This is a genomic window from Chelatococcus sp. XZ-Ab1, from assembly GCF_029309855.1.
In the GTDB taxonomy this organism is placed as follows: domain Bacteria; phylum Pseudomonadota; class Alphaproteobacteria; order Rhizobiales; family Beijerinckiaceae; genus Chelatococcus_A; species Chelatococcus_A sambhunathii.
Genome location: NZ_JARKII010000009.1, coordinates 1 through 55414, shown reverse-complemented (window position 1 = coordinate 55414; position 55414 = coordinate 1). Strand labels below are relative to the sequence as shown.

Annotated in this window: 57 protein-coding genes (1 of these 57 cut by a window edge); 23 read left to right on the top strand and 34 right to left on the bottom strand. The window is 68.4% G+C overall.

Going from position 1 to position 55414, the window contains the following annotated elements:
* From P2T65_RS14465 to P2T65_RS14435, 7 genes are all read left to right on the top strand, one after another.
* Window positions 1–609: the 3' portion of a dihydrofolate reductase family protein gene (locus P2T65_RS14465; protein WP_276200059.1), read on the top strand. Its footprint begins 63 nt before the window's first position; the window shows 609 of its 672 coding nt (coding positions 64–672); its start codon lies beyond the left edge, outside the window; it ends in the stop codon at window positions 607–609.
* Between the two features lie 67 nt (window positions 610–676).
* Entirely contained in the window at window positions 677–1327 is a 651-nt protein-coding gene (locus tag P2T65_RS14460) for a dihydrofolate reductase family protein (RefSeq protein ID WP_276200058.1), read from the top strand.
* A gap of 416 nt (window positions 1328–1743) precedes the next feature.
* The gene (locus tag P2T65_RS14455; protein ID WP_055460150.1) at window positions 1744–2985 is read left to right on the top strand and encodes an MFS transporter; all 1242 of its coding nucleotides are present in this window, start codon (window positions 1744–1746) and stop codon (window positions 2983–2985) included.
* Between the two features lie 176 nt (window positions 2986–3161).
* A complete protein-coding gene (locus P2T65_RS14450) occupies window positions 3162–4748 on the top strand; it encodes a peptide ABC transporter substrate-binding protein (RefSeq protein ID WP_276200057.1) in 1587 nt (528 codons plus the stop codon).
* Between the two features lie 48 nt (window positions 4749–4796).
* Window positions 4797–5717: an ABC transporter permease subunit gene (locus tag P2T65_RS14445; protein WP_055460149.1), complete on the top strand. Its 921-nt coding sequence runs from the start codon at window positions 4797–4799 to the stop codon at window positions 5715–5717.
* On the top strand, window positions 5710–6849 hold the full coding sequence (locus P2T65_RS14440; protein ID WP_055460148.1) for an ABC transporter permease subunit: 1140 nt from the start codon (window positions 5710–5712) through the stop codon (window positions 6847–6849). Before P2T65_RS14445 ends, P2T65_RS14440 begins: the two co-directional genes overlap by 8 nt.
* Window positions 6849–8483 carry an ABC transporter ATP-binding protein gene (locus tag P2T65_RS14435; protein WP_276200055.1) on the top strand — a complete coding sequence of 545 codons (1635 nt, stop codon included), beginning with the start codon at window positions 6849–6851 and terminating at the stop codon, window positions 8481–8483. Before P2T65_RS14440 ends, P2T65_RS14435 begins: the two co-directional genes overlap by 1 nt.
* Window positions 8484–8531: 48 nt before the next feature.
* On the opposite strand, the gene ugpC is transcribed toward P2T65_RS14435, so the two are convergent.
* The 6 genes from ugpC to P2T65_RS14405 all read right to left on the bottom strand — a co-directional run bounded on the left by ugpC (window position 8532) and on the right by P2T65_RS14405 (window position 14838).
* Window positions 8532–9608 carry a sn-glycerol-3-phosphate ABC transporter ATP-binding protein UgpC gene (ugpC, locus tag P2T65_RS14430; protein ID WP_055460146.1) on the bottom strand — a complete coding sequence of 359 codons (1077 nt, stop codon included), beginning with the start codon at window positions 9606–9608 and terminating at the stop codon, window positions 8532–8534.
* Window positions 9609–9625: 17 nt separating this feature from the next.
* Complete coding sequence (locus P2T65_RS14425; protein ID WP_276200054.1) at window positions 9626–10699, bottom strand: Gfo/Idh/MocA family oxidoreductase; 1074 nt, start codon at window positions 10697–10699, stop codon at window positions 9626–9628.
* Window positions 10696–11703 carry a Gfo/Idh/MocA family oxidoreductase gene (locus tag P2T65_RS14420; protein WP_071924302.1) on the bottom strand — a complete coding sequence of 336 codons (1008 nt, stop codon included), beginning with the start codon at window positions 11701–11703 and terminating at the stop codon, window positions 10696–10698. The genes P2T65_RS14425 and P2T65_RS14420 overlap by 4 nt, the downstream gene beginning before the upstream one ends.
* A 13-nt stretch (window positions 11704–11716) precedes the next feature.
* Entirely contained in the window at window positions 11717–12592 is an 876-nt protein-coding gene (locus P2T65_RS14415) for a carbohydrate ABC transporter permease (protein WP_276200053.1), read from the bottom strand.
* Window positions 12585–13463: a sugar ABC transporter permease gene (locus P2T65_RS14410; RefSeq protein WP_276200091.1), complete on the bottom strand. Its 879-nt coding sequence runs from the start codon at window positions 13461–13463 to the stop codon at window positions 12585–12587. The genes P2T65_RS14415 and P2T65_RS14410 overlap by 8 nt, the downstream gene beginning before the upstream one ends.
* A gap of 85 nt (window positions 13464–13548) precedes the next feature.
* Window positions 13549–14838 carry an extracellular solute-binding protein gene (locus P2T65_RS14405; protein ID WP_055460142.1) on the bottom strand — a complete coding sequence of 430 codons (1290 nt, stop codon included), beginning with the start codon at window positions 14836–14838 and terminating at the stop codon, window positions 13549–13551.
* Between the two features lie 490 nt (window positions 14839–15328).
* Between P2T65_RS14405 and P2T65_RS14400 the strand changes: the two genes are divergently transcribed.
* Window positions 15329–16564 (top strand): Gfo/Idh/MocA family oxidoreductase, encoded by a 1236-nt coding sequence (locus tag P2T65_RS14400; protein WP_055460141.1) that lies wholly within the window; start codon window positions 15329–15331, stop codon window positions 16562–16564.
* A gap of 2 nt (window positions 16565–16566) precedes the next feature.
* On the opposite strand, the gene P2T65_RS14395 is transcribed toward P2T65_RS14400, so the two are convergent.
* Window positions 16567–17322 (bottom strand): tetratricopeptide repeat protein, encoded by a 756-nt coding sequence (locus P2T65_RS14395; protein WP_276200052.1) that lies wholly within the window; start codon window positions 17320–17322, stop codon window positions 16567–16569.
* 268 nt (window positions 17323–17590) lie between these two features.
* Between P2T65_RS14395 and P2T65_RS14390 the strand changes: the two genes are divergently transcribed.
* The 4 genes from P2T65_RS14390 (at window position 17591) to P2T65_RS14375 (ending at window position 20805) form a co-directional block, all read left to right on the top strand.
* Complete coding sequence (locus P2T65_RS14390; RefSeq protein ID WP_055460139.1) at window positions 17591–18187, top strand: XRE family transcriptional regulator; 597 nt, start codon at window positions 17591–17593, stop codon at window positions 18185–18187.
* A gap of 6 nt (window positions 18188–18193) precedes the next feature.
* Window positions 18194–18751, top strand: coding sequence for a GNAT family N-acetyltransferase (locus P2T65_RS14385; protein ID WP_063189779.1), 558 nt, complete (start codon window positions 18194–18196; stop codon window positions 18749–18751).
* A 3-nt stretch (window positions 18752–18754) separates the two neighbouring features.
* Entirely contained in the window at window positions 18755–19261 is a 507-nt protein-coding gene (locus P2T65_RS14380; protein WP_055460137.1) for a GNAT family N-acetyltransferase, read from the top strand.
* Window positions 19262–19464: 203 nt separating this feature from the next.
* Window positions 19465–20805 carry a leucyl aminopeptidase family protein gene (locus P2T65_RS14375; RefSeq protein WP_096335295.1) on the top strand — a complete coding sequence of 447 codons (1341 nt, stop codon included), beginning with the start codon at window positions 19465–19467 and terminating at the stop codon, window positions 20803–20805.
* Here P2T65_RS14375 and P2T65_RS14370 read toward each other — a convergent pair.
* Window positions 20787–21800 (bottom strand): LysR substrate-binding domain-containing protein, encoded by a 1014-nt coding sequence (locus P2T65_RS14370; protein WP_083586009.1) that lies wholly within the window; start codon window positions 21798–21800, stop codon window positions 20787–20789. The genes P2T65_RS14375 and P2T65_RS14370 overlap by 19 nt on opposite strands.
* Before the next feature lie 130 nt (window positions 21801–21930).
* Between P2T65_RS14370 and P2T65_RS14365 the strand changes: the two genes are divergently transcribed.
* The 4 genes from P2T65_RS14365 (at window position 21931) to P2T65_RS14350 (ending at window position 26582) form a co-directional block, all read left to right on the top strand.
* Window positions 21931–22815 (top strand): NAD(P)-dependent oxidoreductase, encoded by an 885-nt coding sequence (locus tag P2T65_RS14365; RefSeq protein WP_071924306.1) that lies wholly within the window; start codon window positions 21931–21933, stop codon window positions 22813–22815.
* Window positions 22816–22843: 28 nt separating this feature from the next.
* Complete coding sequence (locus tag P2T65_RS14360) at window positions 22844–24577, top strand: IlvD/Edd family dehydratase (protein WP_055460134.1); 1734 nt, start codon at window positions 22844–22846, stop codon at window positions 24575–24577.
* A gap of 17 nt (window positions 24578–24594) precedes the next feature.
* Complete coding sequence (gene araD1 / locus P2T65_RS14355; protein ID WP_063189774.1) at window positions 24595–25605, top strand: AraD1 family protein; 1011 nt, start codon at window positions 24595–24597, stop codon at window positions 25603–25605.
* 164 nt (window positions 25606–25769) lie between these two features.
* Window positions 25770–26582: a tetratricopeptide repeat protein gene (locus P2T65_RS14350; RefSeq protein ID WP_063189772.1), complete on the top strand. Its 813-nt coding sequence runs from the start codon at window positions 25770–25772 to the stop codon at window positions 26580–26582.
* Between the two features lie 18 nt (window positions 26583–26600).
* On the opposite strand, the gene P2T65_RS14345 is transcribed toward P2T65_RS14350, so the two are convergent.
* From P2T65_RS14345 to P2T65_RS14335, 3 genes are all read right to left on the bottom strand, one after another.
* The gene (locus P2T65_RS14345; RefSeq protein ID WP_245282659.1) at window positions 26601–27002 is read right to left on the bottom strand and encodes a hypothetical protein; all 402 of its coding nucleotides are present in this window, start codon (window positions 27000–27002) and stop codon (window positions 26601–26603) included.
* 15 nt (window positions 27003–27017) lie between these two features.
* The gene (locus tag P2T65_RS14340; protein ID WP_276200051.1) at window positions 27018–28361 is read right to left on the bottom strand and encodes a type II and III secretion system protein family protein; all 1344 of its coding nucleotides are present in this window, start codon (window positions 28359–28361) and stop codon (window positions 27018–27020) included.
* A gap of 334 nt (window positions 28362–28695) precedes the next feature.
* Window positions 28696–29733, bottom strand: a complete 1038-nt coding sequence (locus tag P2T65_RS14335; RefSeq protein WP_055460130.1) for an EscU/YscU/HrcU family type III secretion system export apparatus switch protein — start codon at window positions 29731–29733, stop codon at window positions 28696–28698.
* Window positions 29734–30012: 279 nt separating this feature from the next.
* Between P2T65_RS14335 and P2T65_RS14330 the strand changes: the two genes are divergently transcribed.
* The 5 genes from P2T65_RS14330 to sctV all read left to right on the top strand — a co-directional run bounded on the left by P2T65_RS14330 (window position 30013) and on the right by sctV (window position 34252).
* Window positions 30013–30231: a hypothetical protein gene (locus tag P2T65_RS14330; RefSeq protein WP_019403585.1), complete on the top strand. Its 219-nt coding sequence runs from the start codon at window positions 30013–30015 to the stop codon at window positions 30229–30231.
* 111 nt (window positions 30232–30342) lie between these two features.
* On the top strand, window positions 30343–31338 hold the full coding sequence (locus P2T65_RS14325) for an FHA domain-containing protein (protein ID WP_055460128.1): 996 nt from the start codon (window positions 30343–30345) through the stop codon (window positions 31336–31338).
* Window positions 31339–31374: 36 nt separating this feature from the next.
* Window positions 31375–31809, top strand: a complete 435-nt coding sequence (locus P2T65_RS14320) for a hypothetical protein (RefSeq protein ID WP_276200050.1) — start codon at window positions 31375–31377, stop codon at window positions 31807–31809.
* A 128-nt stretch (window positions 31810–31937) separates the two neighbouring features.
* Window positions 31938–32141: a hypothetical protein gene (locus tag P2T65_RS14315; protein WP_276200049.1), complete on the top strand. Its 204-nt coding sequence runs from the start codon at window positions 31938–31940 to the stop codon at window positions 32139–32141.
* Window positions 32141–34252, top strand: coding sequence for a type III secretion system export apparatus subunit SctV (gene sctV / locus P2T65_RS14310; protein ID WP_276200048.1), 2112 nt, complete (start codon window positions 32141–32143; stop codon window positions 34250–34252). The genes P2T65_RS14315 and sctV overlap by 1 nt, the downstream gene beginning before the upstream one ends.
* 21 nt (window positions 34253–34273) lie before the next feature.
* On the opposite strand, the gene sctT is transcribed toward sctV, so the two are convergent.
* The 18 genes from sctT to P2T65_RS14220 form a co-directional block, all read right to left on the bottom strand.
* On the bottom strand, window positions 34274–35086 hold the full coding sequence (gene sctT / locus P2T65_RS14305; RefSeq protein WP_276200047.1) for a type III secretion system export apparatus subunit SctT: 813 nt from the start codon (window positions 35084–35086) through the stop codon (window positions 34274–34276).
* Window positions 35087–35302: 216 nt separating this feature from the next.
* Entirely contained in the window at window positions 35303–35572 is a 270-nt protein-coding gene (locus tag P2T65_RS14300; RefSeq protein WP_071924311.1) for a flagellar biosynthetic protein FliQ, read from the bottom strand.
* Between the two features lie 55 nt (window positions 35573–35627).
* Complete coding sequence (gene sctR / locus P2T65_RS14295; protein WP_055460123.1) at window positions 35628–36281, bottom strand: type III secretion system export apparatus subunit SctR; 654 nt, start codon at window positions 36279–36281, stop codon at window positions 35628–35630.
* Window positions 36274–37401 (bottom strand): type III secretion system cytoplasmic ring protein SctQ, encoded by a 1128-nt coding sequence (gene sctQ, locus P2T65_RS14290; RefSeq protein ID WP_276200046.1) that lies wholly within the window; start codon window positions 37399–37401, stop codon window positions 36274–36276. Before sctQ ends, sctR begins: the two co-directional genes overlap by 8 nt.
* Window positions 37376–37882, bottom strand: a complete 507-nt coding sequence (locus tag P2T65_RS14285) for a hypothetical protein (RefSeq protein ID WP_055460121.1) — start codon at window positions 37880–37882, stop codon at window positions 37376–37378. Before P2T65_RS14285 ends, sctQ begins: the two co-directional genes overlap by 26 nt.
* Complete coding sequence (sctN, locus tag P2T65_RS14280; RefSeq protein WP_063189756.1) at window positions 37879–39228, bottom strand: type III secretion system ATPase SctN; 1350 nt, start codon at window positions 39226–39228, stop codon at window positions 37879–37881. Before sctN ends, P2T65_RS14285 begins: the two co-directional genes overlap by 4 nt.
* On the bottom strand, window positions 39228–39827 hold the full coding sequence (locus P2T65_RS14275) for a FliH/SctL family protein (RefSeq protein ID WP_157672344.1): 600 nt from the start codon (window positions 39825–39827) through the stop codon (window positions 39228–39230). The genes sctN and P2T65_RS14275 overlap by 1 nt, the downstream gene beginning before the upstream one ends.
* Before the next feature lie 11 nt (window positions 39828–39838).
* On the bottom strand, window positions 39839–40462 hold the full coding sequence (locus P2T65_RS14270) for a hypothetical protein (protein ID WP_055460118.1): 624 nt from the start codon (window positions 40460–40462) through the stop codon (window positions 39839–39841).
* Window positions 40462–41313 (bottom strand): type III secretion inner membrane ring lipoprotein SctJ, encoded by an 852-nt coding sequence (sctJ, locus tag P2T65_RS14265; protein ID WP_276200045.1) that lies wholly within the window; start codon window positions 41311–41313, stop codon window positions 40462–40464. Before sctJ ends, P2T65_RS14270 begins: the two co-directional genes overlap by 1 nt.
* A 3-nt stretch (window positions 41314–41316) precedes the next feature.
* Entirely contained in the window at window positions 41317–41727 is a 411-nt protein-coding gene (locus P2T65_RS14260; RefSeq protein WP_071924318.1) for a hypothetical protein, read from the bottom strand.
* Window positions 41728–41790: 63 nt separating this feature from the next.
* Entirely contained in the window at window positions 41791–41991 is a 201-nt protein-coding gene (locus P2T65_RS14255) for a hypothetical protein (RefSeq protein WP_063189746.1), read from the bottom strand.
* A 130-nt stretch (window positions 41992–42121) separates the two neighbouring features.
* Window positions 42122–42724 carry a type III secretion protein gene (locus tag P2T65_RS14250; RefSeq protein ID WP_276200044.1) on the bottom strand — a complete coding sequence of 201 codons (603 nt, stop codon included), beginning with the start codon at window positions 42722–42724 and terminating at the stop codon, window positions 42122–42124.
* 257 nt (window positions 42725–42981) lie between these two features.
* Window positions 42982–43818, bottom strand: a complete 837-nt coding sequence (locus tag P2T65_RS14245) for a purine-nucleoside phosphorylase (RefSeq protein WP_276200043.1) — start codon at window positions 43816–43818, stop codon at window positions 42982–42984.
* Window positions 43819–43822: 4 nt separating this feature from the next.
* Entirely contained in the window at window positions 43823–44230 is a 408-nt protein-coding gene (locus P2T65_RS14240; protein ID WP_063189742.1) for a cytidine deaminase, read from the bottom strand.
* A gap of 1 nt (window position 44231) precedes the next feature.
* Entirely contained in the window at window positions 44232–45200 is a 969-nt protein-coding gene (locus P2T65_RS14235; protein ID WP_276200042.1) for an ABC transporter permease, read from the bottom strand.
* 3 nt (window positions 45201–45203) lie between these two features.
* Window positions 45204–46331 carry an ABC transporter permease gene (locus tag P2T65_RS14230; protein ID WP_276200041.1) on the bottom strand — a complete coding sequence of 376 codons (1128 nt, stop codon included), beginning with the start codon at window positions 46329–46331 and terminating at the stop codon, window positions 45204–45206.
* Window positions 46328–47863 carry an ABC transporter ATP-binding protein gene (locus P2T65_RS14225; protein ID WP_276200040.1) on the bottom strand — a complete coding sequence of 512 codons (1536 nt, stop codon included), beginning with the start codon at window positions 47861–47863 and terminating at the stop codon, window positions 46328–46330. Before P2T65_RS14225 ends, P2T65_RS14230 begins: the two co-directional genes overlap by 4 nt.
* 22 nt (window positions 47864–47885) lie before the next feature.
* Window positions 47886–48884, bottom strand: coding sequence for a BMP family ABC transporter substrate-binding protein (locus P2T65_RS14220; protein ID WP_055460108.1), 999 nt, complete (start codon window positions 48882–48884; stop codon window positions 47886–47888).
* 177 nt (window positions 48885–49061) lie between these two features.
* Here P2T65_RS14220 and moeB point away from each other — a divergent pair, with 177 nt between their 5' ends.
* The gene (moeB, locus tag P2T65_RS14215) at window positions 49062–49865 is read left to right on the top strand and encodes a molybdopterin-synthase adenylyltransferase MoeB (protein ID WP_055460107.1); all 804 of its coding nucleotides are present in this window, start codon (window positions 49062–49064) and stop codon (window positions 49863–49865) included.
* 3 nt (window positions 49866–49868) lie between these two features.
* On the opposite strand, the gene P2T65_RS14210 is transcribed toward moeB, so the two are convergent.
* The 5 genes from P2T65_RS14210 to rpmI form a co-directional block, all read right to left on the bottom strand.
* A complete protein-coding gene (locus P2T65_RS14210; protein WP_055460106.1) occupies window positions 49869–50165 on the bottom strand; it encodes a hypothetical protein in 297 nt (98 codons plus the stop codon).
* Window positions 50166–50326: 161 nt separating this feature from the next.
* Window positions 50327–52753, bottom strand: coding sequence for a phenylalanine--tRNA ligase subunit beta (pheT, locus tag P2T65_RS14205; RefSeq protein WP_276200039.1), 2427 nt, complete (start codon window positions 52751–52753; stop codon window positions 50327–50329).
* Between the two features lie 13 nt (window positions 52754–52766).
* Entirely contained in the window at window positions 52767–53849 is a 1083-nt protein-coding gene (gene pheS / locus P2T65_RS14200) for a phenylalanine--tRNA ligase subunit alpha (RefSeq protein WP_071924323.1), read from the bottom strand.
* Between the two features lie 186 nt (window positions 53850–54035).
* Window positions 54036–54398 (bottom strand): 50S ribosomal protein L20, encoded by a 363-nt coding sequence (gene rplT / locus P2T65_RS14195; protein ID WP_019403890.1) that lies wholly within the window; start codon window positions 54396–54398, stop codon window positions 54036–54038.
* Window positions 54399–54431: 33 nt separating this feature from the next.
* Window positions 54432–54632, bottom strand: coding sequence for a 50S ribosomal protein L35 (rpmI, locus tag P2T65_RS14190; RefSeq protein WP_276200038.1), 201 nt, complete (start codon window positions 54630–54632; stop codon window positions 54432–54434).
* Between the two features lie 526 nt (window positions 54633–55158).
* Between rpmI and P2T65_RS14185 the strand changes: the two genes are divergently transcribed.
* Window positions 55159–55414 (top strand): transposase (locus P2T65_RS14185; RefSeq protein ID WP_276198947.1); only part of this gene is annotated, 256 nt, incomplete at its 3' end.

Sequence of the window (55414 nt, the reverse complement as noted above, 5' to 3'; positions counted from 1 at the left end):
CCGGAAGAGGATACCACGGGCGGCTTCGCTCTTGGCGGATGGCTCGTGCCCTATTGGGACGACATGATGAACAAGCGCATCATCGACAGCATGGCCGAGCCCTTCGACCTTCTTCTGGGGCGCCGGACATACGAGATCTTCGCCGCCTACTGGCCGCACGCCGGTGACAACCCGATCGCCAACCGTTTCAACGCGGCGACCAAATACGTCGCCACGCGCAGCCTCGACCATCTCGACTGGGCCGGTTCCATCCGCATCGGCGGCGACGTGGCAGCCGAGATCCCGCGGCTGAAATCGGGCGACGGCCCGGACATCCAGACCTGGGGCAGCAGCGATCTGTTGCAGACGCTGACAACCGCCGGGCTGATCGACGAATACCGCGTCTGGATCTTTCCGCTTATCCTGGGGCGCGGAAAGCGCCTGTTCGAGGACCGCCTCCCGGCGCGGGCGCTCGCGCTCGCCGACACGACGACCTCATCGACCGGCGTGGTGATCAACACGTACCGGCCGGCGGGGGAGGTGAAACCGGGATCGTTCGTCGCCGACGCGCCGTCCGACGCGGAACTGGCGCGGCGCAGGAAGCTGGCGGACGAAGCCCGCGCATCGTGAGCCCGGGCGGTGGCGGCGAAACGGCCTCGCCGAGGCGCCGGGCACCCGACGAAGAGGAGCACCAGCCATGTCGCTTGCCCGCGTTCAGAACTTCTCCGTCTCGCTCGATGGTTTCGGCACCGGCGAGGGCCTGAGCCGTGACGAGCCGTTCGGCCACGCCGGCGAGCGGCTGCACGAATGGATGTTCGCCACCCGGTGGGGCCGCGAGATGTTCGGTCTGCCGCCCGGCGGCACCGGCGGCGTCGACGACGCCTTCGCGCGGCAGTTCTATCCCGGCATCGGCGCCGAGATCATGGGTGCCGGGAAGTTCGGTCCTCCCGGCTGGCAGGAGAACCCGGAGTGGACGGGCTGGTGGGGGTCGAACCCGCCGTTTCATACGCCGGTCTTCGTCCTCACCCACCACCGGCGCCCGTCGATCGCGATCGGAGGCGGCACGACCTTCCATTTCATCGAGGCCCCGCCGGCCGAAGCGCTGAAGCTCGCCCACGAGGCGGCCAGCGGCAGGGACGTGCGCATCGGCGGCGGATCGATCGTCGTTCGAGACTTCCTGGCCGCGCGGCTCGTCGACCATGCGCATATCGCGGTGGTCCCGATCCTGCTCGGCCGGGGCGTACGTCTCTGGGACGGACTGGAGGGCCTCGAGAGCGATTACCAGATCGAAGCCACTTCCTCGCCCAGCGGCGTGACGCACATGACCTTCACGCGGAAAGATACGTGAAGCGCACCGTGAACCCAATCTCGCCAACGGATTAGCCTTGCGAGCATCGCGGTCCCGTGCCGCAGCGTCGCACTTCAACGGCATTTGCCACATGGTGGCCGCCGGCGAGGGCGTCGGTGTCGCGCCCGAGGTCGCGGTACGCCGCTGCGGACGGTTCATGAGGCTCCAGTGGCTTCGGCGCACCGATGCCTGGGCCACGCACCGGCTGGCGAACTACGCCCGCCACAGGGCGGACCCGCGTCGCCGGTGCGGGCTGTGTGCGTCCCCCGCATGCGGCGGTTGCGCTCTGACGTCTCCGGGCAACTGAATGCGGCGGTTTCGGAACCCGATGGCGGAGCAGCGGTTTCAGGGACGCATTCACTCCACTTTTCGCCCGTAGGGATCTTCCACCACGACCAGACCGAGGAGGCCGGCCGATGCTCGTGCAGATCGGAACGCTCATTGCTGCGACGAGCCTTGTTCAACTGGCCAACGGCTTCTTCAATACCTTCCTCTCGCTGCGCCTGACCATGGAGGATTTCGGCCCGACAAACACCGGCGTCGTCCTCAGCGCCTATTTCATCGGCTTCACCGCCGGCGCCGTCTGGTCGGGACGGCTGATCCGGCGCATCGGCCACATCCGCGCCTATGCGGCCTTCGCCGGCATGGTCGTGGCCGCGACGGCCGCCATGCCACTCGCCGTCTCGCCCACCGTCTGGATCGCCTGCCGGGCCGCCATCGGCCTCGGCTGCGTCGGCCTCTTCATCACCACCGAGAGCTGGCTCAACGCCAAGGCGGAGGCGAGCCAGCGCGGCCGCGTCTTCTCGGTCTACATGGTCGGCACCTTCACGGCCCTCGCCATCGGGCAGCTGCTGATCGGGCAATTGACGATCCAGTCCGCCGCCCCGTTCTACGTCATCATCGTGCTCTTCGCCCTCGCGCTCGTCATGGTCACGCTAACGCGGGCGGAAGCGCCCGGGATCATGCCGGAGGCGACGCTGCCCTACGGCGATCTCACCCGCCAGGCGCCGGTTGCCGTAACGGGCTGCGTCATCGGCGGCATGATCACCAGCGCCTTCTATGCCCTGGTGCCGGCCTGGATGCTGCGCGACGGCATCACGCAGGACACCATCGCCGTCTTCATGCTGGTGGCCGTGCTCGGCGGGCTTGCGCTGCAGGTGCCCGTGGGACGCCTGTCCGACCGCAATGACCGCCGCCTGGTCCTCGCCGGCCTTGCAGTGGGCTTTGCGGTTTCGGCCCTGCTGCTCGCGGTGCTACCGCCCAACCCGGCCGCGGTCCTGCCGGTCGCGGCGCTGCTTGGCGGCTTCATGTCGACCCTCTATCCGGTCAGCGTCGCCCACGCGCTCGACCGCATGCCCGCCGACCGCGTGGTGGCGGTCAGCGGCCGGCTGGTGCTCGTCAGCGGCTTCGGCTCGGCCCTCGGCCCGATGATCGGCTCGGGCGTGATGGCGCGGCTCGATATCGACGGCCTCCTGTATTTCATGGCATCGGTCGCTCTCCTGCTCGCTGCCGTGGCCCGGATACGCATCGCCTCGCGACCGCCCCCGGCCGTGCGCGCCGAGCGGCCTTTCGACATCCTCGACCCGACGACTGCCCCCATCTCGCAGGAGCCCGAGGCCACCGATCCCGACGGCGGCCCACGCGCCGTACCTAACTGAGCGCCTGCTCCGGCCACTATTTCGGTACCGCCCCATGCACTTCGCGTCCGCGAGTGTGATTGACGGCGTGAAAGGCGAGTGCTATCCTTCGCCCGGCAAAGTCGACGCGCCGGAAAGACTTGGACTCGCTCAACTTTAATTCAAATGCCGGCGCAATCCAGAAGCGGGAGGCAGTTGTGAGCCGTATTCGACCGTTCCTCTGCGCCGTCGCTGCGCTGTTCGCGCTCACGACCCTGGCGCAGGCCGAGACCGTCTATCACCGCGGCAATGCCGGCGACCCGAAGACGCTCGACGCGCACCAGACCTCGATCGACGTCGAGGCCAATATCCTGTGGGATCTGCTTGAGGGTCTTGTCGCCTATGACGCGGCCGGCAAGGTAGTCCCCGGCGCGGCCGAGAGCTGGACCATGTCGCAGGATGGGACGGTCTACACCTTCAAGCTGCGCGCCGACGGCAAGTGGTCGAACGGCGATCCCGTCAAGGCCTCCGACTTCGTCTTCTCCTTCCGCCGCATCATGGATCCGCAGACGGCGGCGAAATACGCTTCGCTGCACTACCCCATAAGGAACGCCGAGAAGATCAACAAGGGCGAGATGAAACCCGAGGAACTCGGCGTGAAGGCTGTCGACGACCTGACGCTCGAGATCGCGCTCGAGCGGCCGACGCCCTATTTCCTCGAATTGCTCACGCACCAGACGGCGCTGCCGATGCATCAGGCGAGCGTCGAGAAATTCGGCAAGGACTTCGTGCGGCCGGGCAACTTCGTCTCCAACGGCGCCTACAGCCTCGCCGAGAACGTGCCGGGCGACCACATCAAGGTGGTCAAGAACCCGCACTACTGGGATGCGGCCAATGTCAAGGTCGACGTGGTCATGTTCTACCCGACCGAGGACAACGCCGCCGCGGTGCGCCGCTTCATGGCCGGCGAGCTCGACACCAACTACCAGTTCCCCATCGACCAGCTGCCCTTCCTCAAGGAGAAGCTGGGCGGCCAGGTGAGGACCTCGCCCTATCTCGCCATCGAATATTACGCCATCAACAACAAGAAGGAGCCGTTCAGCGACCCGCGCGTGCGCCGCGCCCTCGCCATGGCCATCGACCGCGACTTCCTCGCCGACAAGATCTGGAGCGGGGCCGCCGTGCCCGCCTACAGCCTCGTGCCGCCGGGCATCAACGGCTACACGCCGGCCGAGGCCGAATTCGCCGCGCTGTCGCAGCTCGACCGCGAGGACGAGGCCAAGAAGCTGATCGAGGAGGCCGGCTACGGCCCGGGCGGCAAGCCGCTCAAGATCGAGATCCGCTACAACACCAACGACGCGCACAAGAAGGTGGCGACCGCCATCGCCGACATGTGGAAGCAGGTGTTCGGCGCCGAGGTCACGCTGCTCAACACCGACATCAAGACGCATTACGCCCATCTGCAGAACAGGGGCGACTTCGATGTCGCGCGCGCCGGCTGGGTCGGCGACTATGCCGATGCGCAGAACTTCCTCTATCTCGGCGTCACCGGCAATGCCGTCGGCAACTATTCGCAGTTCAGCAACGCGAAGTTCGACGAGCTCGTGAAGACCTCCGACGCGACGCTCGATCCCGCGGAGCGGGCGAAGATCATGGCCGAGGCCGAGGCCATCCTGCTCGCCGAGATGGGTCTCATCCCCATCCTCAATCGCACGTCGCTCCACCTCGTCTCCGACAAGGTGAAGGGCTGGGCCGATAATGTGCGCAACGTGCATCGCAGCCGCTACATCAGCATCGAGCGTTGATGAATCCCGGGCGGCCCCGCCGGGGCCGCCGTTCGCTGCGGAGACTTCATGCTCACCTACACCCTGCGCCGCCTCCTCAGTGCCGCCCCCACGCTTTTCGTCATCGTCACCGTCGCGTTCTTCCTGGTGCGCTTCGCCCCAGGCGGCCCCTTCGACCTCGAGCAGCCGCTCGCCCCGCAGGTGCTCGACAACCTGCGGCGCGCCTACAGCCTCGACCAGCCGCTCCACGTCCAGTACCTCGACTATCTCGGCAAGCTGGTGCGCGGCGACTTCGGCCCGAGCTATGTCGCGATCGACTTCACGGTCGGCGAGATGCTGCGCCGCGCCCTGCCCTATTCCGTCACGCTCGGCCTCAGCGCCCTCGCCCTGGCGATCTTCGGCGGCGTCGCGGCCGGCGTCTTCGCCGCCCTGCGCCAGAACAGCGCCGCGGACTATTCCGTCATGACCGTGGCGACGGTCGGCGTCACGGTGCCCAATTTCGTCGTCGCCCCCGTCCTGCAGCTCGTCTTCGGCCTCATGCTCGGGCTGCTGCCCATCGGCGGCTGGGGCGACGGCGGCCTCGCCCACCGGCTGATGCCGACGGTGGCGCTCGCCCTGCCGCAGATGGCGGTGATCGCACGGCTCACTCGCTCATCCATGATCGAGGCCTTGCGCGCCGACCACATCCGTACGCTCAGGGCGAGCGGCCTGCCCGGCCATGTCATCATCCGCCACGCCCTCAAGGGGGCGCTCTTGCCGGTGATCTCCTATCTCGGGCCGGCGGCCGCCGCCCTCGTCACCGGCTCGGTGGTCATCGAGAAGATCTTCGCCATTCCCGGCATCGGCGCCTATTTCGTCGAGGGCGCGCTCAACCGGGACTACACCCTCGTCATGGGCACGGTCGTGACGCTGGCCGGCTTCGTCGTCGTCTTCAACCTCCTCGTCGACCTCGCCTATGCGGCGCTCGACCCGCGGGTGCGCTATGACTGACGGTACGCTCGCCACCGATGCCGCCGCGGCGAAACCCGCCCCCGCCGGCCACAGCCTCTTGGCGCTCGCCATGCGGCGCCTCCTGCGCAACCGCGCGGCCGTCGCGGGCAGCATCGTCCTTGCCCTCATCACCCTCTTCTGCGTCGCGGGCCCCTGGCTGTCGCCGCATCCCTACGACCGCGTCTACCGTTCCTATGTCGCGATGCCGCCGAGCCTCGAGCTTTATCCGAAGGAATCGGCGCTCGCCGGCGCCATGGGCGAGGCGCTGGAGCGGGCCCGCCTCGCCATGGCCGACTTCTCTGTCGACGGCGACAGCTTCCGCGTCACGCTGCGCTCTGACCGGCCGATCGACCCGCGCAACACGCGCTACATCGAACGGCTCGACGAATTTGCCGATCCGCGCGTGGTCGAGACGCTGGACGAGGGGCGCACGCTCGTCGTCGCGGGCCGCGTCAACCGCCAGCTCTTCCTGATGGGGACCGACCGCAGCGGCCGGGACCTGATGACGCGCATCATGGTCGGTGGCCGCATCTCCCTGCTCGTCGGCCTGCTCGCCACCTTCGTCAGCCTCGTCATCGGCGTCGCCTACGGCGCCATCGCGGGCTTTGCCGGCGGGCGCGTCGACAATCTCATGATGCGCTTCGTCGATGTGCTCTATTCCCTGCCCTTCGTCTTCTTCGTCATCCTGCTCGTCGTCTATTTCGGCCGTGACTTCGTGCTCATCTTCGTCGCCATCGGCGCCGTCGAATGGCTCGACATGGCGCGCATCGTGCGTGGCCAGACGCTGGCGCTGAAGCGCCGCGAGTTCGTGCAGGCAGCGGAGGCCCTCGGCGTCGGCACGGGCGGCATCCTGAGGCGCCACATCGTGCCGAACCTCCTCGGCCCCGTCGTCGTCTTCGTGACGCTGATGGTGCCCAAGATCATCCTGCTCGAGAGCTTCCTCTCCTTCCTCGGCCTCGGCGTGCAGGCGCCGCTGACGAGCTGGGGCGTGCTCATCTCGGAAGGCGCGGCCAACATCCAGAGCGCGCCTTATCTCATCATCTTCCCGTCCATCTTCTTCGTCGCCACGCTCTTCGCCCTCAACTTCATCGGCGATGGCCTGCGCGACGCGCTCGACCCGAGGGACCGCTGATGGCCGATACCGTGCTCAGCGTCCGCGGGCTCAGCGTCCGCTTCGAGACCGAGAGTGGTGCGGTCGAGGCCGTGAAGGGCATCGACCTCGACGTCGACGCCGGCGAGACGGTGGCCATTGTCGGCGAATCCGGCTCCGGCAAGAGCCAGACCATGATGGCGGTCATGGGCCTTCTTGCCCGCAACGGCCGCGCCGACGGCTCCGTCCGCTACCGCGGCGAGGAGATCCTCGGCCTGCCGGCGCGCGCGCTCAACCGCTACCGGGGGCGCAAGATCACCATGATCTTCCAGGAGCCGATGACCTCGCTCGACCCGCTCTACCGCATCGGCGAGCAGATCGCGGAGCCGCTGATGCGCCACGCCGGGCTCTCCCGCACGGCGGCCCGTCGGCGCGCCGTCGAGCTGCTCGACCTCGTGCACATCCCTGATCCGGAGCGGCGCCTTGCCGCCTATCCGCACGAACTGTCCGGTGGCCAGCGCCAGCGCGTGATGATCGCCATGGCGCTTGCCAACGATCCCGACATCCTCATCGCCGACGAGCCGACGACGGCGCTCGACGTCACCGTGCAGGCGCGCATCCTCGAGCTCCTGTCCGAGCTCAAGACGCGGCTCAGCATGGCCATCGTCTTCATCACCCATGACCTCGGCATCGTCCGGCGCTTCGCCGACCGCACCTACGTCATGAAGAGCGGCGAGGTGGTGGAGAGCGGCGCGACCGGCACGCTCTTCGAGCGGCCGCGGCACGACTATACGCGCATGCTGATCGAGGCGGAGCCGAGCGGCCGCAAGTCCCCGCCGCCGCCCGACAGCCCGACCGTGCTTACGGCCGAGGACGTGCGCGTCGTCTTCACCAGGCACGAGGGCCTGTTCGGCCGCAGGCGGCACGACCTGCACGCGGTCGACGGCGTCGATCTCACCGTGCGCCGCGGCGAGACCGTCGGCGTGGTGGGTGAATCGGGCTCCGGCAAGTCGACGCTCGGCCGCGCCCTGCTGCGTCTGATGCCGGCGGCCGGCCTCGTGCGCTACGAGGACCGCGCGCTGATGCCGCTCGACCGGGCCGCCATGCGGCCGCTACGCCGGCACATGCAGCTCGTCTTCCAGGACCCCTTCGGCTCCCTGTCCCCGCGGCTGACCGCGGGCGAGATCGTCACCGAGGGCCTCCTCGTGCACGAGCCGGGCCTGACCCGCGCCGAGCGTGACCGCCGCGCCGCATCCGCCTTCGAGGAGGTGTGGCTCGACCCGGCGACCCGCCACCGCTTCCCGCACGAATTCTCGGGCGGTCAGCGCCAGCGCATCGCCATCGCGCGCGCCATGATCCTCAAGCCGGCGCTCGTCGTGCTCGACGAGCCCACATCAGCCTTGGACCGTTCGGTGCAGAAGAGCATCGTGGAGTTGCTTCGCCACCTGCAGGAGAAGCACGGCCTCGCCTATATCTTCATCAGCCACGACCTCGCCGTGGTGCGGGCGCTCTCCGACGAGATCATGGTGATGAAATCGGGCAAAGTGGTCGAACGCGGCCCGATCGAGGCAATCTTCGATAATCCGCGCGAAGCCTATACGCGCGAATTGATCGCCGCCGCGTTCCTCGATGGGCGCGGCGTGCACATGGAGGCCGCCGCCGGACCAGGGCTCTGAGGCCAGCGGAGGAAGTCTTCCCCCTCCGTCCGAAGGCGGCGCCGCGCCTCAGACCCTGCGGCCGTCCTCGCCGAAGACATGCGCCCGCTCCACGTCGAAGCCGAGCGGCAGCCTCTCGCCGGCGCGGATGTGGCGCTGGCCGTCGAGCAACAGCGTCGCGCTCTGGCCGTCGGCGGTGCTGGTGTAGACCACCGTCGAGCCGCCGAGATGCTCGACGAGCTGCACCGAGGCTTCACCGAGGCTCGCGCCGTTGTCGCGCGCTTCCACGTGCTCGGGCCTGAGGCCGAAGACGAGCGGCTCGCCCGTCCGCGCCGCGAGCGGCCGCTCCAGGGTGAGCGCGCGCCCGGCCACCTCGATGGTGCGGCGCGAAGGGTCGCTGTCGGCGAGACGGGCCTTCAGGAAGTTCATCTTGGGCGAGCCGATGAATCCGGCGACGAACTGGTTGGCCGGGTTGTTGTAGAGGTCGAGCGGCCGGCCCACCTGCATGATGCGTCCGTCGCGCAGTACCACGATCTTGTCGGCCATGGTCATGGCCTCCACCTGGTCGTGCGTCACGTAGATCATGGTGCTGCCGAGCGTCTGGTGCAGCTTGGCGATCTCGACGCGCATCTGCACCCTGAGTTCGGCGTCGAGGTTGGACAGCGGCTCGTCGAAGAGGAAGATCTTCGGTTCGCGCACGATGGCGCGGCCGATGGCGACGCGCTGGCGCTGGCCGCCGGAGAGCGCCTTGGGCCGGCGCTGCAGGAGATGGCCGATCTGCAGAATGTCGGCCGCCTTCTTCACCCGCGCCTCGATCTCCGCCTTCGGATAGCCCGCCGTCTGCAGGCCGAAGGCGAGGTTCTTGTAGACGTTCATGTGCGGGTAGAGCGCGTAGGACTGGAACACCATGGCGATGCCACGCTTGGAGGCCGGCACTTCGTTGACGCGCTCCCCGTCGATGCTCAACTCGCCCGCCGAGATGTCCTCGAGCCCGGCGATCATGCGCAGAAGCGTGGACTTGCCGCAGCCGGACGGGCCGACGAAGACCGTGAACTCGCCCGGCTCGATGGCAAGGTCGATGCCGTGGATGACCTCGACGGAACCGAACCTCTTCTCGATCTTCGCGAGATTGATGCTGCTCGCCATGGTTCTCGTCCTCCCGTTCAGGCGGCGGGCCGCCAGCTCAGGTATTTGGGATGCGCCGCATCGAGCGGCAGGGCAACGTCCTCGCCCGTCGCGGCGGAATGGTAGAAGGCCGTCACCAGTTCGAGCGCCCGGCGCGCGTCGAGGCTCGTCACCGGCGGCGGATCGCCGGCGAGAAGCGCCCGGTGGAAGGCCTCCATCTGGCCGTTGAATCGCCGGCCAACAGGCGGGAAGCCGGCCAAGAGCTCCTCGATCTGCCGGCCCACCGCCTCGTTCGCCGGGATGACGCGCCAGGGGCCGTCGCCGGGCGAATAGGGCGCGTGCGTGCTCTCGAAGGTAACGTTCTCGAAGGATAGCCGCAGCCGGCTGATCTCCTCGTGCGAACCGAGGGTAGCGGTCGCGGAGACGAGGGCGCCCGAGGCCATCAGCCAACTCGAGGAGACGCAGTCCTCCACCTCGATGGTGTTGACCCGCGTCGCCGTGCGGGCGAACAGCCGCTCCACCGGCCCCATGAGGAAGGTCATGAGGTCGTGGATGTGGATGGCGTGAGTCATCAGGACCCCGCCGAGCTCGGTCGCCCAGCGGCCCCGCCAGGTATTGTCGTAATAGTCGGGCCCCCGCTTCCACAGGGTCTCGCAGGTGCCGACATAGGGCTTGCCGGCAAGGCCGCTGTCGATGATGCGGCGGGCCTGCATGGCGCCGTCGCCGTAGCGGTACTGGAAGATCGGCATCAGCCGGCCTTTGGCCTTCGCCTCCGCCGCGATGATCTCGTCGACCTCGGCAAGCGAACCGACAAGCGGCTTCTCGCAGACGACATGCTTGCCTGCGGCGAGTGCCTTCAGAACCATCGGCCGGTGCGTCGCCGGCGGCGTCGAGATGTCGATGATGTCGACGTCGTCCATGGCGAGGAGCTCATCGAAGTCGCGGCAGCGCCGCGGCACCTCGAATTCCTCGGCGACGGACGAAAGGCGCGTTTCGTCGAGGTCGCAGACGGCGAGAACGCGGTATTTGTCGCCATGCGGCTGATAGCCCTCGACGATGTGTGAGCGGCCGATGTTGCAGCCGACGACAGCGACATTGAAACGCCTGGTCATGATTGCGCCTCCGCGAGGGCCTGGGCCTTGAGGGCGATCTCCATCGCGGCGAAACAGCGTGCCTGCGGCATCGCCGTCTCGGTGCGGTAGCGGATGTCGGACACGAGTTGATCCCCGTAGGGCAGGGCTGTCTGCGAGCAATCGATGTAGGTCACGCCCTTGCGGTCGGTGAGGAAGAGGTGATCGGTGCCCGGCCGCCCGGCGATGTCGATATACTTGCGCAGCTCGATCGTGCCGTCCGTTCCGGTGAGGAAGAGACGCCCGTCACCCCAGGTGGGCAGGCCATCGGGCGTGAACCAGTCGACGCGAATGAAGCCGGTGGCGTCCGTCGTGGCGAGATGGATGTCGCCATGGTCCTGCAGGCCTGGCCGGTCGGGATGGGCGCGGTTGGCGACGCTCGCCGACAGCACCTCCGCCGTCTCGGCTCCGGTAAAGAACAGGAATTGCTCGCACTGGTGCGAGGCGATGTCGACGAGGATGCCGCCGTAGCGTCGTCGCTCGAAGAACCAGGCTGGGCGCGTCGCCTCGCGCAGCCGGTGCGGGCCGAAGCCGGTGACGGAGACGACCTTGCCGATGGCCCCGGCGGCGACGAGCTCGCCCGCCTTCACCGTGGCGCGGTTCTCGAAATGCTCGGAATAGAGGATGGAGAGGATGCGCCCGGTCTCGGCCTGCACCGCCTTGACCTCGGCGAGTTCCTTCAGCGTCACCATGCCCGGCTTGTCGAGCATCACGTCCTTGCCGGCGCGCATGGCGGCGATGGCGAGCCCCGCCCGCTCATCGGGGATGGCCGCGGAGACGATGAGGTCGATCGACGGGTCCTCCAGCGCCCGGCGCCGGTCGTCGAGCTGCGGCGCGCCGGGATAGCGCGCGCCGAAGGCCGCCGCAAGGTCGTCTTCCTCGGCGAAGTAGCCGGCAAGCTCGGCCCCGGCTCTCAGAAGGCAGTTCACCTGCCCGTAGATGTGATCGTGGTTGAGGCCGACGGCCGCGAAGCGAACGGGTTTCATGGGACGCGGGGCCTCAGCGTTTCATGCCGGTTGTGGCGATGCCCTCGATGAGCAGTCGCTGGAAGAAGAGGAAGAAGAGGAACACCGGCACGAGCGACAGGTTCGACATCGCGAACAGGGCCGACCAGTCAGACGTGCCGGTCGAGTCGACGAAGGAGCGCAGGCCCAGCTGCACCGTGTAGGTGTTGATGTCGTTGAGATAGATGAGCGGACCGAAGAAGTCGTCCCACGTCCAGATGAAGGAGAAGATCGCTGCTGTCGCCAGCACGGGCAACGAGAGTGGTAGCATGATGCGGAAATAGATGCGGAAGGGACCGCAGCCGTCCATTACCGCCGCCTCGTCCAATTCACGCGGGATGCCACGGAAGAACTGCACCATCAGGAAGATGAAGAAGGCGTCCGTGGCGAGATATTTCGGCACGATGAGCGGCAGCGGCGTGTTCACCCAGCCGAGCTCGAGGAACAGGATGTACTGCGGGATGAGCACCACGTGATAGGGCAGCATCAGGGTGCCCAGCATCAGCGCGAACCAGAAGTTGCGCCCGCCGAAGCGCAGCCGCGCAAAGGCGAAGGCGGCGAGCGAGCAGCCGAGCACGTTGCCGATGGTCGCCAGCACCGAGATGACGAGCGAGTTCCAGAAGAACTGGCCGAAACTGACCTGCAGCCCCATCCAGCCGCGCAGGTAGCTGCTGAAGTCTATGCTCGAGGGAATGAGCGAAGTCGTGCCGAAAAGCTCGTCCTGCGGCCTGACCGAGCCCGAGACCATCCACAGGATGGGATAGAGCATGGCGAAGGAGGCCGCGATGAGCGCCCCGTGAATCAGCAGGGAGCGTGTATACGAGCGCCGGCCGCGTGACGGCGGGGCAGCCGTGACGGTGGCGTCAGTCATCGTAGTGCACCCAGTAGCGCGCGCTGAGGAACGAAAAGGCCGTGAACAGCGCGATGATGACGAGCAGGATCCAGGCGAGCGCCGCGGCATAGCCCATGCGGAAGAAACCGAAAGCCTCCTGGTAGAGATAGAGCGTGTAGAACAGCGTCGAATTGATCGGCCCGCCGGTGCCCTCGCTGATGATGAAGGCCGGGGTGAAGGCCTTGAACGCCTCGATGGTCTGGATCACCGCGTTGAAGAAGACGACCGGCGTCAGGAGCGGCAGCGTGATCTTGAAGAACTGGTGCACCTTAGCCGCGCCGTCGATCTCCGCCGCCTCGTACATGTCGGTCGGGATTTGCCGGAGGCCGGCGAGGAAGATGATCATCGGCGAGCCGAATTGCCAGATGGAGAGGACGACGAGCGTGTAAAGCGAATAGTCCGGGTTGGAGACCCAGCTCGGCCCCTCGATGCCGAAGGCCTTCCACAGCAGCATGTTGACGAGGCCGTCGGAGGCGAAGAGCTGGCGCCACAGCACCGCGATGGCGACCGAGCCGCCGAGCAGCGACGGCAGGTAGAAGATGGCGCGGTAGACGGTGAGCCCGCGGATGCCGCGGTTGAAGGCCATGGCCACGGCGAGCGCGAAGACGAGCTTCAGCGGCACCGACAGGACGACATAGATGAAGGTGACGCGCATCGCGGCGGCGAATTTCGGATCGTCCGTCGCGATGCGCACGTAATTGGCGGCTCCCACCCAGTCCGGCGCCCGCAGGAGGTCGTAGTTGGTGAAGGACAGGTAGAGTGAGACGAGCGCCGGTCCCAGCGTCAGGCCGAAGAAGCCGATGAGCCAGGGCGCGAGGAAGAGATAGCCCGGCGCGTTGCGGGCCAGCATCCGCCTCAGGGTGCCCCGTCGCGGTGCGGAGGCGGGGCGGACCTCGTCCACCCAGACGGTGGGATGAACCGTCATCACCGGCGCCTCAGCCGCGCTTCAGGATGGTCTGGGCTTCACGCACCAGCTTCTCGCCGCCGGCCTCCGGCGTGGCCCGACCGAAGCCGACCTCCTCGGCGACGCGCTTCAGCGCGAAGGCGAGCTCACCCGCGCCGGGAGGCGGCGGCGGCGGCAGTGCGCCGACACCGGGCGTGATGTCGGCGATGTATTTCACCATCACCGAGTCGAGGTCGTTCAGCTTCGGTGCCAGCCCGTTTCGCATGGATTCGGAGGCCGGCACGCCGCGCTCGACGCCGAGGATCTCGACGCCTGTCGAATTTGCGACAAGGAAATTGGCGAAGGCCACCGCAGCATCCGGGTGGGCCGAACCGCTCGCGACGCTGATGAGCATGGATGGCTTCAGATAATGGCCCGATGGCGAATCTGCGCTCACTTTCGGGTAGGAGCTAACGCCGAGGCGAGACTTGTTGAGCTTCTGATAGCCGATGTACTGGTTGGAATGGGCAAAGGCGGTGGCCGCCTTGCCGGTGGTCAGCGGATTGGTCTCGATGTTGAGTTGGTCCAGCGCCTGCACGTCGGCGGGCACGCAGGCTCCGCTCTTGCGCATATCGGCCCACATCGCGAACCACTTCGCCGCGTCCTCCGGCCCGAACCCGAGCGCTCCGTCCGCGGTGAACAGGGCCTTGCCCTGCTGCCTCAGCCAGTTCTCGAGCGCCGGCTCGACGCCACTCGCATCGGCCGAGGCATAGAAGCCCGGCTTCGTCTTTTTGGCGCTCAGCGCCGCACCCTTCTCCGCGAAGGCCTCCCAGGTCATCCCGGGCTGGGGCGGCTCGATGCCGGCCTTCTCCCACGCCGCCTCGTCGTAGAGGACGATGCTCGAGTTGACCCCGAGATTGACGCCATAAAGTTTGCCGTCGACCCGCCCGGAATCAATATTCATCTGCCCGAAGTCGGCGATGTTCAGGGATTTGTCGAGATAATCGTCGAGCGGCTTCAGCGCCCCGCGCCGCGCGTATTCGAAGATGTAGCGGTAGTCCATCTGGATGAGGTCCGGCGCGTTGCGCCCGGCGACCTGGGTGGCAAGACGCGGCCAGTAGTCGCTCCAGCCGGCGAACTCGCCGGTGATCGACACGTCGGAGGCGACGCCCTTGTAAGCCTCGATCGCCTTAAAGGTGCGGTCCGCCCGCTCCTGCGAGCCCCACCACAGGAAGCGCAGGCGCGCCGCCTGGGCCCATACCGGACCGCTACCGAACGCCGCGAGCGACAGGGCCGCCGCGCCACCGGAAAGTACACTTCGCCTGCTGAGCGTGATCGACATTCGCGTGTCCTCCCTCAGGACATCCCCGCCGGAAGCGGGACGGGTTACCGGCTTTCTCGCCGATTTATAACCGTTCAGTTACTAACGTGACGGTGGCCGGACGCTTTGTCAAGCGCTGATCGCACCCGGCGCAGAATACCCGCTTCGGCCATTGGAGCATCTTGCGCACGACCACGTCCATCACCGCCGGGCACTCGCCATTTCTGCCGCTGCCAAGCGTCCGCGCTGGCGAGTGCATGGCCATGCCCAGCGCTTGCCCGCTTTTCGAGTGGCCCTGGCGCCCCTGCACCCGCGAGAAATCGCTCGTCTCGGCGCCGCGCCCGATGTCGCGTCGTGGCAGGAGCGCCCAGTCGCCCCTTGACAGGGAGCGCTTTCGGCTTCCACAAATCACCAACCAGTTACAAAATACCGCTGCGAACCGCTCCCCCGGGAACGCGGCGGATGCAGCCCCGGATGGCGTCTAGCGCCTCCGGCGGAGGAGGAAGCGGCCATGGCTGAGGGTTCCAATCGCACCCGTTACGCACTCGTCGGCGTCGGCAATCGCGGCACCACCATGTGGGGCCGCGAACTGCTCGCCGGTTGGGGCGACTATGTCGAACTCGTCGGCATCTGCGACCTCAATCCAATGCGAGCGGAGCGAGCCCGGGCCATGATCGGCACGGCCGCGCCGCTCTATGCGGATTTCCCGCAGATGATGGCCGAGCTGAAGCCGCAGCTCGTCGTCGTCTGCACGCCGGACGACACCCACGACGACATCATCGTCGAGGCGCTCGAGGCGGGTGCCGACGTCATCAGCGAGAAGCCGCTGACGACGACGGCCGAGAAGATCGAGCGCATCCGCGCGGCGGAGCAGCGCACCGGCCGGCGGGTTGACGTGTCCTTCAACTACCGCTTTGCGCCCACCGCCGCCCGTATCAAGGAGCTGATCGATGCCGGCGCCATCGGTGAGGTCGTCTCGGTCGACTTCCACTGGTATCTCGACAATCAGCACGGAGCCGACTACTTCCGCCGCTGGCACGCTTTCCGTGCCCGCTCGGGCAGCCTCTTCGTGCACAAGGCGACGCACCATTTCGATCTGCTGAACTGGTACCTCGATTCCGATCCCGTCGAGGTGAAGGCCTTCGGCGAGTTGCTGCACTACGGTCGCAAGGGGCCTTTCCGCGGCGAACGCTGCCGGACCTGTCCGCACAAGGCAAGGTGCGACTACTACCTCGACCTCTCGGCCGATCCCTTCCTCGACGCGCTCTACGAGGAACCGTCCGCGGTCGACGGCTATTTCCGGGACGCCTGCGTCTATCGCGAGGAGATCGATATCCCCGACACGATGACGGCGACGATCCGCTACGCCAGCGGCGTGCAGGTGTCATATTCGCTCAACACCTACATGCCGGTGGAAGGCCACCACATCGCCTTCAACGGCCACCGTGGCCGCATCGAGCTGCGGCAATACGAGAAGCAGCCGTGGGAAGCGCCGGCGGTCGACGAGATCCTGCTGATCCGCAGCTTCGGCGGCGGCGTCGAGCGCATCCGCGTGCCGCACGAGCCCGGCGGCCACTACGGCGGCGACAATCGCATGCGCGACATGATCTTCAGGCCCGGCGCGCAGGACAGGCTGCGCCAGCGCGCCGGATCCCGGGCTGGCGCGATGTCGGTGCTGTGCGGCATCGCCGCGCTCGAGAGCGCGACGAAGGGCGGCGCCTGCGCCGTGCCGGCCCTGCCCGCCTGAGGTCAACTGCGACGGCCGGCCGCCTGGCGCAGATAGGCCATGTTGGCCGCGACCTCGGCCGGCGGTAGGCTCTGGGCCAACACCTGCTCGGCCTCGCCCATCTTGCCTTGCAACGCTAGCACCAGCGCCAGGTTCTGCTTCACGCGCCCATCCGCCTGCGGATGTGCGGCCGCCTGCCGCAGCACGCGCTCGGCCTCGGCGGGCTGCTTCGCGAGGGCATAGGATAGGCCAAGGTTTGACAAGACGCTTGGCTCACCCGGCACGATCTTGAGAGCCGTGAGATAGTAGCGCTGGGCCGCCACATGGTCGCCGAGCTGGTCGGCCACCGTGCCCTGCGCCGACAGAACGCGCCAGTCGGGCTTGTCGGGCGTATGGGCGCGAGCGAGCACGCCCTCCGCCTCCTTGAAACGCCCGACGTCGATGAGCGCCTTGCCGTAGGCGGCCAGCACGTCGTGGTCCGTGGGACTGTGCAGCGCCGCCTGCTGCAGCACCGCAACGGCCTGCGAACGCTGGTCGAGCGCGCGCAGCGCCTGCGCATAATTGAGCGCAGCCTGCCTGTCCGTCGGTCGCGCCTCGTAGCGCTTGCCCCACTCCTGCGCGGCGGCACGCCACTCGGCCTCGCCGCGCGCCGTCGGCGCTTGCGGCTCGGCCGCACGCGAGCCGATGAGACCGATCGAGCCGGTGACGTCGTCGCGCGACAGGCAGCCGGCAAGCGACAGGGCGAGAGTCGCCACCGCCCCAGCACGCCAGACGCCCATGAACATCCGGCGCAGCGCAGCCGGCCTGCACGATTGAGCCGCCATGATCGCCCCCATACTGACATCGCATCAATGCGCCCGATGCAATTGATAGATCGTTAACCCTAACGAGGCGTTAACCGGAGCGGCGGAGCGATGAACCGCGCCTCGCGTCGTCTCTCCGCTGCCCAGCGGCCCAAGAGACCGGCAGTGTCAATGCCTATTGTGCAGGCATCCCTGCCCATTCTTCGGGCTTCCAGATTCCAATATACGAGAAGATAATTCTCATATGATGGAAAAGCAGCTGACCGACGACGATATCGCCAGGGCGCTCGGCCGCAGGCTGAAGGGGCTGCGCCGCAAGGCGGGGCTGACGCTCGAAGCGCTCGCGGAGCAGGCAGGCATCAGCCGTGCCATGATCTCCCGCATCGAGCGCGGGGAATCGAGCCCCACCGCCGTGCTGCTGGGCCGGCTGTGCGCCGGGCTCGGCGTGAGCCTCGCTTCACTCTTCGCCCGCGAGACGCCGGTGGCGAGTCCTTTGCAGCGCGCCGGGGATCAGCCCGTCTGGCAGGATCCTGAAACCGGCTACGTGCGGCGCGCCGTCTCGCCATCCGGCACCGGCTCGCCGGTCGAGATCGTCGACGTGACCCTGCCGCCTGGCGCGCGGGTCGCCTTCGACCACCCCTGGCTGTCGCGTGGCATCGACCAGCATGTCTGGGTGCTCGACGGCACGCTGGAGAAGACGATCGGTGACGAGGTCTTCCTGCTCCACGCGGGCGACTGCCTGCACATGCGGCTCGACCGCCCCAACGTCTACCACAACCCGGGCACGCGGCCGGTACGCTACGCCGTCGTGCTCGCCCCGATCGATGAGCGCAAGGGCTGAGACGCCATGAACGAAGTCGCCACCGTCACTGACGGGTCGCCCACGGGACCCGTCGCCATCCGCCCGCTGACGGCCGGCGAGGCGACTGCCCGGCTCGGCGAGCTCGCCGCCGTGCTCGTCGATGCCGTGGTGCACGGCGCCTCGGTCAACTTCCTCGCCGGCCTGACGGCGCAGGAGGCTGCCGCCTTCTGGCGCAGCCAGTTGCCGGGCATCAGTGACGGCAGCCGCGTGCTCTTCGTCGCGGAGGAGGGTGGCCGCATCGTCGGCACCGTCATCCTCACCTATGCCCATCAGCCCAATGCGCCGCACCGAGCGGAGATCGGCAAGATGCTGGTGCTCGCGCGCCACCGCCGCCGCGGCATCGGCAGGAGCCTGCTGAGCGCGGCGGAAGAGGCGGCCCGCACCGCCAGGCGCACGCTCCTCCTCCTCGACACGCAGACGGGCAGTGCCGGCGAAGCCCTCTACCGCGCCTGCGGCTGGCAGGCGTTCGGGGTGGTGCCGGACCATGCGCTGGCGACCGACGGCGTGCCCGCAGCCACCACTTTCTTCTACAAGAAGCTCTGACGCATGCCGACCATCCGTCACGCACGCGAGGCGGACGTTCCCGCCATCCTCGCCCTGCACAACCACCACATCCTCAACAGCCTCGCCATCTGGCGCCACGAGCCGGCCGATCTCGACGAACGGCTCGGCTGGTTCCGGGAGCGCACGCACAAGGGCTTTCCTGTCCTTGTCGCGGAGCTGCCTCCGGCCAGCGACGCGGCGCAGGTCGCCGGCTTCGCCACCTACGGCCCGTTCCGCAGCGGGGCAGGCTATGATCTTACGGTCGAGAGCTCCATCTACGTGGGCGAGGCCTTCCAGCGCCGCGGCGTGGCAACCGCGCTGATGGAGGCACTCATTGCGGAAGCGAGGCGCGACGGACGCGCGGTGATGGTGGCCGCCATCGGCCTGCCGAACGATCCCTCGCGAGCCCTCCACACCCGCTTCGGCTTCCGCGAGGTCGGCCGCCTCGAAGGCATCGGCCGCAAGTTCGGCCGCGCGCTCGACCTGCTCATGATGCAGAAGGATCTGTGATCCGGTGCCCCGCGGCGGCGCAGATGGAATGCCGCCCGGATGACTCTCCCTCCCTGCCGGGGCGCGTCGGCCTGCCCGCTGGCCCCACCGCCCTCGCGGCGGCGCTACGCCCGTGCTATCGACGACGGGTTCATAGAGGAGGACCCGTGACCGTGCACGCGCTCGTCGCCGCCATCGACACCCCTTCCATCGCCGTTCACCTCGTGCAGCCGGAGAGCTGGCCGGGCGTGCGCGACAGCCTGCCGGCGAGTGCCCGCGCCTTCGCCGAGGCGCACGGTTTCGCGCCGAAGCCGGGACGCTATCTCGCGCTGCCCGATGCCGAGGGCGCCATCGCCGCCGTGCTGTTCGGCATTGATCCCGCGGACAGCCGCCGGGCGGATCCCTTCCTGGCCGGCAAGCTGCCCGGCCTCTTGCCCGAGGGCACCTATCACTTCGCCACGCTGCCGCCCGGCACGGCCGAGACGGCCACCCTTGCCTTTCTCCTCGGCGCCTATCGCTTCGACCGCTATCGGGACAAGAAGGACGGCGGCTGCCGTATCGTCCTGCCCGAAGGTATCGACGGCGACGAACTGGCGCGGATCGCCGAGGCGGTGACGCTCGGGCGCGACCTCGTCAACACACCGACCAACGACCTTGGCCCGGACGGCATCGAGGAGGCGATCCGGGCGCTCGGCACGCGCTTCGGCGCCGAGGTGCGAACGATCGTCGGCGACGAACTCCTGAAGCAGAACCTGCCGATGATCCATGCGGTCGGCCGCGCCTCGGCGGTGCCGCCGCGTCTCGTCGACCTCACCTGGGGCGCCGCCGATGCGCCCAAGATCACCCTCGTCGGCAAGGGGGTCGCCTTCGACACCGGCGGGCTCGACATCAAGCCCTCCAGCGCCATGCTGCTGATGAAGAAGGACATGGGCGGCGCCGCAGCCGCCATCGCGCTCGCTCAGATGATCATGGACGCACGCCTGCCCGTGCGTCTGCGCCTCATCGTCCCGGCGGTCGAGAACGCCATTTCCGGCGCCGCCTTCCGGCCCGGCGACATCCTTCAGAGCCGAAAGGGCATCACGGTCGAGATCGGCAATACCGACGCCGAGGGCCGGCTCATCCTCGCCGATGCGCTCGCCCTCGCCGACGAGGAGGCGCCTGAGCTCATCGTCGATTTCGCCACGCTGACCGGCGCCGCGCGCGTCGCCCTCGGCCCGGACCTGCCGCCGCTCTTCACCCGCGACGAGGGCCTCGCCGGCGACCTGCAGCGCCTCGGCCTCGCCGTCAACGACCCGCTGTGGCGCCTGCCGCTGTGGGGCGCCTACGATTCCATGCTGGAATCGAAGGTCGCGCAGGTGAACAACGTCTCGAGCGGTGGATTCGCAGGCGCCATCACCGCCGCCCTCTTCCTCCAGCGCTTCGTCGAGAAGGCGACGGCCTACGCCCATCTCGACATCTATGCCTGGAACCCCTCGACGAAGCCCGGGCGGCCGGAGGGCGGCGAGGTCCAGGGCGCGCGGGCGCTCTACGCCTATCTCCGGGAGCGCTACGGCTCGCTCGGCTGACCTTCGCCGGCCTGCGCATGGCGCCGCAGGCCCTCGACGACACGCTCGGCCGCGCGTGACAGGGGACGGTCGATCAGCGTGATGATGCCGACCGCCCCAAGATCGAGCGACAGCTCCACCGGCAGAACAGCGAGAAAGCCACGCTCGATCCAGGGCGCCACCGTGTTGCGCGGCAGCACGGCAAGGAAGTCGCCCGCCAGCAGCAGGTTGATGGTGATGTCGACAGAATCGGTCTCGATCGCCTTCGCCGGCGAGGGTAGGCCCGCCCGCCGCAACATGTCCTCGAAACGTGCGTGCAGCACACTGCCGGGCGGGTGCACCACCCAGGGCGCGCCCATCAGATAGCGCAGGTCAAGGTCGCGCAACGCAAGGTCCGCCGCCCGCATGGCGATGGGGTGATCGGCCCGGCAGACCACCACCTGCCGCTCGTCGACGAGGAATTCGAACGACAGGTCGTGCCGCTCGCTCGTCACGGGGATGCGCCCGACGACGAGGTCGAGCCGCCGCTCGCGCAGCGCCGCGAGCAATGTGCCGCTCGTGCCGAGAACGAGCGACAGGGCGATCGGGTCGCTCGCGCGGTGCAGCGACACGGCCGTGGCGCTGATGAGGCCCGGCACCGCACCGACGATGGAGCCGAGGCGCACGCGCCCGCCGCGACCGCTGGCGATGGCCGCCAGTTCCTCGCCCGCTGCCGACAATTCGGCGACGATGTTGCCCGCCCGGCGCAGCAGCGCGTCGCCAGCCGCGGTCGGCCTGAGGCCACGCGGCAGGCGCTCGAAGAGGCTGCTGCCTAACGCCTCTTCCACTTGGGCGAGCAACTTGGACGCCGCAGGCTGGCTGATGTGCACCGCCTCCGCCGCGCGGTGCAGGTTGCCGTACTCGCCGATCGCGACGAGCAGTTGCAACTGGCGCAGCTTGAGCCGCCGCACGGCCGCCTCCAGCGCTGGTAACGCAGCAACCGTCACCCGCTCCCCTGTCGCCATATCGATATCCATTTTTATATCGATTGATCGAAGAAAGCGATTAGTCGGTTATCGATCTTTCGTCTAGAGCCATTCTCAAGAGCTGCGCCGCCAACTGGCAGAGCCGGCCGGATGTATCGGAGGAATGTGCGAGGATGGATCGATGACCGACACCAAGCCGACCGTCGCCTTTCTCGGCCTCGGCCTTATGGGCGCGCGCCAAGCGCGCCGCCTGATCGAGGCCGGCTGGCCGCTGGTCCTGTGGAACCGCTCACGCGAGAGGGCCGAGGCGCTCGCCCCGCTCGGCGCGCGTGTCGCCGGCAGTGCCGCCGCGGCGGCGGCGGAGGCCGAGATCGTCATCACCATGCTGGAGAACGGCCCCATCGTCGAGGACGTCGTCTTCGCCCAGGGCGTCGCCGGCGCCATGCGGCCCGGTGCCGTCCTCATCGACATGAGCTCGATCAAGCCGGCCGAAGCACAGGACCATGCAGCGCGTCTCGCCGAAAAGGGCATCGCCTATCTCGATGCGCCTGTGTCCGGCGGCACGGTGGGCGCCGAAGAGGGCACGCTCGCCATCATGGTGGGCGGCGACGAAACGGTCTTCGACCGCATCGCGCGCGTCTTCGCACCCATGGGCCGGGCGACGCGCGTTGGCCCCCATGGTGCCGGCCAGCTCGCCAAGCTCGCCAACCAGATCATCGTCGGCGTCACCATCGGCGCCGTGGCCGAGGCGCTGATGCTCGCCGCGCGCGGCGGCGCCGATCCGGCCAAGGTGCGCGAGGCCCTGCGCGGCGGCTTCGCGGAGAGCCGCGTGCTCGACCTGCATGGGGCCCGCATGGTGGAGCGCGACTTCACCACCAAGGGCCGCTCCGTCACGCATCTCAAGGACCTCGACAACGCCCTCGATGCCGCCGAGCGCCTCGGCTTGGCGGCAACGCCCTTCACGGCCGCGACAGCCGACCTCTTCCGCGGCCTCCTCGCCAATGCCGGCGACCTCGACCACTCGGGGCTCCTCGTCGAGCTCGAGCGCCGCAACCCCGCCAACTGATCGACGCCGGGAAAAGGACCCTTACCACATGAGCAACGGCACAAAGAAGAAGCTCCGCAGCCAGGAGTGGTTCGGCAAGCAGGACAAGCACGGCTTCCTCTACCGCTCGTGGATGAAGAACCGCGGCTTCCCGCAGGACCAGTTCGACGGTCGCCCGGTCATCGGCATCTGCAACACCTGGTCCGAGCTCACCCCCTGCAACTCGCACTTCAAGACCATCGCCGAGCACGTGCGCTGGGGCATTCTGGAGGCCGGCGGCTTCCCGCTCGAATTCCCGGTGATGTCGCTGGGCGAGACGCTGCTACGCCCCACCGCCATGCTCTACCGCAACCTCGCCTCGATGGACGTGGAGGAATCGATCCGCGCCAACCCGCTCGACGGCGTCGTGCTGCTCATGGGCTGCGACAAGACCACGCCCGCGCTCCTCATGGGCGCGGCGAGCGTCGACCTGCCCACCATCGGCATCTCCGGCGGCCCCATGCTGCGTGGCATCTACCGCGGCAAGCACATCGGCTCGGGCACCAACACCTGGTCGATGAGCGAGGACGTGCGCGCCGGCAAGATGACGCTCGAGGAGTTCCACGAGGCCGAGGCCTGCATGCACCGCTCGCACGGTCACTGCATGACCATGGGCACGGCCTCGACCATGGCCTGCATGGTGGAGGCGCTCGGCGTCGGCATGCCGGGCAACGCCGCCATCCCCGCCGTCGACGCGCGCCGCAATCACCTCGCGCGCGAGGCCGGCCGGCGCATCGTCGAGATGGTCAACCAGGATGTGGTCCTGTCGAAGATCCTGACGCGCGAAGCGTTCGAGAATGCCATCCGCGCCAATGCCGGCATCGGCGGCTCGACCAATGCCGTCATCCATCTCATCGCCATGGCGCGCCGCATCGGCGTCGAGCTCGACCTCGACGACTGGGATGAGCTCGGCCGCGACGTGCACTGCCTTGTCGACCTGATGCCGTCGGGCCGCTTCCTGATGGAGGACTTCTACGAGGCCGGCGGCCTGCCGGCGGTGCTGCGCGAGCTCGGCGAGCGCGGCCTCCTCAACAAGGATGCGCTCACCGTCAACGGCCGCACCATCTGGGAGAACAACGAGAACGCGCCGTGCTGGAACCGCGAGGTGATCCACAGCTTCGATGCGCCGTTCAAGCCGGACGCGGGCATCGCCGTGCTGCGCGGCAACCTCGCCCCCGATGGCGCCATCATCAAGCCTTCGGCGGCCTCGCCGCATCTCATGAAGCACACCGGCCGGGCCGTCGTCTTCGAAGACATCGAGGACTTCCACGCCCGCATCGACGACGAGAACCTCGACATCGACGAGACCTGTGTCATGGTGCTCAAGAATTGCGGGCCCAAGGGCTATCCCGGCATGGCCGAGGTCGGCAACATGCCGCTGCCGCCCAAAATCCTCAAGAAGGGCATCACCGACATGATCCGCATCTCCGACGCGCGCATGTCGGGCACGGCCTATGGCACGGTGGTGCTGCACACGGCGCCCGAGGCCGCCGCCGGCGGGCCCCTCGCCCTTGTTCGCAGCGGCGACATGATCACGCTCGACGTCGCCGCGCGCAGCCTCACCCTGCACGTCTCCGACGAGGAGCTCGCCAGCCGCCGCGCCGCCTGGCAGCCGCCGGCGCCGCACACCGACCGCGGCTACGTCAAGCTCTATGTCGACCACGTGCTGCAGGCCAACGACGGTGCCGACCTCGACTTCCTCGTCGGCAAGAGCGGCTCGGCCGTGCCGCGCGACAACCACTGATGACGGGAGGAATGCCGATGTCCCTTCGCCTCGTTCAGTTCTTCGATGAAGCCGGCATGCGGCGCGTCGGCGTGCCGTCCGACGACGGCCGCCGCCTTGCCGTGCTCAACGATACGCAGAGCGTCTATGCGCTGGCGCTCGACGCGGTGGCGGCGAACACGCCACTCGTCGACCTCGTGCGCAGACGGCTCGGCGACAAGAGCGTCGACTACGACGCCGTCATCGCCGACCGCCGCCTGCTGCCGCCCATCGACCATCCGGACGAGACCCGCTGTCATGTCACCGGCACGGGCCTCACCCATCTCGGCAGCGCCGACACGCGCGACAAGATGCACAAGGCGACGGTCGAGGCCGACGAGGCGGCACTGACGGATTCCATGAAGATGTTCCGTTGGGGGATGGAGGGCGGGCGCCCGGCCGCGGGCAGCGTCGGTGTACAGCCCGAATGGTTCTATAAGGGCAACGGCCGCTTCATCGTACCCCCGGGTGCCCCGCTCGTCTCTCCGGCTTTCGCCGAGGACGCAGGCGAGGAGCCGGAGCTCGCCGGCCTCTACGTCATCGCCCCGGACGGCACGCCCGTGCGCGTTGGCTTCGCGCTCGGCAACGAGTTCTCCGACCACGTCACGGAGCGCAAGAACTACCTCTTCCTCGCCCATTCCAAGCTGCGCCAGAGCAGCTTCGGCCCCGAGGTGCTCATCGGCCCGCCGCCCGCCGACATCCGCGGCACGAGCCGCATCCGCCGCGACGGCGCGGTGCTGTGGGAGAAGCCCTTCGTCACGGGCGAGGCCAACATGTCGCACAGCTTCGCCAACCTCGAGCATCACCACTTCAAGTATGCCGAGCACCGTGTCCCCGGCGACGTGCACGTTCACTACTTCGGTACGGCGACCCTGAGCTTCGCCGACGGCGTGCGCACGCAGGAGGGCGATATCTTCGAGATCGAGGCTGAAGGCTTCGGCCGCCCGCTGCGCAACCCGCTCGTGGTCGCCCGTGAGCCGAAGGGCCTCGTTGCCGTCCGCGAGGCCTGAGAGCGCGTTTGCCGATCGGACCCCGTCCGCACCACGTGCACAGGCTGCCTTCAAGTCGACTGCTCCGCCCGCGCCTGCCGGCGGGGCAGTCCGCTAGCAATCGACACGACGTCTGATGTGCGGCGCTGCCACGCGCCGCCTGTGTCGATTGTGGGAGGGGCTGCATGGTTCACGGGCCTGGATCACCGGCGACGGCCGCATTCCTCGCGATCTGGCTTGGCGGCTGCATGACGGCCGGCCCCGGCACGCAGGCGGCCGCGACCATCGCGGCTGAGACATCGCAGGCCGGACGCCTCATCTTCCTCGCCGAGGATATCGCCCGACGCGGCGAGACGCAGACCGCGCTCGCGCTCTACGATCGCGCAGGCGAGATCGCCGGCGACGATGCCGCGCTCCACACCCGCCTCGCCGACGCCTATTTGGGGCTTGGCGAGAACGAACGTGCCGAGCGCGCCTATTCCACCGCCCTCAGGCTGAAGCCGGCGGATGCCGCGGTCCTGCTCGGCCTCGGCTCGGCCAAGTTGCGCAAGGGCGAGACGGCGCAGGCCCTGGCGCTCATCGCCAAGGCGGCGCCCCAGGTCGGCAGCGCCGCCGCCTACAACCGCCTCGGCGTCGCCCACACGCTCGCCGGCGGTTTCGCCGAGGCCGAGGCGGCCTATCGCAAGGCCCTCGCGCTCGATGGCCAGGACCTCGATATCAAGACCAATCTCGCCCTCGTCGCCGCCCTCGCCCGCCGGGACGTCGAAGCACAGGCGCTCATCGCCGAGGTCGTCGCCCAGCCGACGGCGGAGGAGCGGCACATCCGCGCCCGGGTGCTCGTGCTCGGCCTGACCGGCAAGGCCGCCGAGGCCCGGAAGACGGCCCATGGCGGCCTCGGCCAGGGCGACGTCGACAAGCTGCTGTCCCAGGCGAGGACAATCGCGACCTCGGGCGATGCCAGGGCCAAGGGCGCGGCCCTCGGCACCGTGATGATCTGAGACGTGAGGGACGGTCCGTCACTTGTCGGCCGACACGCTCTTGCCGGGGTCGCGCTCACCGCCCGTCAAGTATTGCTGTGCTGCGCGGAAGGTCGGCAGGCCGGGCGCGCGGCCCATGCGGCGGCCGTAGACGAGATCGCGCTGGCGTTCCGACATGCGCATCAGGTTGTAGGCATTGGCGCAGCCCGGCGGCAGGAAGGGCCCTAGGTCGCTTGTCTCCGTCGGGTCCGGAATCATGCACGCCTCCGGGACGAGGCCGCTGACCGGCACGGTCACTGCGGAGCGCCCGGCGCGTCCGGCCGCATTGCCGTAATGCGGCGAATAGTCGGGCGGCGTCCGCGCGCAGCCGGAAACCGCCAGGACTGCGGCAAGGCCGCCTGCCAACGCGGCGGCAGCGCGGTGTCGCGCAATCATCGTCATGGTCCCTTCTCCGCGTTACTTGAAGATGAGGCCGGAGGATGGCCCCTTGACCACCCGCGCAGCGGCCTGCTGGCCAAGCGCCCGTCGTGGCCTGTCGAGTGGCGTCGCCAGGCGCTTGTCGCCCACCGGGGACACGATGTAGGGCGTGATGAGGATGACGAGTTCGCTCTCGTCCCGGCGAAAGCTTTGCGAGCGGAAGAGCGCCCCTAGCACCGGCAGATCGCCGATCATCGGGATCTTCTCCAGCGACTGGGCGAGGTTGCGCTGGAAGAGGCCGGCGATGGCGAAGGTCTGGCCGCTCGCCACCTCCACCGTCGTTTCCGCCCGGCGCACGGAAAGGGCGGGAATCTCGAGCCCGCGCAACTGGACGGCACCGGCCGCGGACAGCGTACTGACCTCCGGCCGCACGCGCAGCGCGATGCGGTCCTCCTGCAGGAGGATCGGCGTGAAGGCCAGGGAGACGCCGAACGGCTTGTAGCTGATGGAGAGCGCCTGGTTCTGGCCCGGCACCGGGATGGGAATCTCCCCGCCTGCGAGGAAGGTCGCCTCCTGCCCCGTCACGGCCGTCAGGTTGGGCTCGGCCAGCACGGTCATGATGCCGTTGCGCTGCAGGGCCTGCACCAGCACGTCGACATTGACGGAACCGAAGCCGCCACTCCCGCCGCCCCCCTTGTTGACCGTGCCGAGCGAAAAGAAGCCGGCGCGGAAGGCGAGGTTCCAGTCGATGCCGAGCACCGTGAGATCGTTGCGCGAGATCTCGGCGAAGCGGACGCGGATGTTGACCTGCTGGGATCCGGCGACGGTCGTCCTGTTGTAGGGCGTCTGCCCGTCCGGCGAATAGGCGTTGGCCACCTCGCCGACATCGATCGCCTCGGCCACGGAGCCCGTGTTCCCGCGCGCGACGAGGCGCTTGCCGAACAGCGAGACGTCGACGTTCGACTGCGGCTGAAGCGCGCCGACGGCCTCGTTCGGCGGCGTACTGTCGACGACGACGCGCAGCCTCACCTCGGCCTGCAGCTCGTTGTTGGGGGACAGGGCGATGAGATTGGTGACGCCCGGCTTCTTGCCGAACACGTAGACCGCATTGGGCGTGACGACCTTGAGGTCGGCGATGTCCGGATCGGCCACGAAGACCGAAGCGGCCGGCCTGTCGAGATGCAGCATCCGTCCCTGGCTGACGGAGAGGTCGAGAGTTCGCGACGGGGCGGCCTGCAGCCCCCGTGCACCGATCGCGATCGCGAGAAAGACGCCGGAAACGATGACAAGGCGCAGCACCACGTATGTCATCGTCTGCCGGTCTATGCGCGCCGGGCCGACGCAAAGCCGGTCCTTGCGCTGCCACCTTCTGTTCAGAAACATGGCGATCCCCTGCTGAAGTCGCAGCCGAAGGGCTGCTGCCAGCCCGATTGTGCCAGCCGGGCATGCATCACCGATCGGCGGCGGACCCGCTCGGCGTTCGCCCCGGTGTGCCTGTTACCTGCTGACAGGAAGCGGGAGCATCGGACCCGGCCGGCATGCGCCGGTCGGCGGCTGAGCCCTCGCGCCGGGACTGGCCCGACAACCGTGCGCAATTGGCATACAGATGCGGGCGCGGGTCATGGCGGCACCCGGCGGGCAGCTTGCAGATGCTGTCACCGCGCCGGTCGTCCACAATAAACCCAGTCATCCACAGGCGGGGCCGCGGAATCATCGGTCATAGCGCGCCGGCGCGGACGAGCATCATGGCGACGGGGCGGAAGAGGTTTTCCCGCAGCGGCTCGCCGAGGCCATGGGTGGCGAGGCCCGCGACGACATCGGCTTCGGCATCGGCCTCGATGCGCAGGCCGCGCTGCTGCGCCTCCTCGAGGGCCTGGGCGACCCGCGCGCCCTGGGCCTTGAAGACGACGGACGGGATCCCCTCCTCCGGCGTGTATCTGAGGCCGATGAGATGCTTGCCGTCGGTGACCACCAGCGACGTGGCGGCGAGGCCGAGCCGCACCGGCATGCGCGCCTGCTCCTGCCGCAGGCGCCGCCGCTCGGCCTGCATGTGCGGATCGCCCTCCTGGTTCTTGCGCTCCTGCTTCATCTCCGTCTTGGTCATGCGCATCTCGTGCAGGAAAAGGCGGCGCTGCAGGAGGATGTCGGCGATGCCGACGGCGGCGAACACACCCACCGCGACATAGGCCGTCGCCTTCAGCATCGCGACAAGCATCGGGCCGAAACAGGCAAGGCCGCAGGCCGGTATCTCCATCAGCGGCGAGAGCCACAGCCGGACGACGGAGACGAAGGCGGCCGCAAGCACAATCACCTTGACGAGGCTCTTGCCGATCTCGATCCATGCCCGCATTCCGAAGATGCGCTTCAGCGCACTGGCGGGACTGAAGGTCTCGGGCTTCGGCTTGATCGCTTCCATGGCAAAGAGCGGCCCGCCCGTCGCGGCCATGCCCGCCGCCAGGGCCAGAATGAGGGAGACTGCCAGCACCGGCAGCACCAGCGCGATCCAGGCGGCTCCTGCCTCGATAAGCGCCGGCAAGAGGTCGGTCGGCGCGGTCGTGGCCCGTACCATGGCATCCGTCAGCGCCAGCAGCCGCTCGCCCCAGCCGTGCCAGAGCCAACCCACGAGCAGCACGATTCCCGCCACGATGGCAGCCGATACGATATCGCCGGCCTTTGCCACCTGGCCCTTCTTGCGTGCATCCTGAAGCTTCTTGTCGGAGGCGGGGAGTTCCTTTTCTTCGGAAGAATCGGCCATTGCGTGGCACCCTTGTTTCACAAGCCGTCGCTTGACGGCAAAGCCCGGCGATGCGCGACGTGGCACCGCAGGGGCGAGCCCGCCGGCCGCGCCGATCGATCAATACACCGTTCCGAATTCATTATTCACGAATACAGTCAATGTATTTATTGATATGAACACATCCGATGTTATGCTATACACGCTCGGCTGAGCGCATTGAATGATATATAGCTCTCACTCAACGCCGAGACGTAATCTGTTCACGACGATATATATTACAATTGAAAGGATTTACTGATGACCATAAGCGCCCCTCCTATGACAACCCAGAGCGCGTCGTCGAGTGCTTCGGAACTGGAGCAGTTCAGCACGCAGATGCGGCAGCTCCAGAAGGACCAGATGGCCTTCCAGCTCAAGGAAGCGCAGCGCACGATGATCGACAAGCAGATCCAGACAGTGATCGATAACAACAAGGACCGCGCGAACGCCGCCATCCAGGGCGCCCGCGTTCAGTAAGACCGGACGGCCTGCCTGTCTGCAGCACTTATACGGTGTCGACTTCATGCCGGCACCGCGCCATTGCGATACGCCCTTTTCATTCACGTCGACGGTCTCTCGAGAACGGCCATGCAGCTTCGAACCGCCACATCCAGCGGCCGGGCGAATGTCATCGGCGCCGGGCGGGCCGTCGCCACCCGCCTCGCGGCGGACGCCGGCAACCCGCAGGAGATGGCCGACCAGCCTCCGGCCGGCCCCGCCGTGGCCGTCGTGAACGGCTGCCATGCCGGCGCCTCGTTCCAGCTTCTGGACAAGGTCTACCGCATCGGCTCCACGGCGGAGGCGGACATCGTCCTTGCCGACCCGGGCATTGTGCCGGACCATGCCACCATCCGCATCGGCCGCGGCTCGATGAAGGTCGAGGCCCGCGGCGGCGACATCGATATCGCCGGCCATGGCCTCCTGCCCGGCGGCTACGGTCGCGTCGTCCGCCTGCCCGCCGAGATCAGTCTCGGCGGCGCGACGCTGCGCATCACCGACAGCCGCATGCCACCTCTTTCGCATGCCGTGCAGTTCGCCCGCCGCGCCGCCAGCAACCCGCTCCATCTGGCGGGCATGGTCCTCGCCCTGGTCCTCGCAGCCGCCCTGCCGCCCGTTTTGATGGACAGGGGCCGCAGCCCCGGCGGCGAGCCCGCGGGACGGACTGACGGCGTCGCGCCGCCGATGCGCTCGACGCCGGCGGAGGCCGCGGAGCAGCTGAGGTCCCGCCTCGCCGCCGCCGATCTCGCCGGTCTGCAGGTCGCGGTCGACGGTAACCGCGTCGTCGTCGCCGGCATGGTGCCGGAGAAGAAGATGCCGGCCTGGACCGAGACGCGGAGCTGGTTCGACGCCACCTATGCTCCGAATCCGCTCCTGGTGTCCCAGGTGACGACGTCGGATTCCTTCCCCATTCAGGGCCTGCGCCTGCGTGCGGTCTGGTTCGGCGACACGCCCTATGTTGTGACGGGCGACGGGCGCAAGCACCACGAGGGCGCTGTCGTCGAAGGCGGCTGGCGCATCGAGCGCATCGATCGCGAGGCGATCACCTTCGCTCGGGAGGGCAATGTCGTGAGGCTCACCTACTGAAGCGTCGTGCCCGTCGGAGCGGAGGAAGGAACGACGATGACCACGAGCAACATCGACCAGGTGCGGCACACCGTCCAGCCCGTTGCGAGGCCGGCGCCCGCGCCGCCGGCGAACCGCGACGTTGCATCCTCCCCTGGCCGCGACGCACGGTCCCAGGTGAAGGGCGAGGTCCGATCACATCCCCTCGCCCCGGTCAGCCGTCGCCAATCCTCGACGCGAAGCAGGGCTGGCGTCAGCACGCCGCTGCCGAACACAGCCGAGGGGCTGGTCGAAAGCTATGTGCGCCCGCCGCCGGAGGACATGTCCCTGGTCGCCGGGCCGGCCTGCCTCGGGCTGCTCGACGCCATCGTAGCGGAGATCGTGCCCTCGCTCGAGGGCCTTCCCGGCAACACCGCCGCCATCCTCGCGGCCGAGCGCGACCAGCGGCGCGATCTTCTCACCCGTCTCTACGCCATAGGGGGCGCCGTCTGAACGAGAAGCGGCATGAAGCGGCGCGCCTCCTGCGCGCCCTCGGACATTTCTACAGCCGCTACGGCCAGCATGACCGAGCGCTAGAGCTGCTAAGGCTCGCCGAGCATCTCCTGCCCGACGACGTGGGCGTGCAGCGCAGCCTCGCACAGGCGCTGCTCCTCGCCGGCCAGCCCGAAGGCGCGCTTGCCGCGATCGAGCGCCTCAAGCAGCTGGAGCCGGCCGTGCCGCCGGCCCTCAGGCTCCTCGAAAGCCGGGCGCTCTGGATGCTCGGGCAAGCGGGCCGGGCGCGCCGCGCCTTCATGGATTACGTCGAGCAACGCGGACCGCCCTGATGCCGGCAAGCTTCCTCAAGAAGATCCTCCTGGCCGCTTCCCAGCGGGGCGACATCGCCTTCGCGTTGCTCGTGGTGGTCGCGGTGATGATGATGATCATCCCGCTACCCACGGCGCTCGTCGATGTGCTCATCGCCTGCAACATCGCCGCGAGCACGCTCATCCTGCTCGTCGCCTTCTACATCAAACGGGCGACCGACCTGTCCTCGCTGCCGACCATCGTGCTGATGGCGGTACTGTTCCGCATCGCGCTTGCCATCACGACCACCCGGCTCATCCTGCTGCAGGGCGACGCCGGCGAGACGGTGGAGGCCTTCGGCACCTTCGTCATCGGCGGCAATGTGGCCGTCGGCCTCATCGTCTTCCTCATCATCACCGTGGCCCAGTTCGTCGTCATCACTAAGGGCGCCGAGCGTGTCGCCGAGGTCGGCGCGCGCTTCACCCTCGACGCCATGCCCGGCAAGCAGATGAACATCGACAACGACCTGCGCAGCGGTGCCATCGACCAGCCGGAGGCACAGCGGCGGCGCAGCCTGCTGGAGCGCGAGAGCCAGTTCTACGGCGCCATGGACGGATCGATGAAATTCGTCAAGGGCGATGCCATCGCCGGCCTCGTGGTCATCATCATCAACCTGCTCGGCGGCCTGACCATCGGCGTCCTCCAGCGCGGCATGAGCCTTGGCGAGGCGGCGCTGCGGTACTCGCTGCTGACTGTCGGCGACGGCCTCATCGCGCAGATCCCCGCCCTTCTCGTGTCGATGGCCGCCGGCACGGTGGTGACGCGCGTCAGCGGCGACGGGGATCAGGATGTCGGCTCGGCCATCTTCGGCCAGCTCTCGCGCGACCCGCGCGCCTTCGGGCTCGTTGCCGCGGTGCTCGCCGCCCTTGCCCTTCTCCCCGGATTCCCGACTCTTGTCTTCCTCGTGTTGGCCGCCGCTTTCGCCGGGGGCACATGGCTCATGCTGCGTGGCACCGCGCACACGGCCGCGGCCGCCGATGGCCTCAAGGCGACCACCAGAGCGCTCGAGCCGCGCCTCGTGCTGCGGCTCGGGCCGGATCTTGCCGCCGCGATCCCGCCGGCTCCCCTTACGATCGAGATGGACCGCATCCGCGCGACGCTCTTGACACGGATCGGGCTGCGCGTGCCGAACCTCGTCGTGCGCTTCGACGCCGCCCTGCCGGTCGATGCCTTCAGTCTCGACCTCGACGGCACGCCGGAGGAAAGAGGGACCCTGCCGGCGGGGCACCTCGCCGTCACGGCCGGCGCGATGGACCTCGACCTCGCCGGCCTGCCCTTCGAGGAGGAGGGCGCGACGCAGCATCATGCCGAGACCCTTTGGGTGCCCGAGGCGCATCGGGCGGCCCTGGAGGCCGCCGGCTTCACGGCCCGCGAGCGCGGAGAGGTTCTCCTGCACCGGGTGGAGGAGACGCTCCGAAACACCGCCATGCACTTCCTCGGGCTGCAGGAGACGCGCAACCTCCTGGCGCAGATCGAGGGCGAGTACGGCGAGCTCGTTGGCGAGGTGCAGAAGCTCATTCCACTACAAACGCTGGCCGAGCTGCTGCGCGGCCTCGTCGCCGAGCAGGTGCCGATCCGCAACCTGCGCCTCATCCTCGAGGCCATCGTGGAATGGGCGCAGTATCACCGCGAGATCATCACGCTCGAGGGCTTCGTGCGCAGCACGCTGCGGCGTCAGATCTGCTTCCGCTGGGCGGACGAGAACCGCGTCATCGCCGCCTATGTGCTGGAGCGCGAGATCGAGGAGCTCGTGCGAGTGGTGCTGCAGCAGGGCTTCGGCAGCACCGGCGCGCGCGATTCGCTTGCGCTCCTCGCCGCGCGGATCCGCGAACACCTGCACAATCCCGTGCCCGCCCCCACGCCGGTCGTCCTCGCCCAGCGCGACATTCGCCTCGGTTTGCGCCAGATACTGTTGCAGGAAGGCTTGCGGCTACCGGTGCTCGCCTATGACGAGATCGCGCCCGATTATTTCGTCCAGACGGTCGCCACCGTCACCGTCACGCCCGATGGTCTCCTCGTCCTGCAGGCCGCCGCGCAGGAAGCGGCACGGGAGTCGCCACAGGAGGCCGGGATCGAGGCCGCCGGTGCCTGAGGAACCGGATCGGCCAGACCATCACCGCCGTGGCGCCAGTTCGCCGAGCATCTGGGCGCTGTTGAGGCCATAGGCGAGGCCGTCGCGCATGTAGGTGACGAGGAAGGCACAGTACATCGCCATCAGCAGCATGAAGACGAGGTTCTTCAGCGCCAGCGAGAGGCTGAAGGCATTGAGCTGCGGCGCGGCCCGGGCCACGAAAGCCAGCACCACGTCGGCAAGCAGCATCGCGGCGATGATCGGCGCCGCCATCAGCATGCCGAGGAAGGTGACGTCGTTGAGCAGCCGCAGCACGACGTCGGCGTGAGAGAGCTCGAACTGCGGCCAGAGCCGGTCCAGCGGCCACAGCAAATAGCTGTGGTACACGGCGGCGACCATCGCGTCCACGCCGTTGGCACTGAAGAACATCGCGAGCACCGCAAGCGTCAGGAATGTGCCCGTGACGCCCGCATCCGTTCCAGAACTCGGATCGACGAGCGTGGCCGATGTCGCGCCGCGCTGCAGGTCCATGATGTCGCCGGCGGCCTGGGCGGCCCAGAACGGAATGCCGAAGATGAAACCGATGAGGAAGCCGACCATCGCCTCCTTCAGGGCGAGCCCCACGCCGACGAACAACGTCGGAAGGCCGGCTTCGAACATCGACGACGGCGCCAGCGTGACCATGGGCGCGGCGAAGGCGATGGCGGCGGCGCCACGCATCGTGTTGGTCAGGCCGAGCCGTTCGAACGCCGGCGCGATCGCCATGGCGCCCAAAAGACGCGCCGAGACGAGGGCGAGCGTCAGAACTTGGGCGTGGATGGCGTGGATCGCCTGTGACAGGAGTTCGAGGGTCAAGGCATCCCCCTGCGGCTCGACCCAGGCGAAACGGACAGGGCGCTTGCCTCTTGGGAATCGGGCACTGTCTTCGCCGAACCGGCATCCGCTTCGACGGACGATGCTCTGAAGCCGGATCCGATCAGGTTGCTCCGACCTGATCGGATCCCGTTCCAAACTTCAGGACAGAAATCGTTCTGCAGACCGGATCGCGATGCAATCCGGTCCGAACCGGCTCTAAGGTACCACGAAGGGAAACTCGTCGAGGATCCTGTTCGTCTGCGCGAGCAGCACAGCCGAGAGCGCCGGCCCGAGGATGATGACGAGCACCACGACGACCACCAGCTTCACGGCCTGCGGCAGCGTCTGATCCTGGATCTGCGTGACGGCTTGCAGAAAGCCGACGACGACGCCGAGGACGACGGCCGCCGCCAGCGGTGGCCCTGAGAGGATCAGCATGGTCACGAGCGTATCGACCATCTTGGTGGCGAGATAGTCTTGGCCCACGGGCACCTCCGGGCAAGGCGGCACGCAGCGACATGGCGGCAGCGGCCTCCTTCTTTCAGGCGTAGCTCAGGATGAGGCCGTGCATCAGCCGCGACCATCCGTCGACCGCAACGAACAGGAAGAGTTTCAGCGGCACCGAGATCAGCATGGGCGAGACCATCATCATCCCCATCGCCATCAGGATGTTCGAGACCACGAGATCGATGACGAGAAAGGGCAGGTAGAGCAGGAAGCCGATCTGAAAGGCACGCGTCAGCTCCGAGCTGATGTAGGCCGGCAGCAGGATGACGAAATCGTTCTCGCTGAGGCCCGCCTGGGCCTGCTGCGGCCAGATGCGCTGCGTCGCCGACAGGAAGAACTGCCGCTCGCGCGGTGTCGCAAAACGCGCAAGGTGGTCCCGGAGAGGGCCGGCGACCTCCTGGCCGACGGTCATGAGCCCCTGGACGGAGCGGACATCGATATCCTGCTCGCTCAGCTTCTGGTGGATCGCGGCAAGGAGCGGCGCCGACACGTAGACCGTGAGGACAATCGCAACTGCATAGAGCACCACGTTGGGCGGCGTCTGCTGCACGCCCAGCGCGTTGCGCACGATCATCAGCACGATCGCTATCTTCAGGAAGCCTGTGGTCAGCACGGCGAAGAAGGGCAGTAGGCCGAGGGCGACCGAGACGACGGCAATACCGAGGAGGTTGACCTCGCCGCTACCCATGGCCGGCCAGCCTGACGATCCGAACGCCGATGCTTTCGCCGATCCGCACCATCACGCCGCGCCCGATACGCCGGCCGTTGCCGAGAATGTCGACCTCGCCGGCCACCGGCACAGCGAGTGGCAGAGTGACGCCGGGCGCCAGCCGCTGCACCTCGGCGAGCGGCAGATCGATCCGCCCGAGCTCGAAGACGAGGTGGACCGGGACCATGGCAAGCGCCGTATCCTCGGCATCGGCTCCGTGTCCCTCATTCTGCGCCGCTGTCGTCATGCACCACTCCAGCATCGATCCGGCCGCCGGCCGCGGGAAGTCCTCGAGACGGATGCCAGCCTCCCCCACCACGGCCGGCGCCGCGAGACAATCCGCGACCACCGCCACGGCCGCGTCGGCCCCGGCCACGCAATCGACAAGTACCGCATCGCCGACCCGCAGCGAGGCGACATCCGCCACCGGAAGCGTCGTGGCGCCGATGCGGACCGCGACGGAACACGGCAGTTCGTCGTGCCCGCCCGGCGGGGGCCCGTCGCCGAGCGCGGCGATGATCTCCTCGCCCGTCTCCGGCGGCAGCAGCAGCCGGGCGGGAACCTCCTCCCGTCCGTTCCGGATGATCCTGACATCGACCCAGGGACCCCGCGTCTCATCGGGGGCTTGCGATTGCAGCGAAACCAGCACGATCGCGGCCCCGAGCCGGTCCTCCAACGCGCGAAGCCCGGGCAGCATGGCGAATTCGGCAAGCATGGCGAGGTGTTGCGGCGACAGGCGCGCAGGATCGAACTGCGACGGCAGCGCCTCCAGCACCTCCTCGGCGAAGGCTGCCGGCACCCAGACCGCCGCCGGCCGCCCCCCGATCGTCAGATCAACGGTGACACCCGACACGACCGGCACCGGGCGGGGAGCGAACACGACGTGCGCCGGCACGCCGGCGAGGCTCACCTGCCAGGGCCTGCGCAGGCGATAGGCCACGTTCCACAGGTGCATGGCCTCGACGTCGAGCGCCGCCGGCACGAAAGGCAGGGGCGACGGCAGCGACGCCGCCTCCGCCGCAGCGGCGACCGGCCGCTTGCGCGGGGCGGCCCTCTTGCGCGGCGCCGGCGCTTCAGCTGCGGGGGAACGGCGTGCCATGGCTGCTCCCGGCCAGTGCGACCGCGCGATCCTCGGCCTCCGCCTCCACGAGCGCCTCGTCCCGCCGCAGCTGTTGCATCTTCCGCTCGTCGAGCAGCAGGTCGAGCTTGGCGAGCTTGCGCCGGCGCCGCTGCAGCTCCTGCCGCGCTGCGGCAAGCGTCGCCGCCTGCGCCTCCCGTTCCTCGCCCGCCGCGGCAGCGCCGGCCCGGCGACGCCGGGCCTCGGCGGCGACCCCATCGAGCACCGCCTGCTGGCGCGCAATGTCGGAAGCACCGGCGAGGCGCACGGCCATGCGGCCGAGCAACGTCTTCTCCTCCTGCCGGGCCGTCGCCGCGTGTTGTTCAACCGCCGCCTGCGCTGCGCGCACAGCGGCCTCGGCCTCCCGCAGCCCGCGTTCGGCGCGCATGATGCCTTCCTCCGCGCGCGTGAGGCCGCGCTGCCGCAGGCGTCGCAGCAGCATGAGCGTCCGCTCCTGCGTCATGGCACGAGCGTCCGCATGCGCTGCTGGACCTCGGCGAGGGTCGACCGCTCGGCCTGCCCCTGGCGCAGGAGGGCATTGATGGCATCGATGCGGTCGATGGCCTCGTCGGCCCGTGGATCGCTGCCGCGCTGGTATTCGCCCACCCGCACCAGCAGCTCGACCTCGGCGTAGCGCGCCATCAGGTCGCGCACGCGGCCGGCGAGGCGGGAATGCTCCGGCGTGACCACCGCATCCATCAGGCGGCTGCGGCTCTTCAGGACGTCGATGGCCGGGAAATGGTTGCGATGGGCGAGTTCCGCCGACAGAACGACGTGGCCGTCGAGGATGGAGCGCACCTCTTCCGCGATGGGGTCCTGTGTGCCGTCGCCTTCCATGAGAACCGTATAGAGGCCGGTGATGGCACCGCCCTGCCCCGGGCCGCTGCGCTCGAGCAGTTGCGGCAGCACCGCAAAGAGCGACGAGGGAAAGCCGCGCCGCGTCGGCGGCTCGCCCGCAGCGAGGCCGATCTCGCGCTGGGCTCGGGCGAAGCGCGTGACGCTGTCCATGAGCAGCAGCACGCTGCGACCCTGATCGCGGAAGTATTCGGCGATGGCCGTCGCCACATAGGCCGCCTTGACACGCTCGATGGCCGGTCGGTCCGAGGTGGCGACCACCGTCACCGACCGGCGCCGGCCCTCCTCGCCGAGCTCGCGCTCCAGGAATTCGCGCACCTCGCGGCCGCGCTCGCCGATGAGGCCGATGACGACCACGTCGGCTTCAGTGCCCTTGACGATCTGGGCGAGCAGCGTCGACTTGCCGACGCCCGGTTCGCCGAAGATGCCGATGCGCTGGCCCCGCGCGCAGGTCGCGAGCCCGTCGAGCGAGCGGATGCCGAGCTGCAGCGGTTCCTTGATGATGTCACGCGCCATCGGCGGCGGCGGCGGCGCCTGCAGGGGATAGGTGCCAACCATGCCGGGCGGCGGCCAGGCACCGCCGTCGAGCGGCTCGCCGAGCGCGCTAAGCACGCGGCCGAGCAGCCCCGGCCCCACGGGCACACGCAGTTCACTGCCAGTGGGGATGACCTCGGTCGCGCTGGAGAGGCCGGAAAGGTCGCCGAGCGGCGTCAGCACCGCCGCATCTTCCAGCAGGCCGACGACCTCGGCGAGAACCGCGACGCCGGAAACGGGGTCGCAAAGCCGGCAAACCTCCCCCAGCCGCACCTGTGCGACGCTGGCGTGGATGGTAACGCCGACGGCACGCAGGATGCGCCCCTTGACGACGCGCGGGCTGACGGTCTCCGCCTGCCGTCGCAGCTTCGGGAGAATGCCCGCGATACGCGCATCGATGTCGAGGGCGTCGCCGCTCATCACCCCCGCGCCTCCCGTCGCGGCAGGGCACGGGCCAGGGCCGAGAGCTGCGTCTGGAGATCCGCGTCAACGATGGCGAACTCGCTCGCGAGCCGGCAATCCGTGGGGCCCATCGTCGGATCGCCCGCAACCGCGATGGTGACCGCGAGGCCTTCCCGCTCCACGCGTGCGTTGACCTCGTCGCGCACCTTGGCGCAAGCGTCGGGATGCACCGTGATCTTGAGGTGTTTTGCCCGGCGGAAATTGGCCAGGGCCTCGCCGGCGAGCCGCGCCACGAGATCGGCGTTCTCGAAGGTGCCCAGCACCTGGCGCACGATACCCATGGCAAGATCGGCCACCTCGCTCTCGAGCGAGCCGAGATAGCGATCAACGGCCGTGACCGTCTGCGCCAGCTGCTCGGCCGCCGCGGCGTTCTTTTCCTTCACGCTGGCGAGGCCGTCCCGGACGCCCTTCTCGTGACCTTCGGTGTATCCCCGGCTCATTTCCGACGACGCGAGATCCTCCGCCTTGCGGAGGGTCATCGCCGCCTTCTGCCAGATGTCCACCTCCGGGCCACGCACGATCCGGCCGCCGCCACCCAGGGTCGATAAGCGATCCATGCTGCTCATGTTCATCCTGCTGCCTGACGATAGAGCCCTGGCCCGATTTCCCCGAAGGGATCGGGAACCGGCCCGGGCGTGATCGCCCCATCCTCGAATTTGAGCATCAGCCGCCCCGCCACCGCTGCCGGGAGCTGCGCGACCCATGCCAGAAAGCTGTACCAGCCGTCGCGCGCCACAACCTCCGCCGCACCGGTGAGGTCGTCGAAGCGCAGGCCCTGCGCCCCGGCGGCCCGGTTGGCGAGGCCGAAGGCGATGAGATCGCCGTCAAGCGACCGGCGCAGCGCTTCCACGTCCGGGGCGAGAACCACGTTGGCGATGGCGTCCGCCCAATAGAGCGCACCGGCGCGAAGAGCGGCGGCCGTGAGCTCGTGCGGCCCGCGCACGGCGATCGACCGATCGACGTCCGCGCAGTCGAGCGCGGCGCCGGCCGGCGGCACGAGACCGGCGGTGTCGAGCAATGCCGTCAGCCGCGCAGCAAAGCGCGGTTCCGCTTGAAGCGCGGCGCAGAGGTCCGGCGTCATGGCCCCGCCGAGCGTCTCGGCCAAACGCCGCGGATGGGCATAACCGCCGGGCAGGCGCAGAAAGGCGCACCACCGGCTCTCATCCTCGCTGACGGGGGCGGGCATCGTCATCACGCCGCCTCCCGCGGCAAGACGGCCCCCTGCCCGGCCTCAGGGGGCCTCTCGGCCTCCCGCCGCGTCGTCCCCAACGCGTAGACGCTGGACCGGCTCCGCCAGACCGCATAGCCGAGCCCGGCAGCAAGGACCGCGATGGTGAGCGCGGCGAGGCCCATCAGCAAGCGGGCCCAGCCGAGGCTGTCGGGACGCAGCCACATGCCGAGGAAGGAGACCGGTGCTGCCTCCGCTAGCGTATCCGGCCGCTCCGGCGCGGGGACGAGCACGACGGATACCCCGTCATAGGTGAGCCCGGCAATACCGTTGGCCACCAGCGTCTTGATCTGCGGCACATATTCGCCCATCGGCACGCCCGCCCTGTGCCGGATGAGAACAGAGGCGGAGGCCGGCGTGGACGCGTGCTGCAGCGGGGCATATTCGGGCAGGACGATATGCACCCGCGCCGACAGGACGCCGTCGATCTCGCCCACCGACCGCGACAGCTCCTCGCTCAGGGCATAAGTCATGCGCGCCCGCTCCTGCAGCGGCGAGGCCACCAGCCCTTCCGGCTTGAAGACCTCGCCCAGCGTGGCATGCGCGCGACGGGGCAGGCCATTGTTCCTCAGGATATCGAACGCGCGTGCGAAATCGCGGCCGCCGACGGAGACGGTGATGCGACCCTCCTTGTCGGCGCCCCGGCTGGCGGCGATGCCATGGTGCTGCAGGGCCGCGACGATCTCGTTGGCCTGCCGCTCGTCGAGATTGCCGTAGAGCTCGGCCTTGCAGGCCGCGACGGCGAGCGCGAGCGCAATGGCGGCTGCGATGCGGAGCCGGCACGGGCGGGACGACGAAGCGGGCACGACCGGCATGGCTCAGCCCCTCAGCAGCATCTTCAGCGTGCTGATCAGACCCGTGAATGCTGCAATGATGAGCTGCATCGAGAGGTGATGCTGCCGCTCCTCGCCAGCCTGTTCCTTGATCTTCTCGAAGAAGGCGTTCGCGTCCCCCTCAGCCCGGCCGGTATTCACCTCGCCGGACAGATCCGCATCGTTGCGCCGCCGCTCGAAGAAGGGCAGAATGCCGTCACGCACCGCCCCAACCACAGCCGGCAGACCGTCGCCCGCGTCGGAGGATGCCTGTTCGGCTGCCCAAAGCGTCTTCACCTCGTTCAGCGACCACTGAAATGCCTGCACCGGCTGCGTCGGCTCGGCTGGATCGAGCGGCTTCACGGCGTCGCCCAGAAAGCCGCTGATGGCTGAAGTAGCGTTCATGACCAGTTCCATGGCGAAAGCGGATGCGCCGTCGGCTGCCGGATGGCGCGCAGAAGAAGTCGGATCGACGTCGGCTCACTCTCTTCCGTCGCCGGGCACGGCGGGTGCCTCGGCCGAACGAAGCATGGCGAGCGGAGCGGCATTCGCGGTGTCGCCCGCCCCGGGACGCTCATTCTTTGCCTGCTCGATGAAGATCTGCATCTTTTCAATAAGTTCCTGATCGAGCCCGCCGGACTGTCGCCGCTCCAGTTTGTCGATCCCGCGCATCTCGTTCATGCTGCCTCGCTTCCCCGCAATTTAAGATAATGAATACAATCGATTACAAGGATCATACCGGCGACACCCCGCCGGGCGACAGTCGCTACGGGCATAACTCTGTCTACACGCGCCACGAACAATCGAAAGATCACGACGAACTCTCAGCACCGGCGCGAAAGACCCGAACACGTGCCTCCGGCGTGCCCCCCTTCATCAGCGACGCCAGCGTCTGGCGCACCAGGGCTCGGTAGACCGGCGGTCCGGAAATCGAAAGGACGCTCCGCCCCTGCGCGAGGCGGACGGGATAGCGCGCGTCGGCCACCCCGAGTTCGCGCAGCGCTTTCAGCAGCTCCTCCGGGGAAGCCGAGCCATATTCGATAATCTCCGTCCGCTGTTCGTCGCTCGACGAGATGTGCAGCGTCGTGCCGTCGTAGTACCAGGAGAGCCCGAAACGGCCGCACAGGTCGTCGAGATATGTCCGCGGCGCCGCGGGCATGATGCCGCCGCGCACGCGGCCCCGCACGCGGTCGCTGAGCTTCACCGGAATGCGCATGTGGTTGCCGAACTCCGTCAACACGTCCCGGACATCCTCGTCGAGCGCGATGTAGTCATAGGACAGGGTGGGCCACGCAGGCTCGGTGGCCCACGCTCCCGGTGCAGCAAGCCCCGCAATCACGGCGGCCAAGGCTGCCCGCCGGTAGCGCCGCGCGTGCAACATGCGAACGCCTGCGCTCCATCCGTGCACGATCATGGTCGTTCCTTCCCGATCGCGGCAAAGCGATCGATGTTCGCGGCGCGCCACGCTCGCGCCGGATGGTCCGGGCCCGCGGCCGCGAGCCGCACTGCATTCAGCTCATATAATTGGATGGCGGATATCTACGATCGCCGGATGGATATGAGAATAGAGACGCCGGTGAATTGATTATTCAGGGCATCGTGCAAAGTAGATGCGAGGATGGACTTGCAGAGAGTGCCTGTTGAAGGGCATCAAGCGCCAGCCGCCACCTCTCACCGCTCGTCACGCGTCGCGAGGAAGGCCCGCAGCAGCCGCCGCAGCGTCACGGCGGCGAGGGTTGCGACGTCCTTCGTCTCGCCGTGGCTCGGGGTCGCTCCCTCGAGGCCGGCGGCCAGGTTTGTCACCACCGACAAGGCCGCGACGCGCAGGCCGAAGCGGCGGGCGAGGATGACCTCGGGCACAGTCGACATGCCGACGAGATCGGCGCCGACCATACGGGCCATACGAATCTCCGCCGGCGTCTCGAAGCTGGGCCCCGAGAACCACATGTAGACGCCGGAATTGAGGGTGATGCCGGCCGTCTTCGCCGCCAGCATCATCCGCTTGCGCAGCATCTTGTCATAGGCGTGCGTCATGGGCACGAAGCGCCCATCGCCGGTGTCGCCAATGAGCGGGTTGAGACCGGAATAGTTGATGTGGTCCGTGATCAGGGCGAGGCTGCCGGGGCGGATATCCGCCCGGAGCGAGCCGGCGGCATTGGTGAGCACGAGCGGCGGGCTGCCGAGCCCGGTCAGGAGATTGATCGGCGCGCGCATGACGGCCGCATTGCCGGTCTCGTAGTAATGCGCCCGCCCCCCGTAGATGAGGACCCGCCGCCCCTCGACGCGGCCGGCGATGAGCCGCCCCGCATGGCCCGAGACGCCGCTGACCGGAAAGCCGGGAATGTCGGCATAGGGCACCTCGCGCGCCTCCTCGACATCCTCGACGATGTTGCCGAGGCCGGTGCCAAGCACCAGCGCGGCGTCGAAGGGCCCCGCGATGCCGCGCTCCGCAAGCAGGCCGAGGGCCTCGTCCCGCAGCTTCACGTCGCTCTCGGCCGTTCCGGTCATGGCCTCACCCGTCGTTCGTCAAATTGTCCGGCCCGAAGGACAAGGGCAGCAGTTCCCCGAGCGTGAAGCTGCGCCGCAACCCTTCCGGCCCGCAGACATGCACGGGCGTATCCTCGCGCGCGAATTCGCGCAAGCGTTGCCGGCAGGCGCCGCAGGGCGTGACGAGCGCCGTGCCCTCGCCCACCACGAGGGCCGCTGCAATGCGCCGCCCGCCTGCCGCGATCATGGCGGCGATGGCGCCGGCTTCGGCGCAGGAACCGACCGGGTAGGACGCGTTCTCCACGTTGCAGCCGGCGAAGATCCGCCCGTCCGGGGTCGCCACCGCGGCCCCGACGCTGAAGCGCGAATAGGGCGCATAGGCCTTCTCGCGCGCCGCGCTCGCCGCGCGGAAGAGGTCGTCGAGGAGACTCATCTCACCGCTCCTTGACATAGGGGATGCCGGAGGCCCGCGGCGGCACCGCCCGGCCGATGAAGCCCGCGAGCAGGACGACCGTCATGAGATAGGGCAGCGCTTGGATGGCCTGCACCGGCACTCGGCCGATGACAGGCAGCGGCACGCCCTCGATGCGGATGGCCACCGCGTCGAGCAGACCGAAGAGCAGGCAGGCGCCCAGCGCCGGCCAGGCTCGCCACTTGGCGAAGATGAGAGCGGCGAGCGCAATGAAGCCCTTGCCCGCCGTCATGTGCGGCAGGAAGCCGGCGGCCTGCGCCAGCGCGAGATAGGTGCCGCCGAGCCCGCACAGGAGGCCGGCAAGGACCACCGCGGCATAGCGCAGCCCGGCGACGGAAATGCCAGCCGTGTCAACCGCGGCCGGGTTCTCGCCGACCGCTCTGAGGCGCAGGCCGAAACGCGTGCGCGCCAGCGTCCACCATGTGGCGATAACAGCAAGAATCGCGAGATAGACAAGCAGCGAATGGCCGGACACGACCTCGCGGTAAAGCGGCCCGAGCAAAGGAATGCCCGACAGCGCCTCAGCGCCCGGCAGCGTGATCTCGCCGAAGCGCGCCGCCCCGTCCACCGGCGGGGTGCGCCCGCCCTGGTGATACCAGGCATTGCCGACGATTGCCGTCAGGCCTGCCGCCAGCATGTTGATGGCGACGCCCGAGACGATCTGGTTGCCGCGCTGGCTGATGGCCGAGAAGCCGTGCACCAGTGCGAACGCGACGGACGCCGCAAGGCCGGCGAAAAGCCCCACGATGGCCGATCCGCTCGCATGGGCGGCGGCGCCCGCCGCGAAGGCGGCGACCAGCATCTTGCCCTCGAGCCCGATGTCGACAACGCCCGAGCGCTCGGACCAAAGCCCGGCGAGGCAGGCGCACAGGAGCGGTATGGACAGCCGCACGGCCGAATCGAGCACGGCGAGGAGCGAGACGAGGTCCATGGCTCACCCCTCCTCGGCCGTGCGCACGCGCCACGCCGCCACAAACCCCGTGCCGAGTGCGACAAGCCGCGCCGCAAGGCGCCTGAACAGCCCCTCGAGCGCGCCGGCGAACAGAACGATCACGCCGCCGATGACGACAACCATGTCACGGGTGATGGCCGGCATGTCGAAGGCGAGTTCCGCCCCGCCCTGGTAGAGCACGCCGAAGAGAAGCGCCGCGAAGATGACGCCCGCCGGATGCGCACGGCCCATTAGCGCCACGGCGATGCCGACGAAGCCGTAGCCGGAGGTGAATTCGAGCAGCAGCCGGTGCTGCACACCCATGAGCTCGTTGACCGCGAGCCCGCCGGCGAGCGCGCCCGACAGGGTCATGGCCACCATGATCATGCGCGCCGGCGAGATGCCGGCATAGACGGCGGCGGAGGGATTGGCGCCGACGGTGCGGATGGCGTAGCCGAGGCGTGAGCGGTAGACGAGCGCCCACACGCCTGCCGCGGCGGCGAGGGCGAGGAGAAAGGTGAAGTTGAGCGGCGAGGTTGGCGCCGCGATGCCGAGCGCCCGCAGCGCCTCGTGCACATAGGGGATGACGGCGTGGCGCGCGAAGGCGCGCGTCTCCGTGACACCCCGCTCGCCAATGACATTGACGACGAGATAGACGATGAGCGTCGCGGCGAGGAAGTTGAACATGATCGTCGTGATGACGATGTGGCTGCCCCGTCGCGCCTGCAGGTAGCCGGGCACGAAGCCCCACAGCGCGCCGAAGGCCGCCGCGCCGAGGATGCCGGCAGGGATGAGGAGGACACCGGGCAGGAAATCGGCGTAGAGGCAGACGAGGGCCGCGCCGATGCCGGCGACCGTCGCCTGCCCCTCGCCGCCGATGTTGAAGAGGCCGGCGTGATAGGCGAGCGCCACGGCAAGGCCGGTGAAGATGAAGTTCGTCGTGTAGTAGAGCGTGAAGCCGACGCCTTCGACCGAGCCGAGGCTGCCGGCGATCAGGAGGCGCGTCGCCATGAACGGGTCTTCCCCGATGCCCGCGACGACGAGACCGGCGACCGCGAAGGCCGCCGCGACGCTGAGCGCCGGCACGAGGATGACGTCCGCCCAGCGCGGCAGGTCGATCGGCGTGCTCATGCCCGCCCCTCCACGCCCGCCATCAGGAGGCCGAGGTCGCGCTCGTCCGTCGCCTCCGGCCGCCGCTCGCCGGTGATGCGCCCGCCGCACATGACGAGGATCCGGTCGGCGAGGCTCATGATCTCTTCGAGCTCCACGGAAACGAGAAGAACGGCAACCCCGGCGTCGCGCAGCGCGATCAGCCGGCGGTGGATGAACTCGATGGCGCCGATATCGACCCCGCGCGTCGGCTGGCCGACGATCAGCACCTTCGGCGCCCGCTCGATCTCTCGCGCCAGCACGATTTTCTGCTGGTTGCCGCCGGAGAATTTCGAGGTCTTCAGCAGCGGGTCGGGCGGACGCACGTCATACGCCGCCATCCTGTCGGCCAGGTGGGCGATCATGCGGCCGCGTTCCAGCAACAGGCCGCGCCCGTAGGCCGGATCATCGGTGAAGCCGAGCGCGGCGCTCTCATAGGCGGGAAAGGCCGGCACGAGCCCGGTGCGCAGCCGGTCCTCCGGCACGTGCAGAAGGCCCAACCGGCGCAGGTTATGCGGCGTATGCGCCTCGCGCGTCAGCACCGTGCCGTCGAGCGCGATGGTGCCGAGCGTCGGCCGTCGCATGCCGGCGATCGCCTCCATGAGCTCGCTCTGACCGTTGCCGGCAACCCCGGCGATGCCGACGATTTCGCCGGCCCGGACGGTGAAGGACACCTCCGCTACGCGCAGGCAGTCTCGCTCGTCGACGACGGAGAGGTTCTCCACCGCGAGCCGCGGCTCACCGGCGGCAAGCGGGCGCTTATCCACCCGCAGCAGCACCTTGCGGCCCACCATGAGTTCGGCGAGTTCGGGCGGGGATGTCGCGGCGGTGTCGAGCGTGGCGACCATCTGCCCGCGGCGCATCACCGAGACCCGGTCGGTCACCGCCATGATCTCCTCGAGCTTGTGCGTGATGAGGAGCACGGTCTTGCCTGCCTCGCGCAGCGTGCGCAAGAGGCCGAAGAGCGCCTTCGCCTCCGGCGGCGTCAGCACCGCTGTCGGTTCGTCGAGGATGAGCACATCGGCGCCGCGATAGAGCGCCTTCAGGATTTCGACGCGCTGCTGCAGGCCGACCGGCAGGTCGCCGACGCGCGCATCGACGTCGACGGCAAGGCCGTGGTCGGCGGCGAGGCGGTCAAGCTCCGCCCGCGCCCGGGCGAGGCCCCGGTCGAGAAGCGCCCCGCCCTCGGCGCCGAGCATGACGTTCTCGACAACGGAAAGGCTGTCCACCAGCATGAAGTGCTGGTGGACCATGCCGATGCCGAGGCGGATCGCATCAGCCGGGCGGCGGATGCGGGCCGGCGTGCCGTCGACACGGATCTCGCCGCCATCGGCCTCGTAGAAGCCGTAGAGGATCGACATCAGCGTCGACTTGCCGGCGCCGTTCTCGCCGACGATGCCGTGCACCGTGCCCCGCGCCACCGAGAGGTTGACACGGTCGTTCGCCCGCACGGGCCCGAAGCGCTTGTCGATGTCGACGAGTTCGATCGCCGGAGGCTCGACCGCTGCGCTCATCACGCGTGACGACCCTGGCCGCTCAGACGGGGCATTTGTTGTCGGAGCGATAGTCGTGCACCTTGATGGTACCGGCCTTGATCTCCTCGGCAGCCTTGTCGACCGCCTCCTTCATCTCCGGGGTAATGAGGGAGCGGTTGTTATCGTCGAGCGCCCAGGCCACGCCCTCCTCAGCGAGCCCCAGGTTCACGACGCCAGACTGCCATTTTCCGTCCTTGGCATCCATGAAGGTCTTGTAAGTCGCCGTGTCGACGCGCTTCAGCATCGAGGTCAGCACCTTGCCCGGGTGCAGGCCGTTCTGGTTGGAATCGACGCCGATGCCGAGCTTGCCGGCATCGGCCGCCGCGCGCAGCACGCCGATGCCGGTGCCGCCGGCGGCGTGGTAGACGACATCGGCGCCACGGTCGATCTGGCTCTTGGCAAGTTCGCCGCCCTTCACCGGGTCGTTCCAGGCCGCACCCGTCGTACCGGTCATGTTCTGGAAGATCTCGGCCTGCGGGTTGGCGTGCTTGACACCCTGCACGTAACCACAGGCGAAGGCGCGAATGAGCGGCACGTCCATGCCGCCGACGAAGCCGACCTTACCGGTCTTCGAGGCCATCGCCGCCAGCATGCCGACCAGAAAGGAGCCTTCCTGCTCCTTGAAAAGGATCGACTGCACGTTCGGCCGCTCGACCACCATGTCGATGATGGCGAACTTCAGGTCGGGAAATTCGCCGGCCACCTTCTCTACCGCGCTTGCCTGGCTGAAGCCGACGGCGACGATGGGGGAATAGCCGTCGCGCGCGAAGCGGCGCAGTGCCTGCTCGCGCTGGGCGTCGTTTTGCGGCTCGAAATCGCGATAGGCGACACCGGTCTCGGCCTTGAACTTCTCGGCGCCGTCATAGACGCCTTCGTTGAAGGATTTGTCGAACTTGCCGCCGAGGTCATAGACGATGGCGGGCTTGAAATCCTGCGCGAGCGCGGCTGCGGCGCTGGCGGCGAGACCGGCGAGCGCGAGGCCGAGGGTCCTGAAACGCATGGAAGCTTCCCCTTCGTGGCATGCGGGCGTCGGCTTCCTGGCCGCGCCCGCTTGGCATCTACGATGGCACGGCTCGGCAGCGGATTCCAAGAGCCGCCCGACCCGCCCGGCAGGCACCATGCACAGCCATCACCGCGCCGCCTTCCGGCCCGCCGCGCCCGGGGCTATTGTCGCGCCATGACGAATGCTGCCAGCCTGTCCCCCGAAGAGATCGAGCGCTATGCCCGCCACATCGTGCTGCGCGATGTCGGCGGCCCCGGGCAACTGAAACTGAAGAAGGCGCGCGTTCTCGCCATCGGCGCCGGCGGGCTCGGCGCGCCGCTGTTGCAATATCTCGCCGCGGCCGGCGTCGGCACGCTCGGCATTGTCGATGACGACGTCGTCTCCCTGTCCAACCTCCAGCGCCAGATCATCCACGGCACGGCGGACGTCGGTACGCCGAAGGTCGACAGCGCCGCCGCGGCCATCGCCCGGCTCAATCCTCATGTCACCGTCGCGCGCCACCCGCTGCGCTTGAATGCCGAGAATGTGCGCGCCCTCGTCGCGGCCTATGACGTCGTTGCCGACGGCTCCGACAATTTCGCCACGCGCTATGCCGTGGCGGATGCCTGCTATTACGAGAAAAAGCCGCTCGTCACGGCGGCGCTCGGCACCTTCGACGCGTCGCTGACGACGCTGCGCCCCTTCGAGCGCGGCCCGGACGGCACGCCCAACCCCACCTACCGCTGTCTCTTTCCGAGCCCGCCGCCCCCCGGCACGGTGCCCACCTGCGAGGAGGCCGGCATCCTCGGCGCGCTCGCCGGCGTCATGGGCTCGCTGATGGCTCTCGAGGTCATCCGCGCCATCGTCGGCTTCGGCGAGCCGCTCGTCGGCCGCCTGCTGATGGTCGATGCGCGCTCCATGCGCTTCGAGACCCTGACGTACGGATGGGACCCGGAGAACCCGCTGAGCGGCACGGCGGCCGTCGCCGCCGACGGCTGAACTTCAGCGCTTGCCGGGCGTCACGTCGAAGATGACGAAGGCCTTGCCGTCCTTGCGGCGGCCGGAGGAAACGGCGCCCTTCATGCCGCGCGCCGGCGCTGCCCGCTGCGCACTTTCCGCCGCGGCTTCTCCTGCCGGCACGAAATTGCGCTGCCCCTGCCTGGGGCCGAAGGAGGCTAGACAGGCGTTGTAGGCGAGCGGCTCGTCGATCCGCTCGCAGTCCGCGATCGTGCGCGGCTTGCCCTGGGCCAGCGCGGCGCAGGCAAGGCAGACGAGGGCGAGGACGGCGAGAAGGCGCACGACGTTCGGCTCCGGAGACGGCCCCTTATACAGGGCGCAACAGCCGGAGCGCCACACCTCGCTCCCCCCGCTTGCGGCGAGGAGGGAGACAGGTCGCTCGGCTCCGAAGACTCGATCGCGCCTATCCGGCACAACGAGAGACGCGGGCCAATGATGCCGCCCTATCCCCTGAGCGTCGCCCCGGTCTTCTTCGCCACCTGCTCGACGATCTTCGCCGAGACGGCCTCGATCTCAGCATCGGTGAGCGTCTTGTCGGTCGGCTGCAGCGTCACGGCGATGGCGACGGACTTCTTGCCCTCGCCGACGTGCGGCCCCTCGTAGACGTCGAAGACCGTGACGTCGGTGACGAGGTTGCGGTCCGCCGCGCCGGCCGACTTGACGATCTCCGCCGCCGCGACCTCGCGGTCGACGACGAAGGCGAAGTCGCGCGTCAGCGGCTGGAAGTCGGACAGGGCCAGCTTCGGCTTCATCTTGGTCGGCTTCGCCTTGGGCGCCGGCAGCGCATCGAGCGTCAGTTCGAAGGCGACGAGCGGACCCTTGATGTCAAGCGCCTTCAAGATACGCGGGTGGAGCTCGCCGAAGGCGCCGATGACGGCCTTCGGGCCGAACTGCAGTGTCGCCGAGCGGCCCGGGTGGTACCAGTCCGGACCGCCGGGCACGATCTGCAGCCCGCCCGTCGGGATGCCGAGCGCGGCGAGCAGCGCCATGGCATCGGCCTTGGCGTCGAAGACATCGACGGGCTTCGCTTCGCCGTCCCAGCGGCGGCCGACGCCCTCCGCCCGTGCCGTGCCGCGGCGCAGGGCGCAGGCGACGATCGTCTGCCCTTCCGGCTCGTCGGAGGCGAAGACCTGGCCGACCTCGAACAGCGCGACGTCCGGATGGCCGCGGTCGGCGTTCTTCTGCGCCGCCCTGGCGAGGCCCGGCACGAGGCTCGGCCGCATGTCAGACAGCTCGGGTGCGATCGGGTTGGCGAGCGCGAGGCGCGGATCGCCGCCGCCGAACAGCCCCGCCTCGGCCTTGCCGATGAAGGACCAGGTGACGGCCTCCACGAGCCCGCGCGCGGCGAGCGTGCGCTTGGCGAGGCGTGTGCGCTTCTGCAACAACGTCAGCACGGGCTTGGCGACCGCCGCCTCGAGTCGGGGGAAGGGCACGGCCGGCACGTTGTCGAGCCCGGTGATGCGCATCACCTCCTCGACGAGGTCGGCCTTGCCCTCGATATCCGCCCGCCACGACGGCGGCATCACCTCGACGACGTCGCCCGTGCCGGCGACGAGGAAGCCGAGCGCTTCGAGCGTACCGCGCATAGTCTCGGCCGGCAGGTCGAGGCCGGTGAGGCGCTTGACCTCCGCATAGGGGAAGGCGAGCGCCCGCCGGGTATCGGGGATGGAACCGGCGAGCGTCGCCTCGCTCGCCTCGCCGCCGCACAGGTCGAGCACCATCTGCGTCGCGAGCGCGAGGCCCGGCTCGCAGAAGGCAGGATCGACCCCGCGCTCGAAGCGGTAGCGCGCGTCGGAGACGATGCCGAGCTTGCGCCCCGTCTGGGCGATGTTGAGCGGGTCCCACAGCGCCGATTCGATCAGCACGTCGGTGGTCGTCTCGTCGCAGCCGGAATGCTCGCCGCCCATGATGCCGCCGATCGATTCGACGCCCTTGTCGTCGGCGATGATGACTATCGACGGGTCGAGCGCATAGTTGCGCCCGTCGAGCGCCAGCACCTCCTCGCCGTCGCGCGCATGACGCACGACGAGGTTGCCCGTGACCTTCTTCGCGTCGAAGACGTGCAGCGGCCGCCCGCGGTCGAAGGTGATGTAGTTGGTGATGTCGACGAGGGCGTTGATGGGCCTGAGGCCGATGGCCTTCAGGCGCCGCTGCAGCCACGCGGGCGACGGGCCGTTCTTCACGCCGCGCACGAGGCGCAGCGCGAAGGCCGGGCACAGGTGCGCGTCTTCGCCCGTGAAGGCGAGCGAGACGGAGACCGGACACGGGCCTTTGCCGGGAACGGCCGTGACCGCTGGCGTCTTCAAACGGCCGAGGCCCGCGGCGGCGAGGTCGCGTGCGATGCCGGCGATGCCGAGCGCGTCGGCCCGGTTCGGCGTCACGGCGATCTCGATCACGGGATCGTCGATGCCCGCATAGGCCGCGAAGGGCTGGCCGACCGGCGCATCCTCGGGCAGGTCGATGATGCCCTCGTGGTCGTCCGACAATTCGAGCTCGAAGGCCGAGCACAGCATGCCGCGGCTCTCGACGCCGCGGATGGTGCCGACCGTCAGCGTGATGCCCTTGCCGGGAATGTAGGTGCCGGCCGGGGCGAAGACGCTCTTCATGCCAGTGCGCGCGTTGGGCGCGCCGCAGACGACCTGCACCGGCGGCTCGCCGCGGCCGGTGTCGACCATGCAGACGCGGAGCCGGTCGGCATTGGGATGCTGCTCGGCCGAGACGACATGCGCGATGACATAGGGCGCGAAGAGCGCCGCCTTGTCCTCCACTGCCTCGACCTCGAGGCCGATGCGGTTGAGCGTGTCGGCGACGTCCTGGACCGTCGCGTCGGTATCGAGGTGGTCCTTGAGCCAGGAGAGGGTGAACTTCATCTGTCTTCCCTCCTCACACGCTCAGGCCGCCGGCCAGCGTCGGCAGGTCGAGCGGGCGGAAGCCGTAGTGCGACAGCCAGCGCACGTCCGCCTCGAAGAAGGGACGCAGGTCCGGCATGCCATATTTCAGCATCGCGATGCGGTCGATTCCCATGCCCCAGGCGAAGCCCTGGTACTCGTCCGGGTCGAGCCCGCAGTTGCGGAGCACGTTGGGGTGCACCATGCCGCATCCCAGGATCTCCAGCCAGTCGTCGCCCTCGCCGAAGCGGATCTCGCCGCCCTTGCGCGAGCACTGGATGTCCACCTCCGCCGACGGCTCGGTGAAGGGGAAGAAGGAGGGGCGGAAGCGCATCTTCACCTGGTCGACCTCGAAGAAGGCCTTGCAGAACTCCTCGAGGATCCACTTCAGGTGGCCGATGTGGGAGGACTTGTCGATGACGAGCCCCTCCACCTGGTGGAACATCGGCGTGTGCGTCTGGTCCGAGTCGCAGCGGTAGGTCCGGCCCGGGATGATGACGCGGATCGGCGGCTTCTGGCCGAGCATGGTGCGGATCTGCACCGGGCTCGTGTGCGTGCGCAGCACCTTGCGCTCGCCGTTGTCGTCAGGCGGCAGGAAGAAGGTGTCGTGCATGTCCCGGGCCGGATGGCCGGCGGGGAAGTTGAGCGCCGTGAAGTTGTAGAAGTCGGTCTCGATGTCCGGCCCCTCGGCGATGGAGAAGCCCATGTCGGCGAAGATCGCCGTCAGTTCGTCGATGACCTGCGAGATGGGGTGGATGCGCCCGCGCGTCTGCGGCCCTTCCTGGAGCGGCAGCGTGACGTCGACGCGCTCGGCCGCGAGGCGCGCGGCGAGTGCCTTCTCCTCGAGCTTGGCCTTGCGCTCGGCGATGGCGGCATTGACACGGTCGCGCAGGCCGTTGATGAGCGGGCCCTTTTCGCGCCGCTCTTCTGGCGTCATGGCGCCGAGCGTCTTCAGGAGCTCGGAAACGCTGCCTTTCTTGCCCAGCGCGGAGACGCGCACGGCTTCGAGCGCGGCCTCGTCCGCCGCGGCGGCGACGGCGCCGATGAGCGTGCGTTCGAGAGTAGGAATATCGGTCATCGGTCCCTCGGGGTGGTTACCGCTTGTCGGCAACGGCCGAAGGACCGTCAAGCCCTCGGGCCGCGATGAGGCGAGCGGCGCAGGGCGCCGCTCATCGCTTCCAGGGCCTCGGTAGGGCGGATGCGCTGCTGCGGCACGGCCGCGGGGCGGGATCGGATGATCCTGCCCCGGCAGGCGCCACAGGCATCAGGCTGCGGGCAGCGCAGCCTTGGCTTTCTCGACGATCGACTTGAAGCTCTCCGGCTCGCGGATGGCGATGTCCGACAGAACCTTGCGGTCGATCTCGATCCCGGCCTTGCCGAGGCCGTCGATAAATCGGCTGTAGGTCAGGCCGTGCTCGCGCACCGCAGCGTTGAGGCGCTGGATCCACAGGGCGCGGAACGTGCGCTTCTTGTTCTTGCGGTCGCGATAGGCGTACTGCATCGCGCGATCGACAGCCGCCTTGGCGGTGCGGATCGTGTTCTTGCGGCGGCCGTAGAAACCCTTGGCGGCCTTGAGGACCTTCTTGTGTTTGGCGTGAGCGGTCACGCCACGCTTGACGCGGGCCATGAGCTAATCTCCTGGAACTGGGGGCGTTTGGCTTCAGCCGTTGGGCAGGAAGAACTTCTTGACGTTCTTCGCGTCGCCCTCGAAGAGCACGGTGGTGCCCCGCTGGTTGCGGATGAACTTGTTGGTCCGCTTGATCATGCCGTGGCGCTTGCCGGCCTGCCCGGCGATGACCTTGCCGGTCCCGGAGATCTTGAAGCGCTTCTTGGCGCTCGACTTCGTCTTAAGCTTGGGCATTTTGCTTCCCTTGTCCGCCGCTGCCGGTGCCTTCACGAAGCCTTTGCCTCTCGCGGACAATCCCGCGAGCCCGCTCCCCGAACGGCGCCGATCACCGGCCCATGTGCTCGAAAGCGCTGCAGACCGCCACGGCAGCCCGTAACGAGCCGGGCGATCTGAACGAGGCCGGGCTTATGCCAGAGATGGACGAGAAAGGCAATGGGTGCCGTTCACGCGGCGGAAAAGATCGCCATCGTGCGATCGGATGTTTCATTCAACCCCGCTACGGAAGGTAGGGTCTCGCTCCATTCCCAGCGAATGCCCGATTTTGTCATGAACGATTATTTGTTAAGCCTTTCTACAAATGCGTGGAGACACCCCCATGGACAGAGCCCGCACCACGTTGGTCGACGGAGCACTGGCAGCAAGCCCCGTAGCTGTAATATACTTCAGCGGATGGGCATATATTAGGCCGTAAACCCATAAACGGCTCTGGGTTCCCTGACGGTGGCGATTGTGATTCAAGCTCCTTTTCGGGAGCTTTGCGATGGGCCGCTACGATCTGACGGATTTCGAATGGGAGGCGATCCGGCCTCACCTTCCCAACAAGTCGCGGGGCGTGCCTCGCGTGGATGACCGGCGGGTTCTCAATGGCATCTTCTGGTGCCTGCGCTCGGGCGCGCCGTGGGCGGACATGCCGGCGCGCTACGGGCCGCCGACCACGATCTACAACCGCTTCAACCGATGGCGGAAGGCGGGCGTCTGGGATCGGCTCATGGACGCGATCACAAGGGCTTACGATG

Bases quoted from the DNA above. Each gene is read 5' to 3' on its own strand.
- P2T65_RS14325 (WP_055460128.1), top strand. From the start codon at position 30,343: ATGCAGCTTCGAACCGCCACATCCAGCGGCCGGGCGAATGTCATCGGC.
- P2T65_RS14235 (WP_276200042.1), bottom strand. From the start codon at position 45,200: ATGGACCTCGTCTCGCTCCTCGCCGTGCTCGATTCGGCCGTGCGGCTG.
- P2T65_RS14255 (WP_063189746.1), bottom strand. From the start codon at position 41,991: ATGAACGAGATGCGCGGGATCGACAAACTGGAGCGGCGACAGTCCGGC.
- P2T65_RS14285 (WP_055460121.1), bottom strand. From the start codon at position 37,882: ATGACGCAGGAGCGGACGCTCATGCTGCTGCGACGCCTGCGGCAGCGC.
- P2T65_RS14270 (WP_055460118.1), bottom strand. From the start codon at position 40,462: ATGACGATGCCCGCCCCCGTCAGCGAGGATGAGAGCCGGTGGTGCGCC.
- P2T65_RS14435 (WP_276200055.1), top strand. From the start codon at position 6,849: ATGGCCGATACCGTGCTCAGCGTCCGCGGGCTCAGCGTCCGCTTCGAG.
- P2T65_RS14405 (WP_055460142.1), bottom strand. From the start codon at position 14,838: ATGTCGATCACGCTCAGCAGGCGAAGTGTACTTTCCGGTGGCGCGGCG.
- P2T65_RS14220 (WP_055460108.1), bottom strand. From the start codon at position 48,884: ATGCGTTTCAGGACCCTCGGCCTCGCGCTCGCCGGTCTCGCCGCCAGC.
- sctJ (WP_276200045.1), bottom strand. From the start codon at position 41,313: ATGCCGGTCGTGCCCGCTTCGTCGTCCCGCCCGTGCCGGCTCCGCATC.
- pheS (WP_071924323.1), bottom strand. From the start codon at position 53,849: ATGACCGATATTCCTACTCTCGAACGCACGCTCATCGGCGCCGTCGCC.
- P2T65_RS14345 (WP_245282659.1), bottom strand. From the start codon at position 27,002: ATGACGATGATTGCGCGACACCGCGCTGCCGCCGCGTTGGCAGGCGGC.
- pheT (WP_276200039.1), bottom strand. From the start codon at position 52,753: ATGAAGTTCACCCTCTCCTGGCTCAAGGACCACCTCGATACCGACGCG.
- P2T65_RS14275 (WP_157672344.1), bottom strand. From the start codon at position 39,827: ATGGATCGCTTATCGACCCTGGGTGGCGGCGGCCGGATCGTGCGTGGC.
- P2T65_RS14385 (WP_063189779.1), top strand. From the start codon at position 18,194: ATGAACGAAGTCGCCACCGTCACTGACGGGTCGCCCACGGGACCCGTC.
- P2T65_RS14420 (WP_071924302.1), bottom strand. From the start codon at position 11,703: ATGAAACCCGTTCGCTTCGCGGCCGTCGGCCTCAACCACGATCACATC.
- P2T65_RS14340 (WP_276200051.1), bottom strand. From the start codon at position 28,361: ATGTTTCTGAACAGAAGGTGGCAGCGCAAGGACCGGCTTTGCGTCGGC.
- P2T65_RS14225 (WP_276200040.1), bottom strand. From the start codon at position 47,863: ATGAGCGCAGCGGTCGAGCCTCCGGCGATCGAACTCGTCGACATCGAC.
- P2T65_RS14415 (WP_276200053.1), bottom strand. From the start codon at position 12,592: ATGACTGACGCCACCGTCACGGCTGCCCCGCCGTCACGCGGCCGGCGC.
- P2T65_RS14245 (WP_276200043.1), bottom strand. From the start codon at position 43,818: ATGACCGGAACGGCCGAGAGCGACGTGAAGCTGCGGGACGAGGCCCTC.
- araD1 (WP_063189774.1), top strand. From the start codon at position 24,595: ATGTCCCTTCGCCTCGTTCAGTTCTTCGATGAAGCCGGCATGCGGCGC.
- moeB (WP_055460107.1), top strand. From the start codon at position 49,062: ATGACGAATGCTGCCAGCCTGTCCCCCGAAGAGATCGAGCGCTATGCC.
- P2T65_RS14360 (WP_055460134.1), top strand. From the start codon at position 22,844: ATGAGCAACGGCACAAAGAAGAAGCTCCGCAGCCAGGAGTGGTTCGGC.
- P2T65_RS14410 (WP_276200091.1), bottom strand. From the start codon at position 13,463: ATGCTGGCCCGCAACGCGCCGGGCTATCTCTTCCTCGCGCCCTGGCTC.
- P2T65_RS14370 (WP_083586009.1), bottom strand. From the start codon at position 21,800: ATGGATATCGATATGGCGACAGGGGAGCGGGTGACGGTTGCTGCGTTA.
- rplT (WP_019403890.1), bottom strand. From the start codon at position 54,398: ATGGCCCGCGTCAAGCGTGGCGTGACCGCTCACGCCAAACACAAGAAG.
- rpmI (WP_276200038.1), bottom strand. From the start codon at position 54,632: ATGCCCAAGCTTAAGACGAAGTCGAGCGCCAAGAAGCGCTTCAAGATC.
- P2T65_RS14250 (WP_276200044.1), bottom strand. From the start codon at position 42,724: ATGATCGTGCACGGATGGAGCGCAGGCGTTCGCATGTTGCACGCGCGG.
- P2T65_RS14260 (WP_071924318.1), bottom strand. From the start codon at position 41,727: ATGGAACTGGTCATGAACGCTACTTCAGCCATCAGCGGCTTTCTGGGC.
- P2T65_RS14400 (WP_055460141.1), top strand. From the start codon at position 15,329: ATGGCTGAGGGTTCCAATCGCACCCGTTACGCACTCGTCGGCGTCGGC.
- P2T65_RS14460 (WP_276200058.1), top strand. From the start codon at position 677: ATGTCGCTTGCCCGCGTTCAGAACTTCTCCGTCTCGCTCGATGGTTTC.
- P2T65_RS14455 (WP_055460150.1), top strand. From the start codon at position 1,744: ATGCTCGTGCAGATCGGAACGCTCATTGCTGCGACGAGCCTTGTTCAA.
- P2T65_RS14380 (WP_055460137.1), top strand. From the start codon at position 18,755: ATGCCGACCATCCGTCACGCACGCGAGGCGGACGTTCCCGCCATCCTC.
- P2T65_RS14350 (WP_063189772.1), top strand. From the start codon at position 25,770: ATGGTTCACGGGCCTGGATCACCGGCGACGGCCGCATTCCTCGCGATC.
- P2T65_RS14240 (WP_063189742.1), bottom strand. From the start codon at position 44,230: ATGAGTCTCCTCGACGACCTCTTCCGCGCGGCGAGCGCGGCGCGCGAG.
- P2T65_RS14440 (WP_055460148.1), top strand. From the start codon at position 5,710: ATGACTGACGGTACGCTCGCCACCGATGCCGCCGCGGCGAAACCCGCC.
- P2T65_RS14395 (WP_276200052.1), bottom strand. From the start codon at position 17,322: ATGGGCGTCTGGCGTGCTGGGGCGGTGGCGACTCTCGCCCTGTCGCTT.
- sctQ (WP_276200046.1), bottom strand. From the start codon at position 37,401: ATGGCACGCCGTTCCCCCGCAGCTGAAGCGCCGGCGCCGCGCAAGAGG.
- sctN (WP_063189756.1), bottom strand. From the start codon at position 39,228: ATGAGCGGCGACGCCCTCGACATCGATGCGCGTATCGCGGGCATTCTC.
- P2T65_RS14390 (WP_055460139.1), top strand. From the start codon at position 17,591: ATGATGGAAAAGCAGCTGACCGACGACGATATCGCCAGGGCGCTCGGC.
- sctR (WP_055460123.1), bottom strand. From the start codon at position 36,281: ATGGGTAGCGGCGAGGTCAACCTCCTCGGTATTGCCGTCGTCTCGGTC.
- P2T65_RS14335 (WP_055460130.1), bottom strand. From the start codon at position 29,733: ATGGCCGATTCTTCCGAAGAAAAGGAACTCCCCGCCTCCGACAAGAAG.
- P2T65_RS14320 (WP_276200050.1), top strand. From the start codon at position 31,375: ATGACCACGAGCAACATCGACCAGGTGCGGCACACCGTCCAGCCCGTT.
- P2T65_RS14365 (WP_071924306.1), top strand. From the start codon at position 21,931: ATGACCGACACCAAGCCGACCGTCGCCTTTCTCGGCCTCGGCCTTATG.
- P2T65_RS14330 (WP_019403585.1), top strand. From the start codon at position 30,013: ATGACCATAAGCGCCCCTCCTATGACAACCCAGAGCGCGTCGTCGAGT.
- P2T65_RS14230 (WP_276200041.1), bottom strand. From the start codon at position 46,331: ATGAGCACGCCGATCGACCTGCCGCGCTGGGCGGACGTCATCCTCGTG.
- P2T65_RS14445 (WP_055460149.1), top strand. From the start codon at position 4,797: ATGCTCACCTACACCCTGCGCCGCCTCCTCAGTGCCGCCCCCACGCTT.
- P2T65_RS14425 (WP_276200054.1), bottom strand. From the start codon at position 10,699: ATGACCAGGCGTTTCAATGTCGCTGTCGTCGGCTGCAACATCGGCCGC.
- sctV (WP_276200048.1), top strand. From the start codon at position 32,141: ATGCCGGCAAGCTTCCTCAAGAAGATCCTCCTGGCCGCTTCCCAGCGG.
- ugpC (WP_055460146.1), bottom strand. From the start codon at position 9,608: ATGGCGAGCAGCATCAATCTCGCGAAGATCGAGAAGAGGTTCGGTTCC.